The following is a 57671-nucleotide window of genomic DNA, read 5'->3' on the forward strand; positions in this document are numbered from 1 at the left end:
TGTTCTGCGCGTTGATGAAGAGCACCTCGCCGCGCCGGTCCGCGAGCCGCTTGCCTCCCTGCGGTCCCTTGTCCTTGGCGAAGAACCAGAGGCAAGCCGGGATCTGGGTGGTGCGGAAAAGCTGCGGCGGCAGCGCCACCATGCAGGAGACGAGATCCGCCTCGACCATGGCCGCCCGGATCTCGCCTTCACCCGATTGCTTCGACGACATCGAGCCGTTGGCGAGCACCACGCCCGCCGTGCCCCGCTCCCCGAGCTTCGCGACGATGTGCTGGAGCCACGCGAAGTTGGCGTTGCCCGCTGGCGGCACGCCGTAGCGCCAGCGCGGGTCCTCGACGCTGCGCGCCCAGTCCGACATGTTGAACGGCGGGTTGGCCAGCACAAAGTCGGCACGCAGGTCGGGGTGCTTGTCGGCGTGGAGGGTGTCTTCCCAGCGCGGCCCGAGGTTGCCAGAGATGCCGTGGATGGCGAGGTTCATCTTCGCCAGCCGCCAGGTGCGCTCGTTGGACTCCTGGCCGTAGACGGCGATGTCGTCGCGCCGGCCGGTGTGGCTGAGCACGAACTTCTCGGCCTGCACGAACATGCCGCCCGACCCGCAGCACGGGTCGTAGACCCGGCCCGAGTAGGGCTCCAGCACCTCGACCAGCAGCTTGACCACGCTGCGGGGGGTGTAGAACTCGCCGCCCCGCTTGCCCTCGGCCCGGGCGAACTTCTCCAGGAAGTACTCGTAGACCTCGCCGAGGACGTCGCGGGCGGGCCGGTCGCCGTGGCCGGTGAACCGGGCGTCGCTGATCAGGTCGACCAGCTCGCTCAGCCGCCGCTGATCGACGTTTTCCCGGTTGAAGATCTTCGGAAGCACCGTGTGCAGCGCCGGGTTGGTCTTCATGATGGCGTCCATGGCGTTGTCGAGCAGCAGCCCGATCTCGCCACCCTTGGCCCGCTCCGCGAGGTGAGCCCACCGGGCCTCCGCCGGCACCCAGAACACGCCCTGGCCGGTGTACTCGTCGACGTCGTCGAGGAACGCGTCCACCCGGGCCTCGGGGATGCCCTGATCGAGCACCTCCTGCTTGATCTGTGCGCGCCGCTCCTCGAACGAGTCGGAGACGTACTTGAGAAAGACCAGGCCCAGGACGAAGTCCTTGTACTGCGCGGCGTCCATCGAGCCGCGGAGCTTGTCGGCGGCCTTCCAGAGGGTGTCGCGAAGGTCGGCCATGGTCGGCATGCCGGGCAGCGCGTTCTGCCCGGCCGCCCTCTTCCTGGGGGGCATGGTGCTCCTCGTATCCGTATCTGCGGTGCGGTCAGTCTTGCTGGTCACGGCGGGGTGGGTCCAGCCGGCGGCGGGCCCTCCGTGATGGTCAGGGTGCCGTCGGTGAGCCCGGCCACAGCGCGACGGCTGAGGTCGTCGAGCAGGTCGAGCTCACGGCGGGCAAGGTTACGGCGCGCCTCCACCGCCGCGAGCAGCGCGTCGAGGCGCGCCACGTCGGCGGGAGGCAGCAGCGGAAGTTGCAGGTCAGCCAGCCGGGTCGCGACGCGGACGGCGCCGCTGGGCCGCTGTTTCTGTACGGCGTTGACCAGTACTTCCAGCACCCGGGGGGTGAACCGGTCACGACCGTCCGGCAGGATGCGTAGGACCCGCGTCGGATAGTCGACAACCGAGAATCCCGGCTCGTCGTGGTATGCCCGCAGTCGGGGCGTCACCGTCACCAGGACGTCGCCGGGTTCGGTCAGCCGGGCACGGGGATAGCGCTGCGCGAAGAGGGCCCGGTCGATCCGGCGGGCGCCGATCCGGGCGCCGGCGGTCAACTCCGGCGGCCCGATCACGGGGTTGTGGCCGTCGGTGCCGACGTGGTCGGCGGCGATCCGGCTGCCTTTGAGCAGGGCGAGATGACCGTCCCGGACGAGCGCGGCGATGGACTTCGTCGGCGCGCGCTGGATGTCGTCCCGCGCGCCCACGTGGGCGCGCAGCCGGGGGCGCGGATCGGCCAGCCGGTCGAGCTCCGCCTCCGTGTCGGCCAGCTCCGCGACCGTCACCCGTCCGTCCCGTGTCAGGTCACGCAGCGTGGCGGGCCGGCGCGCGGTCAGCGGGCGTCGAGGCACCGTCAGGTCCGCGATCCGCACCTGACTGGCGTACGCCCGAAGGTGCTGGTCGGGCCGGTGACCCTCGCGCCGCCAGGTGGCGACGTCGACGACCAGGTTCTCGACCACGTTGTCGGTGAGCGGCCGATCGGAGACGTCCGCCAGCAGGACCCGCCCCTGCCACTCGGGCGCCTCCTCGTGCCTGAGCACCCACAGCGCGCTCTGGTAGCCCGGTCGGAAGGGCATGATTCCGCCGGGAAGCTGGACGACTGCCTCGACCCTGCCGGTGGCCAGCAGCTCGTTGCGGGAGCGGGCGGCCGGCCTGTAGGGCGGCAGTGCGCCGACGAGCAGCTCGGCGGGGCCGAACACCACGGCGGTCTGCCCCGGCGCGAGCGCCCTGGTCAGCTCGGCGAGCTCGGCGAAGGGGTCGAGATCGGTGCGCGCCTCGGCCGGCTGGTAGGGCAGCCGCATGAGCACCACGTCGGCGGTGGGCGAGCCCGACGGTCGGCCCGCGGCGATGTCGAGCTGCCAACTGCCTCGCGAGACGCCGTGCACCACCAGCCGGCGGCGGGCGAGGCGCGCCAGCAACGGGTCGGCCTCGGCGGCGAACATGACCGGCTCGTGCTCCCCGAGTGCGTGCCGGGCTGCCATCAGCAGGTCACCCGTGCCCGCGTGCGGATCGGCGACCTGGACGAGACCGTGCAGATCCGCGTGCTCCCGCACGCCGGAGAGCTCGACCATCAGACGAGCCAGTTGCGGAACGACCGCGTCCTCGTAGAGCCGCGGCACGCCGAAGCGGTGCCGGGCGGCGAGCACCCGCTCGTATGCCTGGGCGGTGCCCCATGCTGCCTCGATCAGCTCGTCCACCACCTCGGCCAGCCACGCCGCGTCCGGCGGCAGTGCCTCGATCTCCGACCGGAGCAACTCGTTGTCCCAGTCGGCCTCGGTGGCGCGCTCACGAAGTGCCTCTACGACGTGCCGGTCGGTGAAGCCGTCGGGACGTAGCGGCTCGTCGTCGAGGTGGTGCAGGCAGATCAGCGCGGTCGTGGCGCTGACCAGGTCCTCCGGAGTGAGGGCCCGACGCCGGCCGACGCCTGACGACATCCCCGTCTGGAGTGCCAGACACGAGAGCACATGAAGTCGGAGGTCCGGCTCGATGGACCGACGCTCGGCGCGACCGGTGTCGACCAGCCAGTCGACGACTTCGCGAGCCTTGAACAGTGGCCGCCCGCGGTCCGTCTGCGCCGGGGCGGGGAAACCCGGATAGCGGCGACGCCACGTGGTGACCACGGGGCGTTGCACCCCGGCCAGCTCGGCGATCTCGGACAGCGAGATGAGGTCCGTGGCACCGGCCATTGGTCACCTCCTTGCACTCGACGATCACGCGGGTGGTTGGGTCGACAGTAGATGTCGGAACGACTCTTTTCCAGCCCTGCATTGATAACCCGGGTTATCAACGCTTGCGTCGCTGCGTGCTGGCCTTCGCCTGCAATGGGCTGCTGTGATTCATCGGCATCAGCGAGCGGCCGATCCCCGAGCCGCCGCATCCCTTCTGCAATCGGAGCTCATCATGCGTAGGACGACCGCCCTTGCTCTGGCCGCCGCTGCCCTCGTGGCGTTCGGCTGCAGCGCCGGCTCCACCGACGAGACCAGCAGCTCGGGCGGTGGCGACGGTGCCGCCAAGGGCGAGGAGAAGGCGGCGAAGACCGCCAAGATCGGCCAGCCTGCCCGGGACGGGAAGTTCGAGTTCACGGTGAAGTCGTCCAAGTGCGGCGTCGCCAAGGTCGGCGACAGCGTGCTCGGCGAGAAGGCGCAGGGCCAGTTCTGCCTGGTCACGATCAACGTCAAGAACATCGGCAAGGAAGCCCAGATGTTCGACGGCAGCAGCCAGAAGGCGTACGCGGCCGACGGCACCGAGTACTCCTCCGACACCGGCGCCGCCATCTACGCCAACAAGAACGCCGAGACGTTCCTCAACGACATCAACCCCGGCAACCAGGTCACGGGGGTCGTGGTCTTCGACATCCCGAAGAACGTCAAGCTCGCCAAGCTCGAGCTGCACGACTCGCCGTTCTCCGGCGGCGTCACCGTCGCCCTGAGCTGACTCCTCGCGCCAGGGGCGGGCCCCGCGAAGCCCGCCCTCGGCGCACCACGCGTCCCCGCCAACTGCCAGCACAGGTCTCTACGCGAGGAGATTGAGATGCGCGGTGCGACGGGCCGGATCTCGTCCGGCTCCATCACCCGCCCCGCAGGCCGGAAGGACCCCCGCCGGCCCGGCCCTGAGCAGCCCACCCTGTTCGACGTCCCCGCCCCACCCGGCCCGCCCGGCACCTACCCCACCACCATCTATCGCCTTCGGGTTTCCGCCACCCCGGAGGGCCTGCAGGAGGCACTCAACCTTCGCTACCTGACCGAGAACGGCTTCGAGCCGTCGCCGCGACAGGTCGCCGGCGCACCCGCGCTGCTGGTGCACGGCACGGTGCCCCGCCTGCGCGCCGAGTGGTGCGACATCCTCGCCGGGCTGACCGGCGGGGAGGTCGAACTCGGCTACAGCAGCGGTGGCGGGGCGCTGCTGCTGGCCGTCGACGACCGCGTGTACGCGCTGACCTACGGGACCCTCGGCCGCCACATGGTCGAGCAGGAGGTGATCGACCGGACGTTCGGCGTGTCCTTCGCCGTACGGGCGCTGGTGCCGAGCGACATCCGGCAGGTCCGCCGACGGGTCGTAGGTGCCAGCGGGCGGGTGGACCGCAGCTTCGTCCCCGCCGGCCAGCCCATCTGGAAGTACGGCATCGACAAGTGGGGCGAGATCGTCGGCCAGGTTTGCGGCTACACGGACAATCCGCAGCTGACCGTCTGCCGGCGCAGCGGCAAGCCCGCCCGGATCGACGGTGGCGACGCCCTGCACATCCACGTATGTGTCGAGCCCGCCGGGCTCCTCGCGGACCTGCGGGAGATCGAGCGAGTCTGCCAGGAGGAGTCGCCCCTGGCCGACCTGGAGTTCATCACCCAGATCCGACCGGTGCCGCCATCGGACGCGCGCATGCCGGACCTCATCGGCGCCCTGGACGAGCGGTTGGCGCTCGTCGATCCGCCTGCCCTCGGCGTGGCGGTGCCCGGCAACCTGATCGGCGACATCGAGCGCGCCGCGTCGTACGTGATCCAGGTTCCGAAGTCCGGCCTGGCCCCGACCTTGACCGACGAGCTGGACCTGCCTGCCATCCTCGCCCACACCAACGGCGCGCTGGACGGCGACCGGTGGAACGGACTGCGCAACGGAAGCGTCACGCTCTACGCCGACGCTCACGGTACCGAGGCGATGGTGAGGACCCGGGCCTACCACTGGATCACGGCAGAGGTGGCCGTCGGCACCAGTCACCTGCTGCTCCACGAGGGCGACTGGTATGAGATCGGCGACCGGCACCGAGACTTCCTGCGCCGGGAGATCGCCGAGATCCTGGCCCGGCCCTCCGACGTCGCGTTGCCGCCCTGGACCAGCGACCTCAAGGACGAGGACGCCTACAACCGGGCCGCAGCCCACCGTGACCCGAAGCTGGTGCTGCTGGACAAGAAACTGCTCCGGACGGCCCAACACCGGCGCGGCATCGAGGCGTGCGACCTGCTCGGCCCATCCGGCGAGCTGATTCACGTCAAGCGTGCGAAGAGCAGCGCCCCGCTGAGCCACCTCTTCGCCCAGGGCATCGTCTCCTACGAGGCGCTGCGCTATCAGGAAGACGCGCGCGCCAGGTTCCTCGACGTCGTGCGGCGACAGCCGAACGGACGTGATCTGAGCCCGGACTTCCGCCCCACCAAGGTCGTCTACGCCATCGCGCTCGACGCCGGCCGTGCGATCACCGTCGGCTCGCTCTTCACCTTCGCCCAGGTCGCGCTCTATCAAGCGATGAAGTCGCTGCGGAACGAGGGTGTCGAGGTCGAGGTCGTCGGCATCCCATCCGCCTGATCCGTCCACGACATCAGCTCCACAGCGTCCCGCTGACTCAGCCGCCCCACCACCGCCTCGACGAGGAGAGAACCATGACCGAGCCCCAGGCCCAGCCGGAACCGCAGCCCGCGCCCCAGACCCACCCCGAGGCGACGGACACCGCCGACCCGCAGACCGCCCCGCGGAAGAAGCCCCAGGTCCGATGGATCATCGCCGGCGTCGCCGTGCTGGTCCTGCTGCTCTGCTTCGGTGGCTGCGGCGCGCTGCTGGCCACGACCAGCGGTGACGAGCCGGTCGCCGGCAAGACCGTCGCCTCCGCCGCACCGCAGGCGCACCCCGCCACGTCCGCCGCCACCACCACCGCCGCCGCCACGACCGCGCCCGCCACGACCGCGCCGCCCGTTCCCGCCTACGGCACGCCGACGAAGAGCGACTTCATGCTCAAGGTCAAGATCCTGAAGAAGAAGTGCTTCGGCAGCGCCGGCTGCAACATCACCTACCGGATCGACGTGACGTACACCGGCGACGTCGACCTGGACCCGTCCAAGACGTACGAGGTGACGTACCAGGTCAAGGGCGCCGAAGACCCGATCATCAACACCTTCGAGGTGTCGGGCGACTCCGCGTCGGTGCAGCAGGAGGAGACGGCCGGCACGAAGCGTTCCGGCGACAAGCTGACCGCCGTCGTCACCGACGTCTCCGAGCTCTAGGGAGGCGACGTGCGTCCCGACGAGTTCCTGCGCGCCCTGGACCTGCTGCCCGACCCCCTGCGCGACCGTGCCGTCGCGTTGCGCGCCTACGCCCGCGCCACCCGCTGCGAGGGCTGCCAGCGGATCGGCGACGCCGTGCGGCTGGCCCTCACCGCCGCCCACTACGACGAACTCGGCTCGGCCCGACAACTGCTCGACACGGCGGAACAGCAGGCCGCCCGGCACGAGGTCCACCGCCCGCAGCCGAGCTCCGAACGCGGTCGCGGCCGGGTCGGCCGCTGGGCGGAGACGTCCTCGGCCGTGGTCGCCGCGACCGACGCGAGCTGGAAGGGACGTGCCGGCGGCATCGGGTACGTCGTCAGCGACGGCCACTACGGCCTGCGCGGTCGGGGCACCGGCCGGCTGGACCCGACGGGCGCCTCGCGCGTCCTGATCAACGAGCTGCGGGCGGTCGACTTCCTGCTGTCCGCGTACGACGAGGCGCCGGCCGGCATGACCGTGCTGCTGGACAGCCTGGCCGCCCTGCGCTATCTGCACCGCTGGCAGGGCGGCGAGACCGGCGCCATGCCGGCCGGCTACAGCCTCCGGCCGCGCCGCTGGGCCGACCAGCCGACGCTGGTGCGCCTCGCCGAGTGTGTGGCCCGGCGGCCGGATCTGTCCTTCGCCCACGTCAAGGGGCACAGCGGCCACGCCCTCAACGAGGCCGCCGACGGCCTGTCCCACATGGCGCGCCGGCGGCTCGGCGAGTCCTTCGACGTACGCCCCCGGGCGCACGCCCTCGTCGACGCCTTCCTGCGGGACTGGCACACGAGCGTCGCGCGCTGACCGCACCAGCAGCCCGCCCCGTCCGGCTCCTCCGGCCCTTCCGGCTCGTCCGGTCAGTCGGGTCCGTCCGGGCGCTCCGGGCCGGCCGGGCGGTGGCCGAGGGCGGGCGGGAAGGCCAGCAGCAACGCCATCCCGAGGCCGGCGAGCACCCCGGACAGCGAGTAGAGCACGTCGGAGTCGGCGCTGTTGATGGCGGTGTTGCCGGCCAGCGCGGTCAGCGGCGCGCCCGGGTTGAGGGGCAGGGTGCCGATGACCACGATCAGCAGCATCGCGTACGGGCCGAGCAGGGCCGCCAGGGCGGCGAGGGCGTGCCACCGCCAGACCGGCCGCCCGTCCGGCCAGTCCCAGGCCAGCAGGGTGACCCCGGTCAGCAGCACCGCGCCGAGCAGCACTCCGGGCAGGATCCGCGGGCCGGGCGGCACCGCCCGCACCAGCAGGACCGCGGCGGCGGCCGCCGCGCCGATCCCGACCGCCAGCCGCTGTCGGGCCGGGTGCCGCCCCGGGGCCGCCGCCAGCGCGCAACCGAGGGTCAGGGCGAGCAGCAGCAGGCTGGTGACGACAGCCGCCGGGTTCAGTTCCGGCTCCCGGTCGGTCGGTGACTCGATGCCCGCGGCGATCAGCACCGACACTCCGGTAACGCAGGCGGTGGCGACCAGCGCCCGCCGATCGCGGTCACCGCGCTGCCGGCGTACGGCGAGGGCGGCGGCACCGGCGACGGCCGCGCAGCCGGCGACGGCGAGCAGCACGGTGAAACCCGCGCCGGTGGGGTCGGCCCGGTCCACGGCCACGTCGGCGGCCAGCCACGCGCCGCCCAGCAGCACCGCCGCAACGCTCCACCGGCGGTTGCCGCCACCGGCCAGCACGAGCCCCGCCACGGCCCCGACGATCGCGACGAAGCGCAGGTCGCGGGCCCAGTAGGCGTTGTTGCCGCGCAGCGCCTCGGGCCACGGCCCGACCTGTTCCGTCAGCGGTTGCAGGACGGTCATGCCGAGCGCCCAGAGCACCGCGGCGACCGCGGCGAGGAGAAGTCCGGCAGGACGTACGCGCATGGCCCGCACCCTAGCCGGCCGTTCCCCGACCGGCGGCCCCGCAACGGCCGTGGGCCGCGACCGGCGAACCGGTGTGGGTACGTGACCGCGGGTGCGGCGCCTGGCCGGGATGTCACCGCCGCCAGGAGCGTGGTGGGAACCGCAGGACGCGGTCGTCGTCCGCCGCGGGAACGCCCCGACCGTCCCGGTTGCTGGTCGTGACCCACAGCGAGCCGTCGGGCGCGTACGCGACGGTGCGCAGCCGCCCGTACGTGCCGACGAGCCGCGCGGTGGGTGTGCCGGCGCGGCCTGCCCGGTCGAGCGGTACGACCCACAGCCGGTTGCCGCGCAGGGCCGCGACGTAGAGGGTGTTGCCGACGATCGCCGCGCCGCTGGGTGACGCCTCGGCGGGCGTCCACGTCACGATCGGGTCGCGGAAGCGCGGGTCGCCGGCCGTTCCCTCCACCACCGGCCAGCCGTAGTTGCCGCCCGGCACGACGCGGTTCACCTCGTCCCGGCGGCTCGCGCCGAACTCGGTGGCGTAGAGCCGGCCGCGCCAGTCCCAGGCGAGGCCCTGCACGTTGCGGTGGCCGAGGCTGTAGACCGGCGAGCCGGGGATCGGGTTGCCCGAGGGCACGCCGCCGTCCGGCCGGATGCGCAGGATCTTGCCGTTGCGGCTGCCCGGGTCCTGGGCGGTGGACGCCTGTCCGGCGTCGCCGACGCCCGCGTAGAGCAGACCGTCGGGGCCGAACGCGAGACGTCCGCCGTTGTGCACGTCGGCCCGGGCGAGCCCGGTGAGGACCGGCTGCTGGGCGTGCGGTGCGGCGAGCCGGAAACGCACGATCCGGTTGTCGACGCTGGAGGTGAAGTAGACGTACACGTGGCCGTCGCATCGGTGGCGAGGCGAGACGGCCAACCCCAGCAGCCCGGCCTCGCCCGTCGCGGCGACACCGGAGATCTGCGCGACCTGCTGCGGGGGCGAGCCTCGGCGTACCCGCAGGACCCGTCCGCTGTTCCGCTCGGTGACCAGGGCGCTGCCGTCGGGCAGGAAGTCCAGCCCCCATGGTGCTTCGAGGCCGGTGGCGACGGTCTCGGGTCGGGTGAAGTCGAATCCCCGCCAGCCGTGGGCGGCGCCCTCGCGTACGTGGGCGGTCGCGGGGGTGGGCATTCCGGCGACGCTGGAGCAGACGGCGACGGCCATGCCGGCGACGAGAGTGCGTCTTCTCATGGCGGACCCCCACGGGTGCTCGGCACACGCCGGCGTCGCCGGCGTCACCCGCGCGGGAAGGGGCAGGGCGGGCGCGACACCACTGTCCTCCTCGTACCGTCTCGGGGTCGTCACCGTGGCGACCGCCAGATAGACGTCCACGGCGGTGGTCGCCGACCCGGTCCCCGGTGCTCGCGGCGAGAGAGGTTCGACTCAGGACAGCCTCGCGGAGTCGACGCACGTACCATTCGATCATGACTGGTGTGCAGCGGCGTGTGGTGTCGCCGAGCGAGGAGTTCTATCGCACCTATTCGGCGACACAGGTCGATGCCATCGTCGCTTCGCTCGCGCAACGCGCCGAGTTTCCGTTCGAACTGACCTACCTCGGCGGCGGCAGCGAGCTCTGGCGTGCCGGTGAAGTGAGGTCCACCGCGGAGGTCGCGCCGGTGCTGCGTGACTTCGACACGGTCCTGGCACGGCACGCGGAGCGGTTGCTCACCCTCGTGCCGCCGTCGACGCCGGTCCAGGTGGTCGACCTCGGGCCAGGCACCACACGTCCGGTCCGTGGGCTGATCCGCCACCTGCTGGACGGCTCCCGGCTGGCCGGCTACCACGCGATCGACATCAGTGCGGAGATGCTCGAGCTGGCACGGCGGAGCCTTCGCACCGACTTTCCCGATCACGCGGACCGCTTCGAGCTGTGTCGCGGTGACTTCACCGGTCCGGATCTCGCCCGGGTGCTCACCGCCCGGCACGACGATGCCGGCCCGGCGCGGTTCGTCGTGCTGGCGGGCGGGACGCTGTACAACTTCGCCGATCCGACCCGGGTGCTGCGCCATGTGGGCCACACCATGAGCGGCCACGACGTCCTGCTGCTGACGCTGCGCGTCGACACCGGCGTCGACCGACCGCCGTTCATGGATCACGTCCGCGTCGGTGGCCCGTTCAAGCCTCAGCAACTGGCGGGGCTGGACCTGCTCACCATCGACCGGTCGTGGTACCAGACCGAGACGGGGTTCGACCGCGACCGCAGCGAGATCTTCGTTCGGGTGCGGTTCGTCGTACCGGTCGCCGTGACGTTCGACGTCGGCGGCGACCGGAGGACCATGTCGTTCGAGCCGGGCGACACCGTCCTCGTCTGGCGCTACCTCTACCTCGACCGCGCTGGGATAGCCGACCAGCTGGCCCGCAGCGGGCTCGAGGTGCGCCTGTTCGAACGCGGCCAGGACAGTCAGGTGGCGCTCGTCGCCGCGACGCGGGCGGGGTGAACGCTTCACCTCCCGGCAGCACGCGGCGCGTGACGTGGAACGGCGTTCGGCCCTCACGCGGTGCGGGCCGCGCGTGTCCGAGGGCGGACGGAAGGGGACGACATGACGCAAAAAGATCGAGTAGCATCGGCCTCTACATAGGATCGCCGCGGCGATCCAGGGACGACTGGAGGTTGAGATGATCCTCGTTCTTCCCACCGCGGAGGAGCTCCGCGACGAGCAGCGCAGCGTGCCGGACGACATGGACGGCAGGCCCAAGGACAGCAGCTGGACCTTCAAGTTCACGGACAACAGCGGCGTCGAGCCCGCCGACGTGCACGGCGCGTAAACAAAGGAGTCGGGCGGTCCATCGTCGCTGAGCTTCTCGGCGGTGGCACGGCGGAAAGCGATTGGCCAGGCTGTTCGGCACCGGACCATCCGATCCGGCGCCGAACGGTCCTGGGCCGCCCGCTGTCCGTTTGGTTGCAGCCTGTGCCCCGAAGCGCCGCAGCACCGGCGCGCGTCGCGGCGGCTCTCCGCGCTGCCCTACCTGGATCAGGACTGACGTCAGTCCCGCCTGCGCGGCGAGCCCTGCCCAGGCCCTCAGTTCAGTCGGCTCTGCGGGCGGGGCGGGTCGACCACACCTGCGCCACCAGGACGGCGCTCGCGCCGAACAGTGCCACGCCGAGAGGGACGTGAACGGCGAGATTGCCGCTGCCACCGACCACGAACTGGACGCTGATCAGCAGGAAGAGAAGCGCGCTGACGGCCGGGTATCGCGCCGATCCGCGGCCCGCCCGCCAGACCAGGAGCGCGGCGATGATCTGCAGGACGATCGCTACCGTGACGACGGGGCCGGTGGCGTCGTGCAACTGGCTGCCATCCTCGCTGGACATGAGCTGTCCGGCGGTGATCCCCTGCACCAGCAGCGCGGCGGCCAGGATCACCGTGCTCGCCTTCATCAGGCCGAAGAACCGGGGAGGCGCGGACCGCTCCGCACGAGCAGCGGGGGGCAGCTTGGTCGGCGTGGACATGGGATCACTCCTTGGTGGGGACGCCGGACGCATGATGTGTCGACTCTCGAAGGACGGGCCCTCAGGCGGGTACGGGTAGCGGCTCGGTGTTCGCGGCGCCCTCGGTGACGCCGTGGGGCGCGGGGCGCGGAGTGTTCATCAGCACGGCGACGATCAGCGCGCCGACCGCGATGATCCCTGCGGCCCAGGCGCTGGCCGCCCCGAAGCCCTCCACGATGGCCTGCCTGGCAACGGCCGGGCCCGAACCGTGCGAGGCCAGGTAGTCGACGGTCGCACCCGTGGCGATGGTGTTCAGCAGCGCGGTGCCGATCGAGCTGCCGATCTGCTGCGCGGTGTTGAAGCTGGCCGAGGCAACGCCCGAGTCGCCCTGATCGATGCCGTGGGTGGCGTAGTTGAGGGCCACCGGCATGATCATGCCCGCGCCGAATCCGAGCAGAAGTTGCGCGACCAGCACTCCGCCGACATAGCCGGTGTCGGCGTCGAGGGTGAGCATCCACAGCATGCCGCAGCAACTGATGAGCATGCCGGGCACGATCAACGCCCGCGGCGGGAGCTTGGGCAACAGCCGGACAGTGAGGGCGCCGGCCGACATCAGGACCGCCATGACCATCGGGAGGAAGGCGACGCCCGTCCTGATCGGCGAATACCCCATGACGACCTGCATGTGGTAGGTCATGAAGAGGAACGCCCCGAACATTCCGATGATGGCCAGGCCGACGGACAGGTAGGCACCGGCGCGGGTGCGGTCGGCGACCACTCGCAGCGGCAGTAGCGGCTGCCGCACCCGGCTCTCCACGAGGGCGAAGGCGGCGAGCAGCACCGCGCCGGCGGCCAGCAGGCCGACGACCCTCACCGAGCCCCAGCCGGCGGACTCCGCCTGGCTGGTGGCGTACACGATCGTGACCAGCCCGCCGGTCACCAGCAGCACGCCGGGGATGTCGAAGCGCGCCCTGCCCACGCGCCGCGATTCGGCGAGCACCACGTACCCGCCGATCGCCGCGATCAGCGCCATCGGGATGTTGACGTACAGACACCAGCGCCAGTTGAGGTAGTCGGTCAGGGTGCCGCCTGCCAGCAGCCCTACCGCGCCGCCCGCGGCGGTGATGGCGCCCCAGATTCCGAAGGCCTTGGCGCGGTCCCTCGGCTGGGTGAACGTCACTGTCAGCAGGGACAGCGCGGACGGCCCGAGCAGCGCGCCGAACGCGCCCTGCAGGACGCGGGCGGTCAGCAGCATCTCGAAGTTGGTCGCCGCGCCACCGAGCGCCGACGCCGCGGTGAAGCCGAGCAGCCCGACCAGGAAGGCTCGCTTGCGGCCGGTGTAGTCGGCGATTCGACCGCCGAGCAACAGCAGGCTGCCGAACGCGAGCGTGTACCCGGTCAGGATCCACTGCCGGTCGCCGTCGGAGATCCCCAGGTCGCGTTGGAGCGACGGCAGCGCGATGTGCACGACGGTCGCGTCCAGGATGATCATGAGCTGGCCCAGCCCGATGAAGAACAGCGCGGCCCAGCGGCGCGACGTGACCGCCGGAGCCTGCGCCCTCGTGTTTGCCATGATTTCCGCCCTCGCTAAATGAAGGTGTCGCGCGCCGCGGGGTCGCTCGCGCGGCGGCTCGGTACCGACTCCGGTGAGCCGGCCACGTGCGTGGCCGGCTCCGTCCGGGTCAGGGTTGGGTGGCGAGCCACTGCTCGAAGGTGGGCCCGGCGAGCTTGGCGTGCGGGCCGGGCAGGAACGCGCCCTTGGCGGCGAGGCCGGCGTCGGGCATGCCGGAACCGTCGACGCCGACGACCTTGACGCCTCGACGGACGCCGAGGAGTTGGGCCGCCTCCGACATGGTCTCCTCGCGGGGGCCGGCCACCTCGGGGATCGGTTGCCCCGGGGCGGGTGCGTCGGGATCCAGGGCGAGGTCGACCAGCGTCTCGGCCACGGTGCGGCAGGCCACGAGCTGGGTGGGCAGGGCCGGGACGTAGGCGACGTCGCCCTGCTGCCAGTCCAGGAGCTGACCGACGAACTCGTGGAACTGCGCGGCCCGCAGGATGCGGACGGGCAGCGGGCCGGACAGGAGGAGTTCCTCGTGCACCTTCTTGGCGGCGACGAACCCGGCGGTGGCCTTGTCGGCGCCGATGATGGACGCCGCGGTGATCTGGTCGACCCCTGCCTGCTGGCCCGCTTCGTGCAGGTTACGGGCCGACGTGCGGAAGAACTCCGTCGCCGCCTCCTGGTCGGAGGAGTGCCATGAGGCGACGTCGATGATGGCGTCGACCCCGGTGAGGGCCTCGGCGAGGCCCTCACCGGTGATGATGTCCACGCCGGTGGCTCGGGACATCGACACGACGTGATGCCCCCGTTCGGTGAGGACGTCGACGACGTGGCGGCCCAGCCGCCCGGTTGCTCCTGCCACCGCGAACTTGGTGATGTTCAAGCTGGTGCCCTTCTCACTCACTGTAGTTCTGCCCCGGGGGCATGCCGGGGATCGGCTTGGCGATGAGAGCGGCGGGGGTGAAGAAACCGATGTGGGCGATCGCCATGACGAGCGACCACATCGCCTTGGTGTCGTAGTGCGCCGACACCCTGGCGTACAGCTCATCGGGGACACGCTCCCCTGCCGGGTTCGGGGTGAGGACCGCCTCCACGAGCTCCAGCGCGACCCGTTCGGCGTCGGTGAAGTAGGTGGCGTCCCGCCAGGTGGCCACGGCGGCGATGCGCTCCTCTGATTCCCCGAGCCTGCGGAGGTTGCCGGTCTCCCGGATGGTGAAGTACGTGCTGCCGAGGATCTGCCCGGCGCGCAGATGCAGCAGACTGACGGTCGTCGGGGAGATCGGACCGTCTCTGAGGGCCTTGTGCAGGCCTTCGCCGACCTCCGCCATTCCGGGAAGGAACGGGAGGGGATTGGGCATGCGCGACCGGAGGTCGGTCGTCGTCGGTGTGGACATGCTCGGGACTTCCCTACTCGTGATGTGGCGTCACTTCGGGCAAGAGATCCCGGCGATCGGCTCCGTGTGACAGCGGCACCGACGTGACCTAGGCCACCGAACCTCGGTGTCACAGAACGGTGGCGACCGGGATCGTATGGTCATGGCACGATCGCGAACGGACAGGCAGAACCAGCGATGAGCGACCGCGTTGAGCAGCCGACGTCCGCAGCTCGTCACACCCGCATGGACGCCGCCACCGAGACATTCGTCGCTCACCGCAATCTGCTGTTCACCCTCGCCTACGAGATCCTCGGCTCTGCCACGGATGCCGAGGACGTCCTGCAGGAGAGCTGGATGCTGTGGGTGAGCGTCGACCTCGGCACGGTGCTGGACCAACGCGCGTACCTGATCCGCATCGCCACCAGGCAGGCACTGAAACGACTACGCACCCTGGACCGGCGCAAGGAAACCTACGTCGGACCATGGCTACCCGAACCGCTGCTGACCGCACCGGACGTGGCCGAGGACATCGAACTGGCCGACAGCGTCTCGATGGCGATGCTGCTGGTGCTGGAGACACTCACGCCGACCGAGCGGGCGGTGTTCGTGCTGCGCGAGGTGTTCGACCTGGACTACGACGAGATCGCCGACGCCGTCGACAAGACATCGGCCGCCGTACGCCAGATCGCCCACCGGGCACGGGCACACGTAGCCGCGCGCCGGCCTCGCGGCAGTGGCTCCCCTGCCGAGCACCGGGCCGCGCTCCAGGCGTTCCAGCGAGCGGTCGAGACCGGCGATCTGCAGAGCCTGCTCGACGTCCTCGCGCCGGACGTCGTCGCCCTGAGCGACGGCGGGGGTGTCAAGCACGCCCTGCTGCGGCCCGTCGTGGGGATCGAGAACGTGGCTCGCCTGCTGGCCGTCGGCTGGTGGAAGCGCGATGCAAGAAGGTCGGTCGAACTGGTGCAGATCAATGGTGGCCCGGGGCTGCTCGTCCGAGTGGATCGCGAGATCGACGGTGTGGTGGCGGTGCGGGTGGAGAACGGCTACGTCACCGGCGCCTACCACGTGCGCAATCCGGAGAAGCTGTCGCGCATGGAGCGGGAAACCGCCGTGACCCGCTGAGTCGACAGATCTACCGGTGAGGCGTCGCGCCCGCCCAGGGCCCGCGCCTGGGGTTGGTCGATCGACGGGTTCGGTGGCGGAGAGCGACGCGGGCGGGGCGAACGCTTTCCCTCCCGACAGCAGCCGGCAGGCCCGGAAGATCGAGTAAGATCATGTTCCAAATAGGAACGATGTCGCAATACCGAGGACGACTGGAGGTCGGCAGATGATTCTCGTACTTCCCAGCGCGGAGGACCTCCGCGACGAGCAGGGCAGCACTCCCGACGACAGGGGCTGGAAGTCCAGGGACACCGCCTGGTCCTTCAAGTTTACGGACAGCAGCGGCGTCGAGCCCGCAGACGTGCACGGCGCGTGACCGAAGGGGTCAGGCGGTCCACCGCCGCTGATCGTCTCGACGGCGGCACGGCGGAAAGCGTGTCGGGCGGGGGCGGAGCGCCCGAGCGCTCCGCCCTCGCCCTCGACGACACCCGCAAGGCCTGCTGGTCCGGCACCCACCGGGTGCTGACCGCCGCGCAGACGCTACGGCGGATCGAGCCGCTCTTTCCAGTCGTCGGTATCACCCGACTGGCCGACGTCACCTGGCTCGACGAGATCGGCATCCCGGTCTATCAGGCGGTCCGGCCGAACTCCTGGACGCTGTCGGTGAGCCAGGGCAAAGGGCTGACCGACGACCTCGCCAAGGTTTCCGCCGCCATGGAGTCGATCGAGTCGTGGCACGCCGAGCGCGAAGGTCCCGGCGAGTTGGTCGCGACCGTGGCCGACATGGAGCGCGAGTGCGGATACCGCGTCCACGAGCTGCCGCTGGAAAGCCGCCACCACCTGAGACCGGGTCTGAAACTGGAGTGGACCAGGGCACGTCGCCTCGACGGTGGTGCGGACACCTTCCTCCCGACCGGGCTCCTGCGACTCGACGGCCGGGTGCGCGGCACCTGGATGCCGCCGCTGTTCGCGCTGAACAGCAATGGACTGGCCAGCGGCAACACCTTCGCCGAAGCGGCGCTGCACGGCCTCTACGAGGTCATCGAGCGGGATTGCCTGACTCGTGCCGAGAAGATCCCGCCCCGCGTTCTGGACCTCGCCTCGGTGGACGGCCCGGCGCGGGACCTGCTGGATCGCATGGAGGCCGCCGGCGTCGACGTCCGGGTCGAGGTGCTGCCGTCGCCGACCGGGCTCGCCTGCTTCCAGGCCACCATATGGAGCGAGATGTTCCCGGTGCTCTTCGCCGGGGCCGGCGCCCACCTCGATCGTGACGTCGCCCTGTGCCGGGCCCTGACCGAGGCGGCGCAGTCGCGGGTCACCGAGATCGCCGGCGCCCGCGACGACATCGCCTCGGGCGGCTACCGGCGTGCCGGCTCGGACCGGTCCACGCGGCCGGCGCCGCCCTCCGAGGCCGACCGAACGACGTACGACGAGATCGGTTCCGTCCGCAACGACAGTCTCGCCGACGACCTGCACACCACGGTGGCGGGCGTGCTCGCCATGACCGGGCGGTCTCCGCTGGTCGTGGACCACACCAGGCGCGAGGTGGGCATCCCCGTCGTGCGGGTGGTCTGCCCCGGGCTGGACTGCGACCCCGCGCTCCTGTGAGAAATCGATGACACGCTACCTCTTTGTCGGCCCGAGCCTGCCCGACGCCGCCGACCTGTTGGCCGCGGACGACATCACCCTCCTGCCACCGGTGGCGGCGGGAGACCTGCTGCGGCTCGCGCCGCGGCAGGGCGACGTGGTCGGCCTCGTCGACGGGTACTTCCATCAGACCCGCGCCGTGCGACACAAGGAGATTCTCACCCTCCTCGACGCCGGCGTGACGGTGCTGGGCGCCGCCAGCATGGGTGCGCTGCGCGCAGCGGAACTCGACACGTTCGGCATGGTCGGCGTGGGGCGCGTCTACGATGACTACCGGCAGGGCCGACTGACCGCCGACGACGAGGTGGTCCTGCTGCACGGGCCGGCGGAGGAGCGATACCGGCCGATCTCGGAACCCCTGGTCAACATCCGCGCGACCCTGGACCTCGGCGTACGGGAAGGAATCCTCGACGAGGCGACCGCCGGCCAGCTTGTCGCCGCGCTGGCGCGCCGGCCGTACCGGCTGCGCTCGCACCCGGAACTGATCCAGCTCGCCCGTGGGGCGGGGATGCCGGACGAACGCGTCGAGGCGCTGCGGCACCTCTGCGCGACCCGGGCCGTCAACCTCAAGCGGGACGACGCGCTGCTGCTGGTTGGTGCGCTGCGTACGCTTGGCGACGGCCGGGCCGACGATGACGCGAAGCGGGCGGCGGACCAGCCGGCCGACTTCACCGTGGCCCCCACGGTCTACCTGCACCGCTGGCGGTTGGGGGCGCGCGGCATCGACACCGGCGACGGTCGGGTCCCCGAGCTGAGCATCCTGCGGATGTGTCAGCTCTTCGCCCGCGACTATCCGGAGTTCTACCGGGACCTGGTCCTGCGTCATCTGACCCGGGAGTGTGCCGACACCTGCCGGGTCGACGAGGCGGGGGAAACGCTCGCCGGGGCGCTGGCGCACGCGAGGCACCGCTACGTCGTCCCCGACGACCGGTCGGGCGAGCCCGAGGACCTGGGCTTCCTCGACCTGTGGCTGACCCCGGCCGAGCGGGCCTCGCGCTGCCTGGCCGACCAGCTCGGCATCTTCGTGGTGCGCAGCTTCCGAGTGACGCCCGGGGTGCCTGCGGACGGCCAGGCGCTGGACGCGCTGCGCGGGCGGCCGGTCGTCGCGACGGCAGCGGAACTCGTCGGCGCCGCACGGTCGGTGAACGATCAGGCCCGGCAGGTCCAGCCCGACTTCGACATCCACACCCTGTCGACGGATCGCATCCTGTCCTACTTCAGCGAACGCTGGGGCGCCGAGCCCGGAACGCTGGAACTGCACGCGTTGGACCGGGGTATCGACTCCCTGGACGTCCTGGTCGCCGCGGCCCGACCGTACTACCTCCTGGCCAAGTACAACCCGAGCCTGGTGGACCTGCGGGTCGACCCGACCACCCGACCGTGAACTGCCGCCAGGTCAACGACGACTTCCTGCAGTGCGTGCTGTTCGACGGCAACACCGCCGAGGCCAACCTCATCGGCGTCGAGTACATCGTCTCCGAACGGCTGTACGGGACGCTGCCGCGCGACGAGCGCCGCTTCTGGCACCCGCACAACTACGAGGTGCTCGGCGGCTCCCTGATCGCCCCGGGCCTGCCGGAGCCGGCCGAGCGGGCGCTCATGGCGATGCTGATGAACAGCTACGGCAAGACCTGGCACACCTGGCACACCGGCCGCCTCGACACCGGCCCGGACGACCGGACGGTAGCTGCGTGGTACGGCGGAAGCGGGACCGGCCCGACCGCCCGTTTCCCGCCGGCTCCCCCTCGCGCGGCGTAAGGGTCAGCCGGGTTCGAGCCGGAACACCGCGAGGCCGCCGCTCAGCCCGGCGAAGATGCTGCCGTCGTCGGCGAGGACGACGAGCTTCACCACGTCCTCGACCGGGATGTGGTGCAGCATCCGGCCGTCGGTGAGGTCCCACACCCGGATCACGCCGCCTTCCGAGCCGGTGACCGCCACCGGGCGTGCGTCGGCGAGGCGCCCGCAGGAGACGCCCTTGTTGTGCAGGGGCACGGCGGTCGGCCCGCCCAGGGCGTCGAGCGCCGCACCGCCGTCGCGCAGCCGGTACCGGTGCAGCTGCTCCTTGCGGTCGACGACGGCGACGATGGCGTCGACGGTGTCCAGGGACCGGACGGTCTCGGCCGCCAGGGAATGGACGGCGACCGGCTCGCCTGACGCCAGGTCGAACATCATCAGGTCCCGCCAACTGCCGACCACGGCGAGGGCGCGGCCGTCGCAACGCACGGTGCGCACCGTTTCTGCGACGCGGCCGAGGAACGTACGGCCGAGGTCCTCGCCGGTGACCACGTCCCAGCGGTGCAGCCAGCCCCGGAACCCGAGCGCGACGGCGACTGCCCGCCCGTCCTCCGTGACGCCTGCGGTCACCGCTCGCAGCGATTCCGGCCGATCCTTTGGCGGCTCCCGGCCGGGCGGATAGTAGGTGCCGGTGCCGGGCAGCGGGTCGGCCGGCGGCGTCTGGAAGGTGTGCACCAGCCGCCCGGCGGCCACGTCGAACACGAGGGCGCGGCCGTCCTGACCAGCGGTCACGGCCAGCGCCGGCCCGCCGGGCGGCACGACGCACGCCGCGGCTGTCGCGTTGTGCTCGCCGATCTTGACCACCTCGGTCGATTCCCGGTCCCAGACGCCGATCGCGCCGTTGCGGTGGCAGACCACGAACACACCTCGGCCGCCGGCGAGCACCGCGCCGGCGGCATCCGGCGTACTGAACGCCTCCCCCGCCGGTGTCGACGGATCCGCGTAGCCGGGCCACAGCCGTACCACGCCGTCCGGGCCACCGCGCAGCGTCCCGAGCGGCGTCAACGCCAGCGCGGTCACCGCCCGCTCCCACCCGCGCCGGGGCGGCGGCGGCTCGTCGGCGTCGCTGTCCCAGCGCACCGGCCCGGCCTCGACGGGTGCCCCGCCGGGCAGCGTCCACTGCCCGCGCGCCGACACGTGCCCGACGCCACTGCCGGCCGCCGCCTGCACCACGGGTGTGCCGTCCGGCAGCCAGCCGCACAGGAGCTGGTGGATCGTCCCGGGCAGGGCCGCCACGGTCTGGTGCGGCTCCTCCTCGCCGACCAGCATCCACCGGGTCGACCAGGGCAGTCCGCCCGACTGGTCGCCGAGGTAGCCGATCCGGTCGGCGAGCTGCTCCGCCCCGGTCCGGCGGGCCGCCAGCTGCAGCGCCGCAGCCGCGCGTCCCCAGTCGTCGCGCAGGTAGGCGACCGCCCGCCGGTACGCGTGCGCGACCGCCGCCGCCTCGGCGGACACCACCGCGTCCAGCACGGCCAGCAGCGCGCCCGGCTCGGCGGCGAGCAGGAAGCCGGGGTCGAGCATGAGCCGGTCGAGCACACCACCACGCGCGGCGTGGCCGGCCAGGTTGGCCCGCACGTAGCCGGTCGCGGCCCGCCAGTCGGGCTCGCCGCCCGGCAGCGTCGGCAGCGCGCCGACGAGCGCGTCGGTGATCGCCGCGTGCACCTCGCGGTCGCCGGCGTCCGGACGGGCGAGCGCCGCCGTCACGGCGGCCAGCCCGGCGGGCGGCAGGTCCGCGCCGCCCAGCCCGTACGACCGGCGTCCGGCCGTCGACGTGTCGTCCGTCGCCGCCCGCCGCTCAGGCCGACCGGTCGGCGATCCAGGTTCCGCGTCGGGCGTCGGCGACGAGTCCGTGGTCATCGGGTTCCGCCCCCCCGGGCCGCCGCGACCCGCACGGTCAGGGAGCGCGGGCCCGGCCGGGGCACTGCCCTGCCCGGGCACGACCAGGCCGGTCTCGTACGCCGCGATCACGGCCTGCACCCGATCGCGCAGGCCGAGCTTGGTGAGGACGTTGCTGACGTGCGTCTTCGCGGTGTGCGTGCTGACCACCATGGCGGCGGCGATCTCCGGATTGGACATGCCCTGCGCGAGCATCCGCAGCGTCTCCCGCTCGCGGCCGGTCAGGATGGACAGCCGCTGCGTGGGCAGGGGTCGGGCCGCGCCGCCCGCGGTGAACTGCTCCACCAGCCGCCGGGTCACCGACGGTGCGAGCAACGACTCCCCCTTCGCCACCACACGCACGGCGTGCACGAGGTCGTCGCGCCGCACATCCTTGAGCAGGAAGCCGCTGGCCCCGGCCCGCAGCGCGTCGTACACGTGGTCGTCATGATCGAAGGTGGTCAGCATGACGATCCGGCAGTCGGTCTCGGCGCCGATGATCCGGGCAGCGTCGATGCCGTCCATGCCCGGCATCCGGATGTCGAGCAACGCCACGTCGGGGCGATGGGTCCGTACGGCGGCGACCGCCTGGAAGCCGTCACCCGCCTCGGCGACCACCTCGATGTCGGGCTGCGCGTCCAGGATCATCGCGAAGCCGGCACGCACCAGTTCCTGGTCGTCGGCGACCACCACCCGGGTCACAGCGGCAGCCGCGCGCGTACGGTGAAGCCCGCGGGCCCCGGGCCGGCCGACGCTGTCCCACCGCACGCGGCGGCACGCTCCCGGATGCCGGTCAGGCCGTTGCCGCCGGAGGGCAGCCCGGTCCCGGCGCCCCGGCCGTTGTCCCGAATCTCGATCCCCAACTCCTGCTCCTGCCAGCTCAGCCGTACGTCGGCGCGGGACGCGCCGGCGTGCTTGACGACGTTCGTGAGCGCCTCCTGGACGATCCGGTAGACAGCCACCCCGAAGGCGGGCGGCAACGGCCGGGGCTCGCCCGCCACGTGGTAGCCCACCTCCAGCCCGGCCCCCGCCGCCTGCCGCACCAGGGCGGGCAGGTCCTCGATGGCCGCCTGCGCGACTGCCGTCCCCCGATCCTGCCGGAGCACCACGAGCATGCGACGAAGCTGGTCCATCGCGTCCCGGCCGGCGGCGGCGATGGCGTCGAACGTGGCGACGGCCCGCTCCGGATCCGCGCGCACCGCGACCGGTCCCGCCTCCGCCTGCACCACCATGAGGCTCACCGCGTGCGCGAGGATGTCGTGCATCTCGCGGGCGATCCGGGCGCGTTCCCGCTCGGCGGCTCGTTCGGCTTCCAGTACCCGCTCCCGTTCGAGCCGTGCGGCACGCTCCTCCAGCACAGCGGCGTGCGCCCTGCTTCCCGCCGCCGCTCTGCCCAGGGCGTACGCGGTCACGGAGACGACGACGCCGCGAAGCGCGGTGTCCGACGAACCGACCGTGAGCAGCCCGCCGACGAGGAGCATGGCAAGCGCACCCCATCGCGTCCACCGCCCGGACCGGGCGGCCACCGTGTAGATGGCGATGAGCGACCCGTACCACAGCGGCTGCGGCGCCACGTCGTCGACCAGGTCGTAGGAGGCGCCGAAGACGCAACTGACGAGCAGCACGGTCACCGGCGCTTTCCGCCGCGCCACGAGCGGCAGCGCGGAACCGACGGTGACCACATATCCCCACCAGTGCCACGGGCCGTCCCGGGACAGCAGCGGCCAGAGCTGGGCCACGGCGGCGCAGACCGCCAGCGCGGCATCCGACCACGGCGATCGCGCCCACCGCCTCCACCACACGGTGCGCCATGCTGTCATGCGTACGTCGGAGCCCGGCGGGCGAGGGGCACCAGGGCGAGCATGATCAGCAGGCCGGCGACCGGCAGCAGATCAAGGTTGGTCGCCGCGGCCCCGATGCCGAGCAGCAGGCACACCGGAGCCCACACCGCGACCGCCCGCAGCGCCGCGAGGTGAACGACCAGCACGAGCAGCCCGACGTGGAACAACGCCGGCCCCGGCCCGTATACGGCGGTCGAGAGGCCGGGCACGTCCTGCACAGCGCCGAACATCTCCCGCATCCCCGCCTTGTCGTCGGCGGCGAGCCCCACCACGATGTCGATACCGATCTGAGCGATCGAACAGACCAGGCCGACCACGCCGACGGCGGCGGTAGTCGTGGCCACCACGCCACCGCCGATCATCCGTCGCGCGACGATCACCACGAAGCCGAAGAGGAACAGGGCGACGAGGAAGGCGGCATGCCCCAGGGTCCAGAGGAGACCGGGACCGTGCTGTCCGTCCAGCCCGTCGAGCAGCCGGACCAGGCCGTAGACGATCGTGAGCGCGGGGGCGAGGACAATGACGACGGGTGCTTTCTGCATGCGGTCGATCGTCATCTTTCCCGGTCGGCGAGACATCGCCGACGTCGGCGATGTCTCGCCTCGCCCACGAGACCCGGTACCGGCCCGTCGAGCGCGGCTGCCAGGCCGAACCGGTCACACCGCGCTCGGTGTGACCGGTTCGCGCCCGACGTGGCGCACGGTCAGAGAGAGCCCACCCGCAGGGTGTACGGGTCCGCGGTGCTCCGTCGCGCAGACGGAGCAGGCCCGGCCCCGTCGGGCGATCCGGGCTGCCCGTCGCAGAACACCTCGGTGGTGAGCGTCTGGATCGCCTTCTGGTACGCCTCCTGCAGGGCCGGTGCGGTGGCGTCGTCCACCGTGTAGGTCAGCGAGGCCGTCAGGGTCCTCCTGCCGTCGGGCGTGCTGTACATCAGCGTCGCGTAGCCCTGGACGCTGCCGTTGTGGTTGAGGATCGTGCCCCCGCAGCTCGGGCCCAGGTCCAGCACGAACAGCCCGAGGCCGTAGCCGCTGGTCGGGTGCGGCGTGCGCATCTCGGTCAGCAGCGGGTACGGAAGGAGCCTCCCGCTCATCAGCGCGGAGATGAACGTGTGGAGGTCCCGGGTGGTCGAGATCATGTCACCGGCGCCGGGCACCCAGGACGGGTTCTGTCGGGTGATGTCGACCGTCTTCTGCTGGCCGCCGTCCTCGTACCGGTAGTAGGCGTGGGCGTGTGGTCCCGGGATCTTCGGCCAGGTGCCCGGCGCCACGGTGCCCGACATCCCGAGCGGCCGCACGATCCGCCGCTGGAGCTCGTCGGCGTACGAGCTGCCGGTGACCTTCTCGATCAGCAGCATGGCCAGCGTGTAGTTGGTGTTCGAGTAGCTCCAGTCCGTCCCTGGCGTGAACCGCCCCGGCCTGGACAACGCGAACCGGACCAGATCCTCGGGCCGGTAGCTCCTGAACCGGTTGTCCACCCACTCCTTGCCCGACCACGGGATTCCTGGCACGACCGTTCCGTCGGGGTAGTACTCGCCGGTGTAGTTGAACACCCCGCTGGTGTGCTGCAACAGCATCCGCACCGAGATGCGCCGGTCCAGCCCGAACTCGGGCAGGTGGTCGGCCGCCGGGGCGTCCAGTTTGACCTTGCCTTCCGCGACCAGTTGCAGGACCACGGTCGCGACGAAGGTCTTGGTGACGCTGCCCGCCCGGAACCGCCCGTTCGTCGGCGGCTTCGCGGCCTTGCCCAGCCTGCTCACCCCGGCGCTGCCGACCCAGTCGCCCCGCTCGTCGTGCACGCGCAGTTGCATCCCGCCGATGCCGGAATCGACTGCCGCCTGCATCGCGTTCCGCAGCTGCGGGCGATCCTGCCCGACAACGGCCTTCGACGGGGCCCCGCTGGCCGGGGTGACCGCCCCGGCCAGCAGGGTGACCGCCAGCGCCGTCACCCCCAGTCGCTGGAGGACCCGCGGCACCCGGAGCCTGTCGTTCGTGGTACTCCTGATTGGTCTTTTCATGACTCCTCGTCTCTGTGTGCAGCTCAGGCAGGCAGCTCGGGGGCGATGGCGAGGGGCGGCACCGGTGGGCGAGCGGCTGCGTGCCCGGCGGGCCGCGGCCAAAATGCCCAGGTGTGCGCGCGGACGTGCTGCGGGCGGTCGATGACCATGTGCTCGGCCCCGGGCCGACGCCTCAGGGGGTGATGCGGCCCCTGCCGGTCCTGGTCAGCTGGCCTTGCGGCGGTAGATGGCCGTGGCGGAGAGGTACGTGACGCCGAGGATGCCGACGCACCAGGCGAGGGCGATCCAGGGCCCCTTCTGGGACGGGACCTTCTCCACGTCGACGAGCCCGCGCTGCTCGATCCTGACGAGCAGCGCGTAGATGGTTCCCTCGGCGATGTCGGAGAAGCCCTGATCCCGCAGTCACGCCGTGATCTCGTAGCCGTACGCGGATCGGTCGGACAGGATCGCGAGGACGATGCCCTCCAGCGTCCCCTTGAGCATTGCCGTCATCTGCCTGCCCATGGAACACCCCCTTCCAGCTACTCAGCACTACTCACTACCGGTAGGAAGTAACACTAACTACCGGTATCTAGCAACACCGAATAGTTGACGTGCGCCCCGGGACCGCAGCAGGGCGTTGTGCGCGGCACAGCGCCACGGCCCGAGCTCGGTATTCGATCCCGCCGGGTGGGCGGTCACGGGTCGTCGACGTGCCAGAGGACCTCGTCCAGGGCGGCGATGTACGGCAGGTCCGGCGGTGCGGGCGTGCCGGTGCGGCAGAGCGCGAGCCCTCGGTATCCGAGGCTGATGGCGGCGGTGACCAGGTCTGGGTTGTCGTCCACGTAACAGGTGCGCTGTGGTGGCTCGCCCAGTGCCCTGCTTGCCGCCCGGTAGATCGCCGGGTCAGGCTTCATGCATCCCAGCTCGCCCGCCACGGCGAAGTATCGGAAGTAGCCGCGCAGGCCGATCCGCTCGTAGCTGCTCCTCAAGGACTCCGCGGTGTCCAGGCTGTCGCTGACCACCGCCATCGACAGGCCTCGCTCCCGCAGCCGGCCGAGGGTGGTGGGCACCTCGGAGAAGGGCCGAACTCGGGTCGGATCCGCGGCGATCAGCTCGTCCAGTAGTGGTTGCGACGGCCGGCCGATGCCGAGTTCGGCCAGGAAGGTGCGGCAGTGGTCTTCCCACGTTCCGAGCCTCTTCGCACGCTCGAGCATGGCGGCCGCGGACCGGAACGCGTCCGGCAGGTCCCTGATGGGCGCTGCCGGCCAATGTCGCCGGAGGATCTCCTCCACGTCCTCGCAGGGACGCGCACCCGGTTCGGCGGGTCGGACCAACGTGCCGGACGAGTCGAACAGGACGGCTCGGATGCGGGGCCGCCGGAGGGGTTGATCATGCGCAGTGTTCGGACGTCTCACAGCCGGGCGTGTGCTGCGGTGAGGCGTTCCTGGTCTGGGCGTTGCGATCGGTTGCCGGAGATGTCGTCGGCCCATTCGAGCAGGCGGTTCAGATGGCTGTCGACGGTTACGGTGGCGGTGCCCGGGTTGCCGACGACGACCTCTCCGCTGGTGCCGTCGATGGTGACGAGTGTCCCTTCGGCGACGACGCGTTCGCCGACCCGCACACACTCCCCCGCGACGTCGACGCTCAGTGCGGTCGCGTTGACGACCGCGGGTCGTCCCATGGCTCGGGCCACGACGGCCGCGTGGCTGGTGGGTCCGCCACGGCTGGTGACTATCCCGGTGGCGGCCGCCAGACCGTGCATGTCCAGCGGCGAGGTGTGGGGGCGCACGAGGACGACCGGGCCGTCGGCGGCCATGCGTGCGGCCCGGTCGGCGGTGACCGCGATGCGCCCGGCTGCGACACCCGGACATGCGCCCTGCCCGCGGGCGAGGACGTCGAGCCCGACGCCGGTGCGTATCCGGGGTGTGTGGGCGTTGCGCAGATGCTGTGGTGAGACGCGCCGCAGGGCCGTGCGTCGGTCGATGAGCTGTTCGTCGGCGAGGTCGACGGCGACGCGGATCGCGGCACGGCCGGTGAGACCGCCGGGCCGCACCTGCAGAAGCCACAGGCGGCCTGCCTCGAACGTGAACTCGACGTGGCAGGCGTCGCGGTAGTGGTGTTCGACCCGGTGCAGGGCCGCCAGCAGGCCTCTCCATACCGCCGGCTGCCGTTCGGCGAGCTCGGACAACGGCCGGGTGGTGGACCGTCCGGAGACGACATCTTCGCCCTGCCGGCCGAACAGGACGTCACCGAACGGGGTCTTCTCGCCGGTGTTGGGATCGCGGCTGAAGGCAACGCCGGTGCCGCTGTGCTCGCCGCGGTTGCCGAACACCATGGCTTGGACGATCACGGCCGTGCCTGAGTCGTGTGGGATGTCGTGCAGTTCGCGGTAAGTGGTCGCGCGCGGGGTGTGCCACGACGCGAAGACCGCACCCACCGCCGCTCGCAGTTGGTCCATGGCGTCGTCAGGGACAGCCGTGCCGGACCGCCGAGTGCCTGCCGCCGCGTCGTCCGCGGTCGCGCGCACGGCGGCCGTAAAGCTGGTGAGAAATCGCTGGCGGGCTTCCCGCGTGAAGGTCGGGTCGCCGGTCTCGGCGGCCAGTCCGGCCGTCGCCTCGGTGGTGAGGCCGAGGTTGAGGATGGTGCTCATCATGCCGGGCATCGACACGGCGGCGCCGGATCGGACCGATACGACCAGGGGACGTCGAACCGCACCGAGGCGTCTTCCGGTGGCTGCCTCAAGTCCCTGAACGGCGGTGGCCAGCTCGGCGTCGAGGCCCTCGGGGAACCGCCCGTCACGCAAAAAGGCACGGCACGTGTGGGTGCCGATGACGAATCCGGGCGGGACGGGCAGGCCGAGACGTCGCAGCACGACGAGGCCGTGTCCCTTGCCGCCAAGCAGCTGCGGGGACTCGTCGGTGTCGGAACTGAGGGGACAGATCCAGTTCATCGGAGGGCGGCTCACTGTCGTGGGATGCCGAGGGTGGCGAGCAGATCTTCGTGGAGCTGAAACCACACCGTGTGATAAGAGGTCGTGCTGTCGACCAGTTCATCCAGAGCGCCGGACCGGGCGCGGTCGAGCGCCGCGGCGAGTCTGGTCCGGTACCGCCGGAACCGCGGCGACGCCGCGGCCAGGTCCGCGCACACAGCCTCGGCACGCTGGTCCAGGTCGGCGAATCGCTTCAGGACTCGAGCGTCGTACGCGCGGTCGGAGTGGTCGTTCGAGGCAGCGACGCCGTCGACGGTACGCAGATGCCAGGCGGAGCAGAGATCCAGCAGCTCGGGGTTGAGCACCATGAACTTCTCGTACGCCGCGGCCACGGCGTCCCGGGCCCCGGTGGCGTCGAGCTCGCCGGCAATCCGTCGGGCGTCCTCGACACGGCCGGCCTCCGTGAGACCCCACCCGCCGAACTCGCCCGGCGTCCGCGTCACCAGGCCGGCAACGGCGAGATCGATCAGCTGGGACTCCGTCTCCCCCTCGGGGAGGCCGGCCGCGTCTGCCACGCGCGCCAGTCCGGCGAATCCGATACACCGAAGCGCGTGCAGCACGAGCGATTCGTCGGAGCCGGTCATCGTTCGTCCGCCTCGGTCGGCGTCGGGCTGGTCGCCGCCGCGTAGGCGGCGCCCCAACCGGATGCCCGAGCGATGATCTTCCCGTCTCGGATGCGGATCGCGGCTTCGGTCTTCTCGGCCGTGTCGGCACCGACGGCGGACGCGAGCGCGGCCTGGTCATCGACGACCAGGCGCGTCGACAGGCTGATCGTCGGCCCGAACGCCCGCCGCAGGCAGGCGGCGAGGTCGGTGATCTTCAGCCGGACCAGTGCCCCGATCTCGGCCGGGTCGCTCGTGACGATCGCCACGGTGACGACGTCTCCCGGCCGGGCGGCACGAACCGCTTCCTCGGCCGCCCCCAGGCGTCCTGTTCCGAGGACCACCACGAGGCCGTCGCCGTCGAACCCGACGGGACGGCCCGTGATCGCATCAGCCAGCTCCGCCGGCGGCGTCCACGCGTCGTGGCGCGGTTCGGATGCGGCGACGTACGGCAGATGGGGCGGCCTCCAGACGTCGTCCACGTCGAGGCCGGCGAGATGACGGCAGGCGCGCGCCACGTCGAACGGATCACCGAAGCCCGGCGCGGTCTGGGCAAGATGACCCGCTCCGTTCAACAGGGTCAGGATCAGCTCGGCCAACCGCACCCGCCGACCCGCTTCGGGCGGCTGGCAGGACTCCAGCGCGAGAGCCACCAGCAGGCTTTCCAACGTGGTGAGCCCGGCAAGGGCGGCGCGCCCGGGTTCATCGTCGAACACGCCGGTCAGTGACTGGTACTTCAGTTTGGCGGCGGCGGCCGAATCACCGGCCAGCGGCAGCCGTTCGAGCCAGACGCGCGCGAAGGCCTCGACCGCCGTCGCCACATCCATCGCCACAGCGGGCGCCTCCGGCGCGGGCGTGCGCGGTACAGCTTCGAGCAGAACCGCCAGGTACAACGATCGCTTGCTCGGAAAGTTCGAGTAGACGGCGCCTCGGGTCAGGTCCGCTCGCGCAGCGATGCGATCGACCTTGGCGTCGACATAGCCGTGCTCGGCGAACTCCTGCGTCGCCGCCGCCAGCACGGCGGCGCGCGTCCTCGCCTGCTGTTGCGCCCGCGTCAACCGCACCACCGAAACCCCCTCTTACGCGTTTCGCCACCGGCAGCATACTATCGACATCCAGATGATGACGGCATCTGAATGTTGTGTGTTTCTCAACCGCTCGCGAAGGGAGCGCTGTGACCGACCACGGCCTGGAAGCGCACGAGCTCACCAAACGCTTCCGCGGCACCACCGCTCTCAACGGCGTCGACCTGGCGATCCCCCGAGGCCAGATCCTGGGTCTGCTGGGCCCCAACGGCGCCGGCAAGACCACCCTCATCCGGGTTCTCGCCACCCTGCTCAGGCCCGACAGCGGAACCGCGCGGGTGGCCGGCTACGACGTCGTGCGCCATGCGGGACAGGTACGCCGACGCATCGCCCTGTCCGGCCAGCACACGAGCGTCGACGAGGAAATCGACGGGCGGGCGAATCTCGTCATGATCGGTCAGCTCCTCGACCTGACCCGGCGCGACGCCATCCGCCGGGCCGACGAGCTGCTGTCCCGCTTCGGCCTCACCGAGGCGGGCAGCCGGCGCGTCGCCACGTACTCCGGTGGCATGCGCCGCCGGCTCGACCTGGCGGCGAGCCTGGTCGGCCGCCCCCAGGTGGTGTTCCTGGACGAACCCTCGGTCGGCCTCGACCCCGGCAAACGCGAAGAGCTGTGGCAGATGATCCGCGACCTCAGCTCCGACGGGGCCACCGTCCTGCTGACGACTCAGTATCTGGAAGAAGCCGACACTCTCGCCGACGCCGTCACCGTCATCGACCACGGACGGGTCATCGCGAGCGGCACTCCGGCGCAACTCAAACAACAGGTCGGCGGACACACCGTCAACGTGCGAGTCGAAGACCCCGCCGACGTCGACCGCGTCGCCGCCATCCTCACCGTCGTCACCGACCGGACCCCGGCACGCGCCACCCGTCACCAACTGACCGTGCCGGTCTCCGGGGACGACGACTTCTTCCGGATCACCGCCGAACTGCGCCGCCAAGCCGTCGGCGTCAGCGAACTGTCGCTCCGCCTACCCAGCCTCGACGAGGCATTCCACGCCCTGACCGACGCAGCGAGCCCGCACGCCGACTCCGCAAAGGCCCCGAGATGACCATGCCCACCCATCCCGTCGACCCGCGAGCGGACCGGCCGCTGCGCTGGCTACGCCACAGCCTCGTCCTCGCCCGCCGCAGCCTCGCCAAGACCTCCCGCAACCCAGGCGCCATCGTCAACGGGGTGGTCACCCCCGCGCTCTTCCTCATCCTCTTCCTGTATCTCTTCGGTGGGGCGGTCGCCGGCTCGACCGACGACTACATGCAGTACCTGTTCCCCGGCATCATCGTCATGGGCGCCGGCCTGACCGGGCTCGTGTCGACCGGCACGAACATCAACACAGATCTCAAGAAGGGCGTCAACGATCGCTTCCGCAGCCTGCCCATCAGCCGCCTGGCACCGCTGCTCGGCTCCGTGCTCGCCGACATCGTCCGCTACCTGATCGCCGTCGCGATCCTGTTCCTGCTCGGAACGATCCTCGGTTTCCGCAGCCACGGCGGCGTCACCGCCACCCTCGCCGCCATTGGCCTGGCCATCCTCTTCGGCTTCTGCGTCAGCTGGATCACGGTGCTCATCGGCGTCATGGCCAAGAGCGCCGAGGCCGTCCTGGCGTTCAGTTTTCTCACCTTTCTGCCGCTTCAGCTCGGCACCAGCCTCGCCGCCCCCACCACGAGCCTTCCCGGCTGGCTGCGATCCTGGGTACAGGTCAACCCGGTGACCGTCGTCATGGACGCCTGCCGCGCGTTGCTCAACGGAACACCGCCCGGCGACCGGATCACCGTCACGCTCACCTGGTGTGCGGCGATATTCCTGTTGTCGTGCCCGATGGCGGTCTGGACCTACAGTCGCCGCCAATGACCGCGAACGACGCACCTCCAGCTGCCCGTCGCTCGACCATCCCACAAGTCGATCGACCGACTGAGCAACCCGGCTGGCATAGCCGACGCCTTGAGGTTGATCCTGCAGGCCCGCACTCTGCCGTCGATCCGGCCATCAACGGCGACAAAGTGCGTCGAGCGGACACCGCGATGACCGAGGGTGACGCTTGACGCCTGAGCCACCGGGCACACGGCGGCAGATCCGGGTTCACGATCGACCGCCGACCGTGACAGGATACTGCCTCAATGATCAGGTTCCGGTTCGAGTTGTACCCACTGGACGAGGTGTCGCCGTGGGGCAGGGATCAGCCGACGCTCCACTGGTTCGGGCTCACCGAGGGCTGGTACTGGCTCGAAGCGGGCGGCCACGAACTTCTGCGCCGCACCCGGCAGGTCCGCCAGCATCCCTACGTCGACTACTACCTGGCCCGGCTCTGGGAGGACGTCATCTTCTTCACGCCCCAGGTGCTGGAGCCGGTGCCCGATGATCTGCAGCCACTCATCGCCTCCCACCGCGCACAGTGGACGTGCGACCCGCTCGACTTCGTCGCCGAACCCGATGAGGAACCGACCGACGACGGGAACGCGGACGTGCCCGACCATCCTGTCGTCACCGCCGCCATCTGGCACAGCGAGCACCACCTGGACTTCGGTTACCTCCGCAATCCGCCCAAGCTGCGATTCTGGCGTACCAGCCGCGGCGTGCGGGACGAGATCACCATCGACTGGCAACACGAGGACGACGGCGAGATCGGTTTTCACGGCGACCCCACAATCCGGCTCAGCGTCCCGACCACCGCCTACCTCGAGGCCGTGCACACCCTCAACCGCGAGTTGATGGACGCCATGGAGCAGCGGATCGAGGAACTGGAACGCCGCGGCGGGCTACCTGGCGTGGACCTCGACCTCGTCCAGCTGAGGCGTGAACACGAAGACCGGCGACACTGGCTCGCCAAGAACCTCGACCGCTCCCCTGGAACCGACTGGAACATCCTCCGCCAAGGTGCCCGCCTGCTGCTCGACGACGTGCGACGAGCCGACGCCCCGGAGGGCTAGGCACTCCTTCCCACACCTGGCAGGGGCAGCATCCGCGCACCGGCACGTCCGCGCGGCGCCACCCGTCAGCTTGCTGCTGACCACGACGCGCGGTCTGCGGCGATCCGGACGTCGGCCCGGTTCAATGGCTGCCCGCCGATGCGAGGATCGGCGGTGTGGTCGAACTGCCTGCGGGATCTTGGTGGGACTGGGACGTGTTGCACTTCGACGGCTCCCAGCTTCGGTTGGCTGCGGGACACGACCTGGCCTACCACCATGGCCTCGAGGTGGTCTTCACCGACGTCGCATACCTGGCCTGCCCGACCCAGTTCCGAGACCCTCGGTTCCGGGAACCCACCCTCGACGAGCGTGCGCTGGTGCTTCGGCACGTCGGTGAAGAGCCACCAGTGATCGTTGCCTTCGACGTCGAGGCACCGGCCGGGGATGACCTACTTCCCTGCCTCGTCGCAGCAGGGTCGGTCGAGGTGGTGGACGGCCTGGTCTACCGCTACTGGCGTGACAACCTCACTGCCGGAGAACGACTGGCTCCGCACCTGCGGCCGCCCCAGCCGTCGTAGGGCCGGCACCCTGGGCGAAGGCGCAGTCGGGTTACGACGGCCCGGCTCCCCTGCCGGCGTCGGCCCACGCTCGGCAGCCTCGGTGCCGCCGTCTACCGCGACACGATCGCACCGCCCGCCGGCACTTCGGCGAGGCACTGGAGATCGCCGGGGCGAGCATCGAGGGAGCCGTGGCGGTCGCCCGACAGTTGCCCGCCGAAACCGCCGAGGCCCTGATGACCGCCGCCAGGACTGCCTGCACGGGCGGGCTCAACACGATCGGCATCGCCTGCGCCGTCATCACCGCGCTCAGCGCGGCCATCTCGCTCACCGTGCTGCGCGAGCACCGGGGCGCCGCCCCCTCCGGCGACGTCCCGCCCACGCAGGAGGCCGAGCGGGAGAAGGTGGCCGGGCAACCCCTGTCGGCCACCTTCTCCCGCTCGGCTGCATCGGCAACGACAAGGACCGAACATCGATTTCGTGGGAAGGGCGCGGGCCGGAGCTCCGCCCTTGCGGTGGACCAGGGGCTCCGGACCGCCGCTCGACCGGGAACTTATTCGGTTGCCTTCGGGTGAGTCTCATTCGACAGGGTTCGCATGGCCTGCGCGAGATCGCGGGCCGATGGCGTCGATGCGGGGTCCAGCATCCACTGCAGCATCACGCCGTTGATGAGGGCCAGCGCGAGCGATCCGACCGTCCGGGCCGCCTCGGGTGAGACGTCGTCCGGGTGCACCGCGAGCACGAGCGCGGCCAGGTCTCGCCGGCTGTCGGCGTAGATGCGCAGCAGTTGCTCGCGGACCTCGGTGGCGAACTCGGCCTGCGCGTAGGCCTGCACACTCGCCACGAGCACGTTGCGTTTCTCAGGCGCCGCCCTGAGGAGTCCGACGAGGAAGTGCTCGAGGCGTTCCGCCGGGGTACCCGCGAGGTCGGCGGTCACGGCATCGGCGACCGCGTCGCCCCATTCCTCGAACGTCTCGATGACGGCGGCGTTGAGAAGCGCGTCCTTCGAGCCGAAGTGGTACCCGATCGAGGCGAGGTTCGCTCCGGTGACAGCCACGATGTCGCGGGCCGTCGTGTGCGCATAGCCGCGTTCAGCCAGACACCGCTTGGCTCCGGCGAGTAGGTCTTCGCGCTGCCCCATGCCGGTGAGTCTACCGGGGCCGGTATACGAGCGTGTTGTACATGCGTATTATACAAACGTACACATCGCTCGAAGACGGAGGCCCTCATGACTCAGGACCAGTCCCTGCTCGCTCCCGTCGAGCATGCGCCCGCCACCCCGATCGCCGTGTCGTGGAACGACACGACCGGCAGCAACCGCACGATCTTGACGACTCACCTCTGGGCAGCTCCTCCGTTGCGGCGTGAGTCGCCGATCCACGACCGCGCGTTCGCGGCGCTGCGCGACCTGAAGGCCGACTACGCGCGGTTCCTGCCGTGGTTCTCGCACCCGGTACTGTCGGTGCCCGCTCTCGAGCCACCGACGCAGGACGCCACCTCATGGGACTTCTCGCGGCTGGATCCGTTCGTCGAGGACTTCATGGCCGCGGCGGAGGGACGGCCGGTCGTGGCCAACTTCGCCACCATCCCGCACTGGATGTTCACCAACGCCGACCAGGTGCACGTCTCACGCGACGTCGACGAGATCCACTGGCAGTACGAGCAGGGAGCCGACTTCCGCGACCAGACTCTCGCGGAGGTGGCGGACTACTTCTTCCGCATCGCGAGCTGGTACATCGCCGGCGGCTTCACCGACGAGCTCGGGCGTTGGCACGAGTCGGGACACAACTACCGATTCGCTTACTGGGAAGTGCTCTGCGAGCCTGACCTCAACCGCCGGATGCCTCCGGAGGTCTACACCCGGTTGTACGACGCGGTGGCGCAGCGCCTACGCCCCCTGGATCCGGACATGAAGTTCGTGGGACTGTCGCTGAGCCATGTGCATCACAACCCCGATTACTTCTGGCACTTCCTCGACGCCGCCAATCACCAGCCGGGGGTCGCCGTCGACGCGTTCTCGTATCACTTCTACGCCTCACCCGAGATCGTCAACCCGTTCGGCCCCGAGGGCAACGCCGATCCGAGCACGTGGCGCAGCACCTTCTTCACGCAGGCCGACGCCTTCGTCGAAAACGTCGCGTACATCCGATCGATCGCTCAACGGCTCGCGCCCGACGCCAGGACGTTCCTCAACGAGATCGGCACCTATCCGGCCGACATCATGAACCCGCAGCCGCAGATCCCGGACTTCTACTGGGCCCTGAGCGGATCGGTCCACGCCTACCTGTGGGCTCGGATGCTGCCGCTCGGGATCGACCTGCTCGGCGTGGCAGAGTTCATGGACTATCCCGGGATGATCCCGGGCACCTCGCTGATCGACTGGGAGACAGGTGAACCCAACGCCCGCTATCACGTGACGCAGCTGCTGCTTCGGCACTTCGCGCAGGGCGATCGGCTGGTCACGACGTCGACGGGCTACCCCGGGTTCCCCGATCTGCGAGTCCACGCGCAGGCAATGGTCGGAGCCGACGGCACCAGGCGTGTCCTCCTCATCAACAAGTGGGACGAGCCCATGGAGGTCGACATGTCGGCCGCCGGCACCGACTCCGGCACAGGTGAGCAGGTGCACGTGGGCACGTCGGGCATCGAACGCATGAAGTGGAAGGGGAACACCCTTCGTCTTGAACCGCACGCCACCATGGTGGTCACCCTCGACTGAACCGCGGTACCGACCCTCAACTGATCAGACGCCCGGCGCCTACGACGGTGCACGCCGACCGTCAGCGAGGCGCCGGGCATCGAACTGCCGCAGGTTCCCGGCAACCTGACCGTAGGCGTTGACGAGCCGCGCGGTGGGTGTGCCGGCGCCCCCGGCCCGGGTCGAGCGGTACGGCCCACAGCGGGGGCGGCACGCAGCCAACCCTCAGCGGAGTGTGCCGAGGTCGATGGCCTCAGCCATCGCCCGGTAGCCCGCGTCCGATGGGTGCAGATGGTCGCCCGAGTCGTATGACGGGTTGATCCGTTGTGGGTCGGCCGGATCACGCACCACCGCGTCGAAGTCGATGACGGCGTCGAAGTCGACACTCGTGCGGATGAACTCGTTCACAGCCTGCCGCACAGCCTCTCGCTCCTCCGTGTAGGAGCGCCATCCCTTCATCGGCGTGATGGTGCCGACGACGATCCGCAGGCCCTGCGCGTGCGCCTGGGCGGCGATCTGCCGTAGGGCGAGTTTCAGGGCTTCCGGGTCGGGGTGTGGGAGGTTGAGGATGTCGTTGACGCCCTCGAGCATGATGACAGTGCGTGCCCCGGACGTGGTCAGCATGTCGCGGGACAGGCGTGCGAACGCGTTCGGGCCACCGATCCCGGTGCCGGTGCTGCTGTTCAGGATCCGGTTGCCGCTGATACCGCTGTTGACCACGCCGAGCTTGGTCGGTCCCGGTTCGGCGGCGAGCCGGTCGGCGAGGACGTCGGGCCACCGCAGGTTCCCGCTGATGGTCGACCTGTCCCCGTCGGTGATGGAGTCGCCGAAGGTCACCACGGTGCCGTGCGCGGACGATGACCGGACGTCCACGGCTGTCACGTAGCGCCAAGCCGTGGTCGGCTGGGTGAACGCGGTGCCCTCCTCGTCCGCCGCATGGTCGCCGTCGGCGGCGACGAACGACGTCTGATACGAGCGCGGGTGCTCGGTCACCGGCCCGGACGGCGCCGGGGTGTAGACGGTCACCAGCAGGTCGCCGTCTGCCGGCACGGTCATCGATATCGGGTCGCTGAGCGCCTCACCCCCGGCCGGGATGGTCACCGACGGCGTGCCGCCGAAGGTCAGCTCGCGCATCGTGCCGGCGACGGCGTGGGGTGCGTCGGGCCTGGCGGCCACCGCCAGCGTCGCTCGTCCCATCAGGACCGGCGCCGTGCCGAGCGCGTTGGACAGCCGCACACGAGCGGTGTCGCCACCCACGCTGGTGTGCACCACGTTGCGGATCGAGTGGTTCGGCATGCCTCGGTCGGTGCCGGGCGTCGTCCGCGCCATGGCCGTCTGCCAGGTGCCGACCCAGTGGCCGGGCGGGCGGGTGTCGAGCTTGTCCAGGGCGACGACCGCCGCCATCGCCTGGTAACCGGCGTCCTTCGGGTGCAGGTGGTCGCCGGAGTCGTACTCCGCCCGTAGCCGGCTCGGCATCGTGGGGTCGCGTAGCGCGACATCGAAATCGGCCACGGCGTCGAACACGCCGCCGTCGCGGATGAAGTCGTTGACCGCCTGCCGTACGCCTTCCAGCTCATCGGTGTAGTTGCCCGAGCCGCCGAACGGCGTGAGCGTGCCGGCGGTGACCCGCAGCCCCTTCGCCTTGACCTGGGCCGCGATCTGGCCCAGCGCCGCGATGATCTTCGACGGCTCGTGGTGCTGCGGCTGGCCGCCGATGTCGTTGATGCCCAGCATGACGATCACGGAGCACACGCCGGTGGCGGTGAGCACGTCGCGGTCCAACCGGGTCAGGGCGTTGGGATTCCATGTGCTGTTGAGCAGCCGGTTCGAGCTGATGCCGGCGTTGAGCACGCCCAGCCGTGTCGGTCCGGGCTCGGCGATCAGCCGGTCGGCCAGGTAGTCCGGTCAGCGGTGGTTCGCGTTTCGGGTCGAGTTGTTTCCGTCGGTGATCGAGTCGCCGAGGGTGACCACTGCGCACTCGGCCTGCCCCAGAACGTCCACGCCGCTGACGTACGGCCAGAAACCGATGGTCTCGGTGAACGCCGAGCCGGACTCGTCGGCCGCGTGATCACCGTTGCGCGACAGGTACGAGGTCTGGTTGGCCACCTGGTGATAGGTCACCGGCCCGGACGACGTCGGGGTGTACACGCTGACCAGGAGGTCGCCGTCCTCCGGCACGGCGAGGGGGATCGGATCGCTGAGCACCTTGCCGCCGGCCGGGATGGTCACCGACGGCGCGCCGCCGAAGGCGAGTGCTCGCATCGTGCCCGCGACCGCCTCCGGCGCGTCGGGTGCGTCGGCGACCGCGATGGTCACCGCGTCCATCCGTACCGCCACCGTGCCGAGGGCGTTGCTCAGCCAGACCCGCACACCCGAGCCACCGACGCTGGTGTGCACGACGTTGCGGACAGTCCGGTCTGAATATCCGGTAGGGAGGTTGGGCACGGTGCCGGAGGCTGAGGCCGACCAAGTGCCGACCCAGTGATCCTGCGCTGCTGTCGGCTGGGCGTCCTGGTCGGTTGCGGAGGCTGGGCTGGACATGCCGAGCACCAATCCAAGACCGATGGCGACGGTTTGCAACTTTCTCAGCGAATAGGACATGGGATCTCCTCCCGATCGTCAATGAGTCTGCTCCCCACTCGCCGTCACGGTCAACAGCTGTCCAGCCTTTACTCCGGAAGGCTTGCGCTGGCCGACATGGGACGTAGGATGTCCGGCAACCTTTTGCGTACGACACCCCACCACTCCGGATCGACCTGCCGCTCGACACGACGCGGCGCCAGCCGCGACCAGTGGAGGTACCGCCTGCCATGACGAAACACAGACCCAGCCACCCGCGCCGTCGCCTGCTGTCCGGCATGGTGATCGCGGCCATGGCTGCCGCTCTGCTCACCCCCGGCACCGCGCACGCCACCGAGCCCTACCACGAGGGCCGAGCGGTCTACACGGCGTACACCGAGGGCTATTTCTGTTTCCGGATTCCGGCAGTCGTGAAGGCCAGCAACGGAAGCCTGCTGGCCTTCGCCGAGGGACGGATCAACAACTGTGACGACAGGGGCGATATCGACCTGGTGCTGAAGCGGTCCCACGACGGCGGTCGTACGTGGGGTCCGCTGCAGGTCGTGTCGCGCGGCAACGGCGACACGCACGGCAACCCCATGCCGGTCGTGGACGAGCGGACCGGCCGGGTGTCGCTGTTCACGACCCACAACCCCGGCACAGCAGGCGGTGGTCGTGTTCCGCACCTGCAGATGAGCGACGACCACGGAGCGACCTGGAGCGCACCGCGCGAGATGACCGAGCTGACCCGGCCGCAGTGGGACGCCTGGTATGCCACCGGCCCGGTGCACGCCATCCAACTCAAACGCGGACCGCACGCCGGGCGGCTGGTGATGAGCGCCAACCACGAGTCCTTCGCGCCTGACGGGCGGCGCATCGCCGGCATCCACCTCGGGTACAGCGACGACGGCGGCGACACCTGGCGCCTCGGCGCGAGCGCCGGTGGCGCCGCCGACGACATCTTCGTCAACGAGTCGACACTGGTGGAGTTGACCGACGGGCGGGTCTACGTCAACGTGCGGGAAGCCGGCACGGCCGAGGGCACCCGGGCGTCCGCGATCTCCAGCGACGGCGGCGACAGCTTCGACGCGCCGTTCCGGATGGTGCCCGAGTTGACGATGCCGGTCGTGCAGGGAGCGTTGCTACGCCTCACGGCCACCGACGAGGGTGACGCGCGGGACCGCCTCCTGTTCTCCGGACCCGCCAACCCCGGCAAGCGGGAGGCCCTGACGATCCGGTCCTCCTACGACGAGGCCCAAACCTGGGAGCCCTGGGAGGAGGGCAAGGTCATCAGCTGGGGTCCGGGCGGGTACTCCGACCTGGTCAAGATCGAGGTCGACCCGGTCGCAGGCCCCGTGGTCGGGGTGTTGTACGAAGGCGGGGCCAACGCCCTGTACGAGGCGATTCAGTTCGTCCGATTCAACGAGGCGTACCTCGACACCCCGAACGGTTCGCCGCCGGGGCTGCCGCCGCCACCGGAGCCGGGACCGACGACCCCGGACGCGGCACCACGCTACGACAACACCGCCTACGTTCGCGGCGCTGCGACCCTGGCCGAGGGGCGGTTCGGTGACGGGATCTCGCTCGACGGCGTCGACGACCACGTGGAGGTGCCGTACAACCCGGACGTCGACCTTGGTGACAGCCAGTTCACGATCATGACCTGGTTCCGGTACAGCGAGACCACCGGCAGCATCGTGATCTGGTGGTTCCACCAGGTGGGCACGGGAGCGGCGCAGATCTGGCTGCGGGCCGAACCGGCGAGCAACCGCATCCGCGGTGTCGTCGGCACCGGCCAGGGCGACGCGAACATCACCATCGCGGGCGCGTACAACGACGGGCTCTGGCACCACGTCGCCCTGCAACGCACGGCGACCCGGGTCACGGTCCTCATCGACGGTGCCACCGTCGCCGACCTGGCCGCTCCCCGCGGTTCGGTGACCACCGGCAAGGAATTCGGCATCCGCAGCATCTACCTCGGCCGGCGGGTCGACGGCCTCAACAACCCGTTCCGCGGCACCCTCGACGAGTTCCGCATCTACGGGCGCGCCCTCACTGCCGAGGAGTTGCGGGACGTCCGGGAACGCAACGTCCCGATCGCCGGCCAGCTCCGCCTCCGCCTCCCGTTCACGACCATCAGCCCCGAGTAGCAGCCGCAGCGCTGGTGCCCCGCCGACGGTCGTCCGGCGGGGCGCCGCGACGGCGAGGAGCCGGGCAACCTCGTGCCTCGCCCTCCCAGCCTCTCCCCTCCCTGGCGCGCAGGTGGGATGTCCCACAGCGCGTGGAACATGGGCGACACCAGCAACCCGGCGGCGGACGTCCTGTGTACATTGCTTCTCAGCGGGGTGAGCCTTCCGGACGTAGGATGTGCACCGGCCGTGGAGGATCCTGGAGGCAGGGGTGGCAAAGCGCAACGGCGAGACCGTTCAGGACCGCATCGTGGCCCTGATCCACGATCGTCAGCTTCAGCCCGGCGCTCCGATGCCGACCGAACCGCAGCTCATGGATCTGCTCGGGGCAAGTCGGAACAGCGTCCGCGAGGCGGTTCGGGCGCTGCAGGCGCTGGGTATCGTCGAGATCCGTCACGGGTTCGGCACCTTCGTCGGTCGAGCGTCACTCGACGCGCTCAGCCCGTCGCTGGAGTTCCGGATCCGCTCCGGTCCGCACGGCGTCCGGGCGCTCCATGACCTCGTGGAGGTGCGGGAGATGCTGGAGACCGCGCTCATCGCCCGGGTCGCCGGCTCGACCAGTCCGAGCCGCCTGGCGGCGCTCGATGCCCTCGTGACTGCGATGCAGACCGATCTCGCGGCGGACCGCGCCTTCCACGCGCTGCTCTACGAATCCTGCGGCAACGAGCTCGTGCTGCAGTTGATCGACCTGTTCTGGCAGGTCTACCACCAGGTCGAGCCGCTGGTCGGCGAGCCGGAGGAGCGCATGGACATCACGGTGGGAAACCATCGGCGGATTGTCGATGCGCTACGCGCCCAGGACGCGTCCGCCGCCCGGGAGGCGATGCAACGGCACTTCCGCGACGTCAAGGAGCGCGTCGCCCGTGCCGAAGCGGCCCGGGCGGCGAAGCCGCTCGACAGCGAAGCGGCCTGAGCCGGGTCGACCAACGCCGTTGTCTCCTTCCGCACCACGCATGCGCGGTCGAGGCGGGTCAAGCGGTCAGGGCTGCCCCAGACGGGCTAGCCGGGCGCGTACGCCGTCGAAGTGTGCGCGCATCGCCGCCGCCGCCGACACGCGATCCCCCGTGGTGATGGCCGTAAAGATGTCACGATGCTTACGAGCCACGTCAGCGGGCGTCTCGTCGGGCGGGCCGAGGTCGTCGCTCAGCTGGTGATAGACGTCCCAGAACGCGCCGAGCAGCCTGCCCACCAGCGGATTGCCCAGTGGGCGGTAGAGCACGTCGTGGAAGAGGCGGTCGGTGTCGGGTGAGACCCCGCCCACCCGCGCCTCGGTCTCCATCTGCGCTATGACGTCGCGGGCCGGGGCGAGGCCGGACGCCAGGTCCCGGGCGTCCTGTTGGTCGATCAGGCGCTGCACCAGCCCGCTCTCCAGAATCTCGCGAATCTCGATGAGGTGGCCTAGGTGGTTGCGCTCGCCCTGCAGGGTGATGCGGCTGTGAAAGGCCAGTTCGTCTACGAGGCCGTTGAGCGACATGCGCCCAACGAACATCCCGAAGCCGTGGCGGATGTCGACGATGCCGACGGCCTGTAGGACCTTGAGGGCTTCCCTGACCGAGTTGCGGCCGATGCCCAGCTCCTCCATCAGCTCGGTCTCGGTCGGCAGCGGATCCCCCGTGGTCAACCCGCGCTGCAGGATCAGACCCTTGACCGCCTCCTGCACTTCGACGGCGCGGCTGAGGCGACGTCGTTGGCCTGCGGGAACGCCGCGTGTCTGGAAGGTGCGGGCCGAGGCGCCGCTTGTGCCCTGACCATCGGCGTGAAACACCACGGAAATCTCCTGGTCATTTTGTCTTGACCGGCGGCAAGCGCGGCCCCTAGCCTCCACTCTAGCAGGACATGGGACGTAGGACGTCCAACGTGATGGATTGAAGATCTCCAAGCTGAAGCCAGAATCCCCACAGGAGGCACCGTGAGCGCTCCGGTTTCTCGGCCCGTTTTCAGCCGCCGCGACTTTCTGCGCTACAGCGGAACGGTGAGCGCCGCCGCGGCCATCTCCGCCACCCTCTCCGCCTGTAGCGGTCCCGCATCCACCAGCTCCGCGGGAGCCAGCGGCGACAAGGACCTCGTCACCGCTGTCATCGGATACGGCAACAACCAGAGCTGGGACCCGACCATGACCGCGTCGGCCTTCTCCATGGCCGCCAACAACCACATCTACGAAGGACTGGTCGACACCGACCCGATCACCCGCGAGCCCTACCCGGCCCTGGCCACCGCCCTGCCGGCCGACACCGCTGCGACCACGTGGAAGTTCACGCTGCGACAGGGGGCCAAGTGGCACGACGGGCAGCCGGTCACGGTCGACGACGTGCTCTTCACCTTCCAACGCATCCTCGACCCGGCCGCCAAGACGCTCACGTACTCCTTCTTCGGCACCTGGCTCAAGGAAGTTCGCAAGATCGACGACACGAGCGTCGAACTGGTCTTCAACTTCCCGTTCCCCGACGCGCTGCAGCGCCTCACGATCGCCAAGATCATGCCGAAGCACGTCTTCGGCGCACCCGGCGGCTGGGACGCGGCCAAGGGCGGCAAGGCGATCGGCTCCGGCCCCTACAAGATGGTCGCGCACAACCCGAAGTCCAACACCGTGCTCGAAGCCTTCACCGACTACAACGGCCCCCGCAAACCCGTCATCAGGAAGATGAACTGGTTGTCGATCGTCGAGTCACCGGCCCGGGTCGCGAAGATCTCCGGCGCCAGCGCCGAGGCTCAGATCGCCGACAACATCCCCTACGCCAACATCGACCAACTGCGCAGCGGCGGGCTGACCGTAGAGGGCGGCAAGGGCATGAACCACATGTTCCTCATGTTCAACACCGCTCAGAAGCCCTTCGATGACATACGCGTGCGCCAAGCGCTCCTCTACGCCATCGACACCAAGAAGATGATCGACGTGGCGCTCAAGGGACACGGCACGCCGGCCACGAGCTTCCTCAACGAGCAGAACCCGTCGTACGCCAAGGCGAAGACCGTCTACCACTACGATCCCGCGAAGGCGAAGGCACTCCTGTCGGCCGCCGGAGTGACGAACCTGTCCGTCACGCTGATGGCGGTCAACGTCAGCTGGATCGCCGACTGCCTGCCCACCATCGCCAACTCCTGGCAAGCGGTCGGCATCAAGACCACGCTCGAACCGCAGGACACCGCCGCCCTCTTCACCAAGATGGACCAGTCGCAGTCATACCAGGTGGTCGCGGCGGCATCGAACCCCAACCAGTTCGGCCTGGACGCGGACCTGATCCTCCGCTACAACTACACCTCCGGCGGAACCTGGATGAAATACACCAAGTGGGACACCAGCCCGGAGGCCAAGAACCTGTTCATGCTGATGGACAAGGCCGCCCAGGAACCCCACCCGACGAAGAAGCAGCAACTGCTGCACCAGTACCTCGACATCATCGCCGAGCAGGCAGTGCTCTACCCCGTCCTGCACACGGAGCTGATGACCGCCTGGGATCCGAAGAAACTCACCGGAGTCCGGCCGCAGGCGTACCCGGGCATCAACCTGCTGCAGGCACAGCGCCGCTGACACCCCGTGCGGCGCCGGGCGCGCCCGGCGCCGCACCCCACCGCCCATCAGCCTGACCGCGCACCAGGAGGTCAACCAGTGGCAGTCGTCGCCAGAATGCTGGTCCGTCGAACACTCATCCTGATCCCGCTGCTGTTGGGCGTCATCCTGTTCGTGTTCATCATCATGCGCTTCTCCAACAACAAACCGGAGTACGCCTACTTCCAGGGCGCCAACCCGACAGCGGAACAGATTCACCAGTTCCAGGTGGAGAACGGCCTGCTCGACCCGCTGCCGGTGCGTTACGTGCGCTTCGTCGGCGACCTGCTCCACGGCGACATGGGCACCAGCGTCCTGACCAAGGCGCCGGTGCTCGACTCAGTCGTGACCGCGCTGCCGCTCACGCTGCAACTGACCTTCCTCGGCCTGCTGGTCGCCGTGGCCCTGGCCCTGATCTTCGGCGTCACCGCGGCGATCTTCCGGGACCGCTGGCCCGACCAGCTCATCCGGCTGGTGTCACTGATCGGCGTCGCCGCACCGGCGTTCTGGCTGGCCCTGTTGATGATCCAGTGGCTGGCGGTCGACCGCGGCTGGTTCCCGACCAGCGGCTACATCAATCCCGGCGACTCGTTCAGCGGCTGGCTGCGATCCATGACGCTGCCGGCGCTCTCCCTGTCGCTGCCCGTCGCCGCCCAGCTCACCCGAATCATCCGGACGTCGATGGTCGAGGAACTGGACAAGGACTACGTCCGCACCGCGATCGGCAGCGGCCTGCCACCGATCGTCGTGATCGGACGCAACGTCCTGCGCAACGCGCTGATCAACCCGCTGACAGTGCTGGGCCTGCGCATCGGCTACCTGCTCGGTGGCGCAGTGGTCATCGAGACCATCTACTCCCTACCTGGCATGGGACAGCTCATGATCAACGGCGTACGCGACGGCGACCCCGCCGTAGTACAGGGCGTGGTGCTCACCATCGCCACCGGCTTCGTCGTGGTGAATCTCGTCGTGGACGTCCTCTACCTGCTGATCAACCCGAGAATCAGGAGCGCAGCGTGATGCGGAGCGGACTCGCGAGGAGACTCTCACGACCGGGAATCCGTTTCCGGCGGCTCGGCGTGCCATCATGGATCTCCATCGCCGTTCTCGTCGTGATCGCCCTCGCCGCGGCTCTCGCCCCCGTTCTCGCCCCGCACTCACCGTACGTGCAGCAGGCGGCCGGCGGCGGGCCCAGCACGGCACACTGGATGGGCCTGGACAGCGCCAACCGCGACATCTTCACCCGACTGCTCTACGGCGCGCGGTGGTCACTGATCATCGGACTCGGCGCGACCGCCATCGCGCTGGTCTCCGGCGCGGTGATCGGCGCCGTCGCGGCCACGTCGCGCAAGGCGATCGACGAAGCGATCATGCGCAGCCTCGACGTCGTCATGGCGTTTCCGGGCATCGCGCTCGCCGCCGTGCTGGTCGCCGTCTTCGGTGGCAGCATTCCGGTGCTGGTGCTGGCCATCGCATTTCTCTACATGCCGTCCGTCGCGCGGGTGGTACGCGCGAACGTGCTCGCCCAGTACGGCGAGGACTACGTCGCCGCCGAACGCATCATCGGCGCCCGCACCCCACACATTCTGCTCAAGCACGTGGCGATCAACTGCGCCGCACCCATCCTGGTGTTCTGCACGGTGATGGTGGCCGACGCGATCGTCTTCGAGGCGTCGCTGTCGTTCATCGGCGCCGGAGTACGCCCACCGGACCCCTCGTGGGGCAGCGTCATCGCCGACGGCAGAAACATGGTCCTGCTCGGCGGCTGGTGGGCCACGGTCTTCCCCGGCCTGCTGATCCTGATCACGGTCCTCGCGCTCAACATCCTCGCCGAGGGCGTCTCCGACGCGTGGGCCGCACCCACCGCCCGCCGCGCCGACCCCGCCAGGAAGACCAAGGAGGTCGATCCGCTTGAGCAGGCGATCCCCGGATCCGGTGTGATCACCGAACTGCCAGGGTTGGCGAAGGCCGCGCAGCGTCTGGCCGAACGGGCCCGCCCACTGCCGCAGGGCGAGCCGATCCTGCAGGTCCAGGAACTCACCATCGGCTTCGACGGCCGGCACGACGGCGTGAACGTCGTCGACGGCATCTCCTTCGACGTACGCCCCGGCGAGGTACTCGGCCTCGTCGGTGAATCCGGCTGCGGCAAGTCGCTGACCGCGCTGACCATCATGGGCCTGCAACCGCGCGGTGCCCGCATCGGCGGCCAGATCCTCTTCGAGGGCAGCGACCTGCTGACGCTTTCCCGGGCCGCCCGCCGTCGGTTGCTCGGCCGCGACATGGCCATGATCTACCAGGACGCACTGTCGTCGCTCAACCCAGCGATGACCGTCAGGGCGCAGCTGAAGCAGGTCGTCCGCCGAGGCGGGCGGCGGAGCCCGACCGACCTGCTGAAGCTGGTAGGCCTCGACCCCGCGCGCACCCTGTCGGCCTACCCCCACGAGCTGTCCGGCGGCCAACGTCAACGTGTCCTGATCGCGATGGCCCTCTCACGCGAACCCAAGCTGATCATCGCTGACGAACCCACCACGGCGCTGGACGTGACCGTGCAGGCGCAGGTGATCCAGTTGCTGCTCCGGCTGCGGGCCGAGCTCGGCTTCGCCCTGATCCTGGTCTCGCACGACCTCGCCCTGGTCGCCGACGTGACCGACCGCGTCGTCGTCATGTACGGCGGCCAGATCGTGGAAAGCGGCGTCACATCGGCCCTGGTCGGCGCGCCCGCACACCACTACGCACGCGGGCTGCTCGGCTCGGTGCTGTCGCTGGAGTCCGGCGCCACGCGGCTCACCCAGATCCGCGGCGTCGTACCAGCCCCAGCCGACTTCCCCAGCGGGTGCCGCTTCGCCGACCGCTGCCCCATGGCCACCGAAATCTGCCGAACCCGGACGCCGCAGCTGGCGGGGCGGCGCCACCACGAGGTGGCCTGCCACCACCCGGCGATCGACATCGCAGCGTCCGCCCTCGCCCCCGGAACGAACGCCGCACCGGCCAGCCCCGCGGAGGCACGATGACAGCGACAAGCACCCAGAGCCTCGTCGAACTCACCGACGTGCACGTCACGTACAAGGCGCGCTCCGGCGGGCTGTTCCGCCGCGACCACGTCTACGCGCTGACCGCAGCCGATCTCACCATCGAGGCCGGCGAAACGGTGGGTGTCGTCGGGGAATCCGGCTGCGGCAAGTCAACGCTCGCGAAGGTCCTCGTCGGACTGGAGAAGCCCACCACGGGCACAGTGCGATTCCGCGGCCAGAACCTCTGGTCGATGCCGCACTCGGCGCGCCGCACGGCCATCGGATCGAGCACCGGCATGGTCTTCCAGGACCCCTCGACCGCGCTCAACCGCCGACTGCCCATCCGGCAGGTACTGCGCGACCCACTCGACGTGCACCGGGTGGGCACCGCCCGGCAGCGCGAGGAGCGGGTACGCGAACTGCTCGACCTGGTGGGCCTGCCACCAAGCGTCGCCGACCTGCTGCCGAGCCAGGTGTCCGGCGGGCAACGCCAGCGGGTCGCCGTTGCCCGCGCATTGGCGCTGCGGCCACAGTTGCTGATCGCCGACGAACCGACCAGCGCGCTCGACGTCTCGGTGCGCGCGCAGATCCTGAACCTGCTCTTCGACCTGAAGGAACAGCTCAACCTGGCGATGGTCTTCGTCTCGCACGACATCCAGACGGTACGGCGAATGAGCGACCGGGTCGTGACGATGTACCTCGGGCGGATCGTCGAGCAGGCTCCGGCCGAGGCCGTACCCGGCCGGACCCGCCACCCGTACACCCGGGCCCTCTTCTCCGCCACTCCCGGTCTGCTCTTCCCCATCGACCCGATCCCGCTGACCGGGCCGGTGCCCTCCGCCACCCGACCGCCCAGCGGATGCCCCTTCCGTACCCGCTGCTGGAAGGCCGACGACCAGTGCGCCAGACAGATGCCCACAGCGCAGGCCGACACCGTCGTCCGGCCCGACGATCACCTGTTCCGCTGCCACCACCCGATCCGCGACGACACGACCGACCCCGAACTGACCAGCCAAGCCCAGGAGACTGCATGACCATCCACGAGCTGTCGCCACAGCGGTCGGCCGCACTGACCGGCGTCATCCCTCCGGTGTCCACCCCCCTGACCCCGGACTACGAGGTCGACACCGCGTCGCTGACCCGGTTGGTGGACCATCTGCTGGCCGGTGGCGTGGACGGGCTGTTCGTCCTCGGCTCCACCTCCGAGGTGGCCTTCCTCCCGGACAGCCACCGCAAGATCGTGCTCGACACCGTCACTCACCACGTCGCGGGCCAGGTTCCAGTGCTCGCCGGCGTGATCGACATGACCGCCCTGCGGGTGCTGGACCATGCGCGGGTGGCCGTCGAGGCGGGCGTGGACGGGCTCGTTGCCACCGCCCCCTTCTACACCCGCACGCACCCCGCGGAGATCGAGCTGCACTTCCGCACCATCGCGGCGCAGACAGGGCTGCCGTTGTACGCCTACGACCTGCCGGTCTCGGTGCACAGCAAGCTCGGCGGCGACCTGCTGCTCGAACTCGCCAGCGACGGCGTGCTGGCCGGAGTCAAGGACTCCAGTGGTGACGAAGGCGCCCTGCGTGGGGTGATCCTCGGGCGACGGGACCGTCGGGACATCGCCTCGTTCAGCGTGCTGACCGGCTCCGAACTCACCGTCGAGACCGCGCTGTGGATGGGCGCCGACGGCGTGGTGCCGGGCCTGGGGAACGTCGACCCGCACGGCTACGCCCGGCTGTTCCGCGCGGCATCGAACGGCGACTGGGAGGCGGCCCGAGCCGAGCAGGAGCGGCTGCTGCAACTCTTCGAGCTCGTCAATGTCGGCAGACCGCGAATGGGGCTGGGTTCGTCCGCGCTGGGAGCGTTCAAGGCCGCGCTGTACCTGCGCGGGATCATCGACCACCCGACGACGGCGGTGCCGCAGATCCCACTCAACGACGACGAGATCGCCCGGGTCGGAAAGTACCTGAGCGCCAGCGGCCTGCTGTGACACGCGGGGACGGCGACACCTGACCACGGGACACGCCGCAACGAAAACGAACCAGCCACGAGACGTGGCGCCGGCTCTGAGGTCGGCAGACCTACGCGCCGAGGTGATCCGGTCTCCGGTCAGGATCGCCTCGGCAGCCACCCCGGTCCCACTCGTCCTGTCCGACCCGCCGTGCACGAAGACCCGGGTTGCCGCCGTGAGGTTCCCCGGCAGCTCGAAGGCTTTCGATCATGCTCTGATGGAGTTGAAGGGAGTCATCCGTGGCAGCCCGAAGAAGTACCCCGATGAGCTGCGTGAACGTGCGGTGCGTTGGTATCGGGAGTCGGACCCGAAGCCCGTGATCCGCCAGCTGGCGCGGCAGCTGGGGGTGCATCACGAGTGACGTCCGCGACGGCCAACTGATCCACCACTCAGACCGCGGGTCGAACTACACGTCGTTCCGCTTCGCGCAACGCTTGGCCGACAACGGCGTCCTGCCGTCGATGGGGTCGGTCGGCGACTCGTTCGACAACGCCCTGATGGAGAACTTCTGGTCGACGTTGAAGATCGAACTGGTCCACCGCAACTCCTGGCGCACCCGCGACGAAGCGGAGAACGCGGTCTTCACCTACATCGACGGCTGGTACAACACCCGCCGCATCCAGAAAGACCTCGGCTGGCGATCCCCAGACGAGTACGAAAAGGCCTGGCACACCCACCAGGCACAGCAGGCCCAGGCGGCTATCGTTCAGCCTGAGCCCACCGGCGCCAGGTAATCAAACCCTCAGGCAAGCCGGGGGAACCTCAGATTCTTCAGAGGCTGCTGGCGTCGGCGCCGGCCAGCACGTCCCGCAGCCACCTGATCTGCTCCGCACGCTGCATGCCTGCACCGCCCTCGTGTCCGCTGTACGGCCACACCACGATGTCCTTGCCGCTCGCCGCGTAGTGGTTATAAGCGGCGAAAATCGTTGATGGCGGGCAGACGTTGTCCATCAGCGCGACCGAGAAGAGCGCCGGAGCCCTGGCGCGAGCGGCGAAGTTCATCCCGTCGAAGTAGCGCAGCGTCGCGAACACCTGGTCGGCGTCGCCACGGCGGGTCTTCAGGTACGACACCAACTCGCCGTACGGAAGGGCGTCGCTGATCTCGACAGCCCGCCGGTAGTGGCACAGGAACGGCACGTCGGGCATGGCAGCGGCGAGCCCGTCGACCAGGCCGGTGACGGCGAGGGCGATCCCCCCGCCCTGGCTGCCCCCGGTCACCACTACCCGGGCCGGGTCGACTCTGGGGTGCGCGCGCACCACGTCGACCGCGCGGACGCCGTCGGCGAAGACCCGGCGGTAGTAGTAGTGGTGCGGGTCGGCGATGCCGCGGGTCAAGAAGCCGGGTGCCTGGGGCGAGCCGACCGGATCGGGGTCCGGGGTGTCGCCCACGAGCTTGCCGTTGCTGCCCTGCCCCCGGGTGTCCATGACGAGGTGGGCGTAACCGGCGGCACTCCAGGTGAGCCAGTCGTGCGGCAGACCGCGTCCACCGCCGTACCCGATGTACTCGACCACGCAGGGCAGCCGGCCGCCGGCGTGCCGGGGCAGCAGGAACCAGCCACGCACCGGCTGGCCGGCGAATCCGGGAAACATGACGTCGTACACCTCGACGGTGGACAGGCCAGCGTCGTAGGGCACGAACCGGGCCGGCCATCGCGCGGCGGCCCGAGCCTCCTTGACGGTGAGGGCCCAGAAGTCGTCGAAATCGGTGGGCTCGTCGCGGGCGGGGAGGTAGTCGCGGAGACGGTCGAGTGGCCAGTCGACGAGCATGGGGTTCTTCCCTTTCGACGTGCGGGCGCCGCAGTTGCTGGGTCTTGCTCGCACGTGGCGCCCACCGGGGCCCGGCTGGGCGCCACGTGCCGACGATGGCCTCGGTTAATGGACGGTCTCCAGTGGCAGCCTGAGCCCGAGGCGGCCGCCGATCGGGACGTTCCGCTCCTGGATCAGGGCCAGCTCGGTGGCGGAGAGCGCGCGCCGGTAGACGCGTACCTCGTCCAGCGTGCCGCGGAAGCGGTCCGCACCGTCCAGGCGCTGTCCGATGTGAAGTCCGTGGATGCCGAATTCCTGGCCGAGGGTCACCGAGCCGGCCGGCGCCGGCGCCGACGAGACCTGGACGCCGTCGACCAGCAGCCTGAGCTGCCCGCCCGCCCGTTGAAGCACGACGAAGTGCCACTGCCCGTCGTTGTACGCGCTGGGCGACTGCACGGTGACGTTGTACCGGCCCACCGAGAGGATCGCGCGGATGCGGTTGCTCGCCGGTTCGGCCCGCAGCCACAGCGCAGGCGGGTTGGTGCCGGAATCCACCCGGTAGAACCACAGGATGGCGTGCGCGCCGGCCTTGTCGGAGTACCGGATCCACGTGCTCAGCGTGAAGTCGTGCGCGCCGAGGTCGATCGACCGGTCGAACGGCACCTCCACCCGATCGTCGACTCGATCCAGTGCCAGCCCGTTGCCGAACCGGCCGTCGGTGACCTGGGCGCCACCCCGGACGTAGGCGGCATTGCGGTACGGCGACTCGTCCGGCGTCTGCGGCCCGGGCGCCGGCGCGGGGATGCCGGGCGGAGTGCCGTTCGGCGTGTCCAGGTACGCCTCGTTGAACCGGGCGAACCGGATCGTCTCGTACGGGTTGACCGCGCCGGCCTCGTACATCAGCGCCGCCTCGTCACCGTCGAGGCGCACCAGGTCGGAGTAGGCGGAGGGACCCCAGTAGAAGACCTTGCCCTCGTTCCAGGTCTCGAAGCTGCGCGCCTCGTCGTACGACGAGCGGACGCCCATCGCCTCGCGGGCGCCGGGGTGCAGCGGCGAGGAGAAGAGCACGCGGTCATCGCTGAATCGCAGCAGGGAGCCCTGGACGTCGGTGGTCGCGAGCGCCGGCATGGTGCGGAAGGGGGCGTCCCACGTCTCCCCGCCGTCGCTGCTGATCGCGTACGCCCGGTCGCCCGGGTCGGTGCCGCGCTCGCGGGCCGACGCGTAGATCCGCCCGTCGGTGAGCTCGATGACGGTGACCTCCTGCGCGACGACCGCACCGTCGTCACGGAAGGTCTCCGCGCCGATGTTCCAGGTCGCCCCGCTGTCGTCGCTGTAGAGCAGATGCGTGCCGTAGACGTGCTTGCCGACCCGGTCCCAGGTTTCGAAGCTCGCCCCGACCACCAGCCGGCCCGCGTGCGTTCCCCGCTGAAGCTGGATCCCGTGCATCGGGCCGGTGGCGTACCAGAAGTTCCACTCCGGACGCTTGCCCTCGGTCATCTCACGGGCGGTCGACCAGGTTGCCCCGTGGTCATCACTGAACCGCACCCACGGGTCGCGGTCACAGCCGTTGGGACACGGCTGCGGACCGTTGTGCGTGCTCACCAACACGACGCGCCCGGTGGTTTCGTCGACGATCGGCACCGGGTTGCCGTGGGTCTCGCCGTTGCCCTCGGAGACCACCTGCAGTGGCCCCCAGGTCCGGCCGCCGTCGGCGGAGCGGCGTAGCACGAGGTCGATGTCCCCGTCGTCGCCGCAGTCCTTCACCCGTCCCTCGGCGAAGGCCAGAATCATCCCGTTCTTCGCACGCACCACGGCCGGGATGCGGAAGCAGGCGTATCCGAAGTCTCCGCGCTGGTAGAGCACCCGCTCGTCGACGTACGGCTCGCTGGTCTGGCTCTCGCCGGCCACCTCGCTCGAACCCGTCGAAGCGGGCTCGGCGCTCGCCGGGCCGCCGAGCATGCTGAGGACGACGCCGGCCAGGATCAGCACCGCGACGCCACGGTGGCGGCGGCGCGAGTCGGTCGGAGCCTCCGGCGAATACCGATCGTTCATCTCGTCGCGCCCTCCGTGAGAGTCGTGCGCCCCGTTGTCCACGCGGATGGCTCCGGTGACCGGATACGCCAACTGCAGCGGAGACATAGGACGTGGGATGTCTTTCGAGGGTACTCGCGCTGAAGAGGCGGCGACAAGTCCCCTTGACGCCGATACTTGATCGCCATACTGTCCCGGCTACCCAGGACATCCCACGTCCCGGGCCGACGGGCTTGGTGCGAAACGCCGACCGAACTCACCGAGAGGAAGGGTGTGGCATGACCATGCCGAAGATCGCGTTCGGCGGGGACTACAACCCCGAGCAGTGGTCCGAGGACGTGTGGATCGAGGACATGAAGCTCATGGCTGATGCCGGGGTGTCGCTCGTCTCCGTCGGCATCTTCTCCTGGGCATGCGTGGAACCACGTCCCGGCACGTACGAGTTCGGCTGGTTCGACCGGGTGATGGACAACCTGGCCGAGGCGGGTATCGGAGCAAGCCTCGCCACCATGACCGCCTCCCCACCGCCGTGGCTGTCCCGGCACCACCCCGAGGTGCTGCCGGAACGCGTGGACGGGGTGCGGCTGTGGCCCGGCGGGCGGCAGCAGTACTGCCCATCCAGCCCGGTGTACCGGGAGTACGCCGGTCGGCTGGTCGAACGCCTCGCCCGCCGCTACGCCGGGCACCCGGCGCTGAAGCTGTGGCACATCGGCAACGAATACGGCTGCCACGTGCGGGCCTGCTACTGCGATGCGTCAGCCGAGGACTTCCGGCGCTGGTTGCGCGACCGGTACGGCGACATCGGCGCGCTCAACGAGGCATGGTCGACGACGTTCTGGTCACAGCGCTACGACGACTGGGCCGACATCCTGCCGCCGCGCACCGCGCCGACCTTCGCCAACCCCGCCCAGAAGCTGGACTTCGCCCGGTTCAGCAACGACGCGATCCTCGCCTGTTATCTCGCCGAGCGTGACATCGTCCGTCGCTTCACCCCGGACGTACCGGTGACGACGAACTTCATCGGCCTGGTCCACAAGCCGATCGACTCCTACCGGTGGGCCGCCGAGCAGGATGTCGTCAGCCTCGACAGCTATCCCGACCCGCATCATCCGCAGGCCCACGTGGAGGCCGCGTTCGGCTATGACCTGGTCCGCTCCGCGCGCGGCGGTCAGCCGTGGCTGCTGATGGAGCAGGCGCCCAGCGCGGTCAACTGGCGCGAGCGCAACGCGCCGAAGCCGCCGGGACTCATGCGGTTGTGGAGTTGGCAGGCGGTGGCCCAGGGCGCCGACGCCGTGCTCTTCTTCCAATGGCGCCAGGCCGTCGGCGGCGCCGAGAAGTTCCACTCGGCGATGGTGCCGCACGGCGGCACCGAGACCCGCGCCCATCGCGAGATTCAGGCGCTCGGCCGGGAGATCGCCGAAGTCGCCGAACTGGCCGGCACTCGGGTGCACGCCGACGTCGCGCTGCTGCACGACTGGGCAAACTGGTGGGCGCTGGAGTCGGACGCCCATCCGGCCGTGCTCGACCTGCTGGAAGCCCACCTGGCGCACTACGCGCCGTTGTTCGACGCCCATGTCACCTGCGACGTCGTGCCGCCGACCGCGGATCTGTCCGGCTACCGGCTCGTCGTGGTGCCGAATCTCTACCTCATGTCCACCGAGGTGGCCACGCGCCTGCGTCGCTACGTCGAGGGCGGCGGGCACCTGGTGGTGTCGTTCTTCTCCGGCATCGTCGACGAGTCCGACCGCGCGTACCTGGGCGGATACCCGGCCCCGTTGCGGGACCTGCTGGGCTTGCGCATCGACGAGTTCTGGCCACTGCCGGCAAACGGCACGATCGAACTGGACCTCGCGGGAGAGCGACGCACCGGCACCGTGTGGTCGGAATGGATCGAGACCGAGGGCGCAGAGGTGGTCGCCACCTTCGCCGACGGCGAGCTGGCCGGCCGGCCGGCGGTCACCCGCCACCCCTACGGTGCGGGCGTTGCCTGGTACCTGGCCACCCGGCCCGAGCCGGCGACGATGCGCGCGCTGTTCGACCGCATCCGTGGCGTGGCGGACGTGGGGCCCACGCTCCCCGACCTGCCCGCAGGACTGCAAGCGGTGGTTCGGCACGGCCCGGAGCGGTCGTACCTCCTGCTGCTCAACCACGGCGCCGAGGCGGTGACGGTCGCTCTGCCCGAGCCGGCGGTCGACCTGCTCGGCGACCGGGAGCATGCCGTCGGCGCCGTGTCGCTCGCTCCCCGCGGCGTCGCGGTGCTACGGAGGTGACGAGGGGCGGTTCCCAACCGTCTCGCTGGGGAGGGCGCCGCCGTCACCGGACTGGTGGACACCGACACCTGGCGCGGGTGCGATCGCCGTGACATCGGGGCGCACGGGTGCCGCCCACCCAGAGGGCGGCGGCACCCGTGCCGGGATCACCGGCTGCGGCAATCCCGTGCGGGAGGTGCGCGGCCGGCGGTCAGGGTCGAAGCTGAGTGATCGGGACCCGCCGGAAGGTGATCGTCTCGTTCGCCCCGAAGTTGCCCGTCTCGTAGAGCACGCCGACCGTGTTGGCGTCGAGCTGGACCAGGTCCGAGTAGGCGGCGGGGAGACCGGACAGCGCCTTGGCCGGCCGCCAGGTCGCGCCGTGGTCGGTGCTCACCCGCAGGGTCAGCGCCGCGCGGGTGTTCGGGTCCGCGGGGCCGGAGAAGAGCAGCTGGTTACCTGCACCGGTCAGCTGCAGCACGCTGCCCTGCACGACCGGCGCCACGAGCGTGGCCTGCGGACGGTGCGGAATCTCCAGGGTCTCCCCGCCGTCGCGGCTGTAGGCGTCGGCGCGGTTGCCCGGTGCGCTGCCGTTGTGCTCACGGGTGTTCACGTAGAGGCGACCGTCGGGCAGCTCGGCCACCGTGGACTCGTTGACGTTGATGTACCCGTTCGGGTTGTCGTCGACGGATCCGATCCGCCAACTCTCGCCTGCGTCGTCGCTGTAGAGCAGGTGCCCGCCGTAGTACTTCGCCTCCGTACCGAGGTCGGCGGAACCGGCGGGTGGCGCGATCGAATGGTTGGCCGGGACCACGAGCCGACCCCGGTGCGGGCCGAGGGCAAGCCGGATCGCGTGGCCCGGGCCCGTGGCGTACCAACGCCAGTTCTCCGCCTTGGCCTGCGCGGTGATCTCGCGTGGCGCGGACCAGTTCGCCCCGTCGTCGTCGCTGTGCTGGACGAAGACCCGACGGCTCTGCTCGGCCGGCACCTCGCCGCGCATGATCGCAGCCTCGGAAGCGGTCCCGCCGTTGTACGTCGACAGCAGCACGATCCGACCCGTCGCGGTCACCACCGGGGCGGGGTTGCCCGCGGTGTTGGGGCCGCTGTCGTGCACCACCTGCAGGGGTCCCCAGGTGCATCCGCCGTCGGTCGACCGCTTGAGCACGAGATCGATGTTGCCGGCATCGCTGAGTGAAGCGAGCCGCCCTTCCGCGAAGGCCAGCAGTGTGCCGGACCCGGTGGCCGTGATCGCGGGGATGCGGAACCCCTTGTATCCCTCCGTTCCGGCGGTGAAGGGCACCGAGGCTTCGCAGCGTGAGCCCTGATCGGTCTGTGCTGGCGCCGCCAGGGCTGACGGGACGCTGGCACCGGCCAGGCTTGTGACGAGGGCGGCGCAACCAACGACGATCGCCGTGCGGCGCGCGGGGGACCTACGGTTGATACCGGACACGATGCCACCTTCCTTCGCGGGATGGGACAACTGCTCTGGCGCGCGGGCCTCCGTCCTGGGGTGGACGACCCGAACGATCGACCCAGGACATAGGACGTCCTATGTGAAGCTAAGGTTGAAAGGGCCGTCGAGGCCAAGCGTTACGCGACGAACGGTCGGTCTGCTGCGGCAAGCGGTCGTCAGCAGTGGACGGCATCCCATCTCTGCCATGCGGCTGTCACTGTCCGGCTGCGATCAGCTTGGCGGTGAGCAGACACGCCCGACCTTCGAACGGTTGTTCGGTCCGCCCAGGCGGTCCGGTAGGCTGCGCTGCGCCCAACACGGTGAGAGGGCTCAACGTTGCGCCTAAGGCGTGTTTCATAAGCGGGTCAGAGCCACTCGCAGATGATGGTGATGGTCAGGACGGCCTGGAACCGGACGGCCAACTTGTCGTAGCGGGTGGCCACGCCGCGGTGGCGCTTGAGTCAGGCGATGCCGTTCTCGACGGCGTGTCGCATCCGGTAGAGGTCTCGGTCGAACTTCGGCGGGCGTCCGCCGCGGCCGCCTTTGGCCTTGCGGTGAGCGTCCTGGTCTTTCTTGCTGGGGATGCACGCCTTGATCCCACGCTTGCGCAGGTAGGCGCGGTTACCACGGCTGGTGTACGCCTTGTCGGCCAGGACGAGGTCGGGGCAGGTGCGGGGCCGGCCCACCCCGAGACGGGTCACCTTGATACGGCGCAGGACCGGGATGAACTGCGGGCTGTCACCACGGTGCCCGGCGGTCACGACCATCGATAGGACCTTCTGGCCCTGCTCGCAGGCCAGATGCGT

The 57671-nt window shown here is 70.2% G+C and carries 49 protein-coding genes and 2 pseudogenes (2 of these 51 only partly in view); 27 read left to right on the forward strand and 24 right to left on the reverse strand.

Translation table 11 applies throughout. The annotated features are described in order from the left end of the window. Together GA0070606_RS02580 and GA0070606_RS02585 are read right to left on the reverse strand one after the other, a co-directional pair. Positions 1-1267 carry the 5' portion of a class I SAM-dependent DNA methyltransferase gene (locus GA0070606_RS02580; RefSeq protein WP_091094878.1) on the reverse strand. Its footprint begins 347 nt before the window's first position, so 1267 of the gene's 1614 nt are visible here — the first part of the coding sequence; its start codon is at positions 1265-1267; its stop codon lies beyond the left edge, outside the window. Positions 1268-1311: 44 nt separating this feature from the next. Then, positions 1312-3432, reverse strand: coding sequence for a DNA methyltransferase family protein (locus GA0070606_RS02585; RefSeq protein ID WP_091094879.1), 2121 nt, complete (start codon positions 3430-3432; stop codon positions 1312-1314). A gap of 214 nt (positions 3433-3646) precedes the next feature. Here GA0070606_RS02585 and GA0070606_RS02590 point away from each other — a divergent pair, with 214 nt between their 5' ends. The 4 genes from GA0070606_RS02590 to GA0070606_RS02610 all read left to right on the forward strand — a co-directional run bounded on the left by GA0070606_RS02590 (position 3647) and on the right by GA0070606_RS02610 (position 7554). After that, complete coding sequence (locus GA0070606_RS02590; protein ID WP_091094880.1) at positions 3647-4180, forward strand: DUF4352 domain-containing protein; 534 nt, start codon at positions 3647-3649, stop codon at positions 4178-4180. Positions 4181-4276: 96 nt separating this feature from the next. Continuing rightward, positions 4277-6037 carry a DUF6119 family protein gene (locus GA0070606_RS02595; protein WP_091094881.1) on the forward strand — a complete coding sequence of 587 codons (1761 nt, stop codon included), beginning with the start codon at positions 4277-4279 and terminating at the stop codon, positions 6035-6037. Between the two features lie 74 nt (positions 6038-6111). Then, a complete protein-coding gene (locus tag GA0070606_RS32330; RefSeq protein WP_176737208.1) occupies positions 6112-6729 on the forward strand; it encodes a hypothetical protein in 618 nt (205 codons plus the stop codon). Positions 6730-6738: 9 nt separating this feature from the next. Next, complete coding sequence (locus GA0070606_RS02610; RefSeq protein WP_091094884.1) at positions 6739-7554, forward strand: ribonuclease HI; 816 nt, start codon at positions 6739-6741, stop codon at positions 7552-7554. 53 nt (positions 7555-7607) lie between these two features. Here the strand turns inward: GA0070606_RS02610 and GA0070606_RS32335 are convergent, their stop codons facing one another. Together GA0070606_RS32335 and GA0070606_RS02625 are read right to left on the reverse strand one after the other, a co-directional pair. After that, the gene (locus GA0070606_RS32335; RefSeq protein ID WP_176737209.1) at positions 7608-8603 is read right to left on the reverse strand and encodes a hypothetical protein; all 996 of its coding nucleotides are present in this window, start codon (positions 8601-8603) and stop codon (positions 7608-7610) included. Between the two features lie 112 nt (positions 8604-8715). Next, positions 8716-9810, reverse strand: coding sequence for a PQQ-dependent sugar dehydrogenase (locus GA0070606_RS02625; protein WP_091107178.1), 1095 nt, complete (start codon positions 9808-9810; stop codon positions 8716-8718). 233 nt (positions 9811-10043) lie between these two features. Between GA0070606_RS02625 and GA0070606_RS02630 the strand changes: the two genes are divergently transcribed. Both GA0070606_RS02630 and GA0070606_RS32340 read left to right on the forward strand, forming a co-directional pair. After that, the gene (locus GA0070606_RS02630; protein WP_176737210.1) at positions 10044-11057 is read left to right on the forward strand and encodes an L-histidine N(alpha)-methyltransferase; all 1014 of its coding nucleotides are present in this window, start codon (positions 10044-10046) and stop codon (positions 11055-11057) included. A 178-nt stretch (positions 11058-11235) separates the two neighbouring features. Continuing rightward, on the forward strand, positions 11236-11385 hold the full coding sequence (locus GA0070606_RS32340; protein ID WP_176737211.1) for a hypothetical protein: 150 nt from the start codon (positions 11236-11238) through the stop codon (positions 11383-11385). 259 nt (positions 11386-11644) lie between these two features. Here GA0070606_RS32340 and GA0070606_RS02635 read toward each other — a convergent pair whose 3' ends face one another. The 4 genes from GA0070606_RS02635 to GA0070606_RS02650 form a co-directional block, all read right to left on the reverse strand. Continuing rightward, complete coding sequence (locus tag GA0070606_RS02635) at positions 11645-12070, reverse strand: hypothetical protein (RefSeq protein ID WP_091094887.1); 426 nt, start codon at positions 12068-12070, stop codon at positions 11645-11647. A gap of 61 nt (positions 12071-12131) precedes the next feature. After that, positions 12132-13622, reverse strand: coding sequence for an MFS transporter (locus GA0070606_RS02640; RefSeq protein ID WP_091094888.1), 1491 nt, complete (start codon positions 13620-13622; stop codon positions 12132-12134). 109 nt (positions 13623-13731) lie between these two features. Then, positions 13732-14490, reverse strand: a complete 759-nt coding sequence (locus GA0070606_RS02645; protein WP_091107182.1) for an SDR family oxidoreductase — start codon at positions 14488-14490, stop codon at positions 13732-13734. Between the two features lie 13 nt (positions 14491-14503). Further along, complete coding sequence (locus tag GA0070606_RS02650; RefSeq protein WP_218105954.1) at positions 14504-14965, reverse strand: carboxymuconolactone decarboxylase family protein; 462 nt, start codon at positions 14963-14965, stop codon at positions 14504-14506. Positions 14966-15226: 261 nt separating this feature from the next. On the opposite strand from GA0070606_RS02650, the gene GA0070606_RS02655 reads away from it, so the two are divergent. The 5 genes from GA0070606_RS02655 to GA0070606_RS02670 all read left to right on the forward strand — a co-directional run bounded on the left by GA0070606_RS02655 (position 15227) and on the right by GA0070606_RS02670 (position 19489). Then, positions 15227-16105 carry an RNA polymerase sigma-70 factor gene (locus GA0070606_RS02655; protein WP_218105955.1) on the forward strand — a complete coding sequence of 293 codons (879 nt, stop codon included), beginning with the start codon at positions 15227-15229 and terminating at the stop codon, positions 16103-16105. Between the two features lie 205 nt (positions 16106-16310). Beyond that, positions 16311-16460: a hypothetical protein gene (locus GA0070606_RS32345; RefSeq protein WP_176737212.1), complete on the forward strand. Its 150-nt coding sequence runs from the start codon at positions 16311-16313 to the stop codon at positions 16458-16460. Further along, positions 16457-17692: a YcaO-like family protein gene (locus GA0070606_RS02660; RefSeq protein WP_176737213.1), complete on the forward strand. Its 1236-nt coding sequence runs from the start codon at positions 16457-16459 to the stop codon at positions 17690-17692. Before GA0070606_RS32345 ends, GA0070606_RS02660 begins: the two co-directional genes overlap by 4 nt. Positions 17693-17699: 7 nt before the next feature. Further along, positions 17700-19115, forward strand: coding sequence for a TfuA-like protein (locus GA0070606_RS02665; protein ID WP_091094892.1), 1416 nt, complete (start codon positions 17700-17702; stop codon positions 19113-19115). Next, positions 19112-19489, forward strand: a complete 378-nt coding sequence (locus GA0070606_RS02670; RefSeq protein ID WP_218105956.1) for a DUF1264 domain-containing protein — start codon at positions 19112-19114, stop codon at positions 19487-19489. The genes GA0070606_RS02665 and GA0070606_RS02670 overlap by 4 nt, the downstream gene beginning before the upstream one ends. A 1965-nt stretch (positions 19490-21454) precedes the next feature. On the opposite strand, the pseudogene GA0070606_RS02675 reads toward GA0070606_RS02670, so the two are convergent. The 8 genes and pseudogenes from GA0070606_RS02675 to GA0070606_RS02715 form a co-directional block, all read right to left on the reverse strand. Continuing rightward, positions 21455-22102, reverse strand: a pseudogene (locus GA0070606_RS02675) (response regulator); the annotation flags it as partial. Continuing rightward, complete coding sequence (locus GA0070606_RS02680) at positions 22099-23220, reverse strand: sensor histidine kinase (protein ID WP_091094893.1); 1122 nt, start codon at positions 23218-23220, stop codon at positions 22099-22101. The pseudogene GA0070606_RS02675 and the gene GA0070606_RS02680, both read right to left, overlap by 4 nt. Beyond that, positions 23217-23783: a hypothetical protein gene (locus GA0070606_RS02685; RefSeq protein ID WP_141721554.1), complete on the reverse strand. Its 567-nt coding sequence runs from the start codon at positions 23781-23783 to the stop codon at positions 23217-23219. The genes GA0070606_RS02680 and GA0070606_RS02685 overlap by 4 nt, the downstream gene beginning before the upstream one ends. Before the next feature lie 161 nt (positions 23784-23944). Beyond that, positions 23945-25213 (reverse strand): serine hydrolase domain-containing protein, encoded by a 1269-nt coding sequence (locus GA0070606_RS02690; RefSeq protein ID WP_245724544.1) that lies wholly within the window; start codon positions 25211-25213, stop codon positions 23945-23947. A 719-nt stretch (positions 25214-25932) separates the two neighbouring features. Continuing rightward, positions 25933-26727, reverse strand: a complete 795-nt coding sequence (locus GA0070606_RS02700) for an HAD-IA family hydrolase (protein ID WP_091094896.1) — start codon at positions 26725-26727, stop codon at positions 25933-25935. Beyond that, complete coding sequence (locus GA0070606_RS02705) at positions 26649-28187, reverse strand: pyruvate, phosphate dikinase (RefSeq protein WP_091094897.1); 1539 nt, start codon at positions 28185-28187, stop codon at positions 26649-26651. The genes GA0070606_RS02700 and GA0070606_RS02705 overlap by 79 nt, the downstream gene beginning before the upstream one ends. 11 nt (positions 28188-28198) lie before the next feature. Further along, on the reverse strand, positions 28199-28810 hold the full coding sequence (locus GA0070606_RS02710; protein WP_091094898.1) for a transcriptional regulator: 612 nt from the start codon (positions 28808-28810) through the stop codon (positions 28199-28201). Next, positions 28807-29895, reverse strand: coding sequence for a TetR/AcrR family transcriptional regulator (locus GA0070606_RS02715; protein WP_091094899.1), 1089 nt, complete (start codon positions 29893-29895; stop codon positions 28807-28809). Before GA0070606_RS02715 ends, GA0070606_RS02710 begins: the two co-directional genes overlap by 4 nt. 107 nt (positions 29896-30002) lie before the next feature. On the opposite strand from GA0070606_RS02715, the gene GA0070606_RS02720 reads away from it, so the two are divergent. The 5 genes from GA0070606_RS02720 (at position 30003) to GA0070606_RS02740 (ending at position 33955) form a co-directional block, all read left to right on the forward strand. After that, positions 30003-30968 (forward strand): ATP-binding cassette domain-containing protein, encoded by a 966-nt coding sequence (locus GA0070606_RS02720; RefSeq protein ID WP_091094900.1) that lies wholly within the window; start codon positions 30003-30005, stop codon positions 30966-30968. Next, complete coding sequence (locus GA0070606_RS02725) at positions 30965-31768, forward strand: ABC transporter permease (protein WP_245724545.1); 804 nt, start codon at positions 30965-30967, stop codon at positions 31766-31768. The genes GA0070606_RS02720 and GA0070606_RS02725 overlap by 4 nt, the downstream gene beginning before the upstream one ends. A gap of 266 nt (positions 31769-32034) precedes the next feature. After that, positions 32035-32844 carry a DUF5984 family protein gene (locus tag GA0070606_RS02730; RefSeq protein WP_091094902.1) on the forward strand — a complete coding sequence of 270 codons (810 nt, stop codon included), beginning with the start codon at positions 32035-32037 and terminating at the stop codon, positions 32842-32844. Between the two features lie 155 nt (positions 32845-32999). Continuing rightward, positions 33000-33401, forward strand: a complete 402-nt coding sequence (locus GA0070606_RS02735; protein ID WP_091094903.1) for a hypothetical protein — start codon at positions 33000-33002, stop codon at positions 33399-33401. A gap of 170 nt (positions 33402-33571) precedes the next feature. Continuing rightward, positions 33572-33955 (forward strand): hypothetical protein, encoded by a 384-nt coding sequence (locus GA0070606_RS02740; RefSeq protein ID WP_091094904.1) that lies wholly within the window; start codon positions 33572-33574, stop codon positions 33953-33955. Here GA0070606_RS02740 and GA0070606_RS02745 read toward each other — a convergent pair. Continuing rightward, on the reverse strand, positions 33934-34521 hold the full coding sequence (locus GA0070606_RS02745; RefSeq protein WP_091094905.1) for a TetR/AcrR family transcriptional regulator: 588 nt from the start codon (positions 34519-34521) through the stop codon (positions 33934-33936). The two genes, GA0070606_RS02740 and GA0070606_RS02745, sit on opposite strands and share 22 nt — an antisense overlap. A gap of 87 nt (positions 34522-34608) precedes the next feature. On the opposite strand from GA0070606_RS02745, the gene GA0070606_RS02750 reads away from it, so the two are divergent. Further along, positions 34609-36099, forward strand: a complete 1491-nt coding sequence (locus tag GA0070606_RS02750; RefSeq protein WP_176737215.1) for a hypothetical protein — start codon at positions 34609-34611, stop codon at positions 36097-36099. Between the two features lie 204 nt (positions 36100-36303). Here GA0070606_RS02750 and GA0070606_RS32350 read toward each other — a convergent pair whose 3' ends face one another. Then, entirely contained in the window at positions 36304-37974 is a 1671-nt protein-coding gene (locus GA0070606_RS32350) for a GDSL-type esterase/lipase family protein (protein WP_281191065.1), read from the reverse strand. A 9-nt stretch (positions 37975-37983) separates the two neighbouring features. Next, complete coding sequence (locus GA0070606_RS32355; RefSeq protein ID WP_176737166.1) at positions 37984-38679, reverse strand: hypothetical protein; 696 nt, start codon at positions 38677-38679, stop codon at positions 37984-37986. A gap of 209 nt (positions 38680-38888) precedes the next feature. On the opposite strand from GA0070606_RS32355, the gene GA0070606_RS02760 reads away from it, so the two are divergent. Further along, a complete protein-coding gene (locus GA0070606_RS02760) occupies positions 38889-40787 on the forward strand; it encodes a sialidase family protein (protein ID WP_218105958.1) in 1899 nt (632 codons plus the stop codon). A gap of 250 nt (positions 40788-41037) precedes the next feature. Continuing rightward, positions 41038-41739: a FadR/GntR family transcriptional regulator gene (locus GA0070606_RS02765; RefSeq protein ID WP_091094907.1), complete on the forward strand. Its 702-nt coding sequence runs from the start codon at positions 41038-41040 to the stop codon at positions 41737-41739. A gap of 66 nt (positions 41740-41805) precedes the next feature. Here GA0070606_RS02765 and GA0070606_RS02770 read toward each other — a convergent pair whose 3' ends face one another. After that, positions 41806-42594: a FadR/GntR family transcriptional regulator gene (locus GA0070606_RS02770; protein ID WP_176737216.1), complete on the reverse strand. Its 789-nt coding sequence runs from the start codon at positions 42592-42594 to the stop codon at positions 41806-41808. A 204-nt stretch (positions 42595-42798) separates the two neighbouring features. Here GA0070606_RS02770 and GA0070606_RS02775 point away from each other — a divergent pair, with 204 nt between their 5' ends. From GA0070606_RS02775 to GA0070606_RS02805, 7 genes are all read left to right on the forward strand, one after another. Beyond that, the gene (locus GA0070606_RS02775) at positions 42799-44355 is read left to right on the forward strand and encodes an ABC transporter substrate-binding protein (RefSeq protein ID WP_342672160.1); all 1557 of its coding nucleotides are present in this window, start codon (positions 42799-42801) and stop codon (positions 44353-44355) included. Positions 44356-44433: 78 nt separating this feature from the next. Then, positions 44434-45393 (forward strand): ABC transporter permease, encoded by a 960-nt coding sequence (locus tag GA0070606_RS02780; RefSeq protein ID WP_091094910.1) that lies wholly within the window; start codon positions 44434-44436, stop codon positions 45391-45393. A gap of 146 nt (positions 45394-45539) precedes the next feature. Then, the gene (locus GA0070606_RS02785; protein ID WP_245724546.1) at positions 45540-47384 is read left to right on the forward strand and encodes a dipeptide/oligopeptide/nickel ABC transporter permease/ATP-binding protein; all 1845 of its coding nucleotides are present in this window, start codon (positions 45540-45542) and stop codon (positions 47382-47384) included. Next, entirely contained in the window at positions 47381-48418 is a 1038-nt protein-coding gene (locus GA0070606_RS02790; protein WP_091094912.1) for an oligopeptide/dipeptide ABC transporter ATP-binding protein, read from the forward strand. The genes GA0070606_RS02785 and GA0070606_RS02790 overlap by 4 nt, the downstream gene beginning before the upstream one ends. Then, positions 48415-49368 carry a dihydrodipicolinate synthase family protein gene (locus GA0070606_RS02795; RefSeq protein ID WP_091094913.1) on the forward strand — a complete coding sequence of 318 codons (954 nt, stop codon included), beginning with the start codon at positions 48415-48417 and terminating at the stop codon, positions 49366-49368. The genes GA0070606_RS02790 and GA0070606_RS02795 overlap by 4 nt, the downstream gene beginning before the upstream one ends. A gap of 238 nt (positions 49369-49606) precedes the next feature. Next, positions 49607-49750, forward strand: coding sequence for a transposase (locus GA0070606_RS31825; protein WP_141721556.1), 144 nt, complete (start codon positions 49607-49609; stop codon positions 49748-49750). A gap of 73 nt (positions 49751-49823) precedes the next feature. Next, entirely contained in the window at positions 49824-50123 is a 300-nt protein-coding gene (locus tag GA0070606_RS02805) for an IS3 family transposase (RefSeq protein ID WP_176737217.1), read from the forward strand. A 37-nt stretch (positions 50124-50160) separates the two neighbouring features. Here the strand turns inward: GA0070606_RS02805 and GA0070606_RS02810 are convergent, their stop codons facing one another. Together GA0070606_RS02810 and GA0070606_RS02815 are read right to left on the reverse strand one after the other, a co-directional pair. After that, complete coding sequence (locus GA0070606_RS02810) at positions 50161-51156, reverse strand: acetylxylan esterase (protein ID WP_091094916.1); 996 nt, start codon at positions 51154-51156, stop codon at positions 50161-50163. A 105-nt stretch (positions 51157-51261) separates the two neighbouring features. Beyond that, positions 51262-53187, reverse strand: coding sequence for a sialidase family protein (locus GA0070606_RS02815; protein ID WP_176737218.1), 1926 nt, complete (start codon positions 53185-53187; stop codon positions 51262-51264). Between the two features lie 257 nt (positions 53188-53444). Here GA0070606_RS02815 and GA0070606_RS02820 point away from each other — a divergent pair, with 257 nt between their 5' ends. Then, complete coding sequence (locus GA0070606_RS02820; RefSeq protein WP_218105960.1) at positions 53445-55436, forward strand: beta-galactosidase; 1992 nt, start codon at positions 53445-53447, stop codon at positions 55434-55436. Between the two features lie 190 nt (positions 55437-55626). Here GA0070606_RS02820 and GA0070606_RS02825 read toward each other — a convergent pair whose 3' ends face one another. Both GA0070606_RS02825 and GA0070606_RS02830 read right to left on the reverse strand, forming a co-directional pair. After that, a complete protein-coding gene (locus GA0070606_RS02825) occupies positions 55627-56712 on the reverse strand; it encodes a sialidase family protein (protein ID WP_218105961.1) in 1086 nt (361 codons plus the stop codon). A 518-nt stretch (positions 56713-57230) separates the two neighbouring features. After that, positions 57231-57671, reverse strand: a pseudogene (locus GA0070606_RS02830) (IS5 family transposase) (it continues 453 nt past the right edge of the window).

Origin of the sequence: Micromonospora citrea, from assembly GCF_900090315.1 — a bacterium.
Lineage (GTDB): Bacteria > Actinomycetota > Actinomycetes > Mycobacteriales > Micromonosporaceae > Micromonospora > Micromonospora citrea.

Coding starts and splice junctions, on each gene's coding strand:
- GA0070606_RS32340 (WP_176737211.1), top strand. CDS start 11,236: ATGATCCTCGTTCTTCCCACCGCGGAGGAGCTCCGCGACGAGCAGCGC.
- GA0070606_RS02680 (WP_091094893.1), bottom strand. CDS start 23,220: ATGACAGCATGGCGCACCGTGTGGTGGAGGCGGTGGGCGCGATCGCCG.
- GA0070606_RS02625 (WP_091107178.1), bottom strand. CDS start 9,810: ATGAGAAGACGCACTCTCGTCGCCGGCATGGCCGTCGCCGTCTGCTCC.
- GA0070606_RS02725 (WP_245724545.1), top strand. CDS start 30,965: ATGACCATGCCCACCCATCCCGTCGACCCGCGAGCGGACCGGCCGCTG.
- GA0070606_RS32330 (WP_176737208.1), top strand. CDS start 6,112: ATGACCGAGCCCCAGGCCCAGCCGGAACCGCAGCCCGCGCCCCAGACC.
- GA0070606_RS02705 (WP_091094897.1), bottom strand. CDS start 28,187: ATGAACTGGATCTGTCCCCTCAGTTCCGACACCGACGAGTCCCCGCAG.
- GA0070606_RS32345 (WP_176737212.1), top strand. CDS start 16,311: ATGATTCTCGTACTTCCCAGCGCGGAGGACCTCCGCGACGAGCAGGGC.
- GA0070606_RS02760 (WP_218105958.1), top strand. CDS start 38,889: ATGACGAAACACAGACCCAGCCACCCGCGCCGTCGCCTGCTGTCCGGC.
- GA0070606_RS31825 (WP_141721556.1), top strand. CDS start 49,607: ATGGAGTTGAAGGGAGTCATCCGTGGCAGCCCGAAGAAGTACCCCGAT.
- GA0070606_RS02730 (WP_091094902.1), top strand. CDS start 32,035: ATGATCAGGTTCCGGTTCGAGTTGTACCCACTGGACGAGGTGTCGCCG.
- GA0070606_RS02745 (WP_091094905.1), bottom strand. CDS start 34,521: ATGGGGCAGCGCGAAGACCTACTCGCCGGAGCCAAGCGGTGTCTGGCT.
- GA0070606_RS02665 (WP_091094892.1), top strand. CDS start 17,700: ATGACACGCTACCTCTTTGTCGGCCCGAGCCTGCCCGACGCCGCCGAC.
- GA0070606_RS02635 (WP_091094887.1), bottom strand. CDS start 12,070: ATGTCCACGCCGACCAAGCTGCCCCCCGCTGCTCGTGCGGAGCGGTCC.
- GA0070606_RS02700 (WP_091094896.1), bottom strand. CDS start 26,727: ATGGGCCGACGACATCTCCGGCAACCGATCGCAACGCCCAGACCAGGA.
- GA0070606_RS02815 (WP_176737218.1), bottom strand. CDS start 53,187: ATGAACGATCGGTATTCGCCGGAGGCTCCGACCGACTCGCGCCGCCGC.
- GA0070606_RS02790 (WP_091094912.1), top strand. CDS start 47,381: ATGACAGCGACAAGCACCCAGAGCCTCGTCGAACTCACCGACGTGCAC.
- GA0070606_RS02820 (WP_218105960.1), top strand. CDS start 53,445: ATGACCATGCCGAAGATCGCGTTCGGCGGGGACTACAACCCCGAGCAG.
- GA0070606_RS02650 (WP_218105954.1), bottom strand. CDS start 14,965: ATGCCCAATCCCCTCCCGTTCCTTCCCGGAATGGCGGAGGTCGGCGAA.
- GA0070606_RS32355 (WP_176737166.1), bottom strand. CDS start 38,679: ATGTCCTATTCGCTGAGAAAGTTGCAAACCGTCGCCATCGGTCTTGGA.
- GA0070606_RS02750 (WP_176737215.1), top strand. CDS start 34,609: ATGACTCAGGACCAGTCCCTGCTCGCTCCCGTCGAGCATGCGCCCGCC.
- GA0070606_RS02685 (WP_141721554.1), bottom strand. CDS start 23,783: ATGCAGAAAGCACCCGTCGTCATTGTCCTCGCCCCCGCGCTCACGATC.
- GA0070606_RS02655 (WP_218105955.1), top strand. CDS start 15,227: ATGGACGCCGCCACCGAGACATTCGTCGCTCACCGCAATCTGCTGTTC.
- GA0070606_RS02590 (WP_091094880.1), top strand. CDS start 3,647: ATGCGTAGGACGACCGCCCTTGCTCTGGCCGCCGCTGCCCTCGTGGCG.
- GA0070606_RS02640 (WP_091094888.1), bottom strand. CDS start 13,622: ATGGCAAACACGAGGGCGCAGGCTCCGGCGGTCACGTCGCGCCGCTGG.
- GA0070606_RS02710 (WP_091094898.1), bottom strand. CDS start 28,810: ATGACCGGCTCCGACGAATCGCTCGTGCTGCACGCGCTTCGGTGTATC.
- GA0070606_RS02595 (WP_091094881.1), top strand. CDS start 4,277: ATGCGCGGTGCGACGGGCCGGATCTCGTCCGGCTCCATCACCCGCCCC.
- GA0070606_RS32335 (WP_176737209.1), bottom strand. CDS start 8,603: ATGCGCGTACGTCCTGCCGGACTTCTCCTCGCCGCGGTCGCCGCGGTG.
- GA0070606_RS02795 (WP_091094913.1), top strand. CDS start 48,415: ATGACCATCCACGAGCTGTCGCCACAGCGGTCGGCCGCACTGACCGGC.
- GA0070606_RS02585 (WP_091094879.1), bottom strand. CDS start 3,432: ATGGCCGGTGCCACGGACCTCATCTCGCTGTCCGAGATCGCCGAGCTG.
- GA0070606_RS02810 (WP_091094916.1), bottom strand. CDS start 51,156: ATGCTCGTCGACTGGCCACTCGACCGTCTCCGCGACTACCTCCCCGCC.
- GA0070606_RS02630 (WP_176737210.1), top strand. CDS start 10,044: ATGACTGGTGTGCAGCGGCGTGTGGTGTCGCCGAGCGAGGAGTTCTAT.